This window comes from Corynebacterium sp. 32222D000AT (genome assembly GCF_053546955.1).
In genome coordinates this window covers 1-44,821 of record NZ_JBPPVW010000017.1, presented here as the reverse complement: position 1 = coordinate 44,821, position 44,821 = coordinate 1, and the positions used below count along the sequence as shown (strand labels likewise).

Below are 44,821 nucleotides of genomic sequence, written 5' to 3'. Positions count from 1 at the left end.
GGTCCCGGGCGCCGAGCCGCAGCAGTGGTGGGCCGCCCGCGAGGTGGCCAGCAGCCCGGAGCTTAACCCGCGGCCGGCGCTGTCGCCGTCCAAGGTGGAAGCGCTCATGCAGTGCCCGCTGCACGCGGTCCTGTCCAGCCTGGAGGAGGAACCAGACAACCAGATGGCCATGCTGCGCGGCAGCCTGGCGCACGCCTTCCTGGAGGCCATCGGCCGGGGGCTGAGCCCCGCCCTGGCCCACGAGCTGTCGCTGGCCGCCTTTAGCAGCATCCAGAACTCGCCGGCCTGGAAGCGCGCCTCGGAGGCGGAGTCCTTCGCGGAACTGCTGCAGCGCACCCAGAGCTGGGTCGCGGAGGCGAACGTGAACTTCACTGCCGTGGGCACCGAGGTGCCCGTCGACGTGCGGCTGGACAACGGCGTGCGCATCTCCGGGCGCATCGACCGCCTGGACAAGTCCGCCGAAGGCTACCGCGTGGTGGATCTCAAGACGGGCAGCTCCGTACCCTCGGTCCAGGCCGCGGAGGACAACCCCCAGCTGGCGACCTACCAGCTGGCCCTGTCCCAGGGCGAGGTGGTCACCGAGGACGCCAGCGCCCACAACCCCAGCGGGGTCAAGGTCGCCAGCGGCGACGGCCTGCCGCGCGAGGGCGGGGTGCTGTTCTACCCGGCCTCGTCGAACAAGTCGGTGCCGGGGCGCTACCAGAGCGCCTGGGGCGCTGAGGCCCTAGAGGAATTCGCCGCGCAGCTGCCCGACCTGGTGGCCGAGCAGCGCGGGCCGACCGTGACCGCGCGCATTAGCGATAGTTGTACGTTCTGCCGGATTAAGCCCATCTGCCCGGTGCAGCCGGAGGGAAGGATGACCACCGATGTCGAAGGCTAATTACCCCCACTTGAGCCCGGCCGTGCTGGCCGCGTCGCTGGGCAAGAAATTCCCGCCCAGCGCGGAGCAGGCCCAGGTCATCGACAGCCCGCTGGGGCCGAAGTTGGTGGTAGCCGGCGCCGGCGCCGGCAAGACGGAGACCATGGCCTCCCGGGTGGTCTCCCTGGTGGCCAACGGGGTGGTCCGGCCCGAGGAGATCCTGGGGCTGACGTTTACCAAGAAGGCCGCCCTACAGCTGGAAAACCGCATCCGCCGGGCGCTGGTGCAGCTGCGGGAGACCGGCATGTTCCCGCCGGGCTCGCCGGTGGCCGACGCCCTGGAGACCATCGCGCCGAAGGTGGCCACCTACGACTCCTACGCCGGGGACCTGGTCCGCGAGTACGGGCTCTTGGTGCCGGTGGAGCCGGGCGCGCGGATCATCACCGACGCCGAGCGCTTCGCCCTGGCCCACGAGGTGGTCACCAACTACACCGGGCGCCTGTCCAGCACCAGCCAGGTCGGCACCGTCACGGAGCAGCTGGTGAAATTGGTCTCCGCCATGGACAACGTGCTGGCCGACCCGGACGATATCCGCCAGCACGCCCAGGACTTCCGCGCCGAGGTCGACGACCTGCCCAAGGGCCCGCGCACCAAGGGCGAGTATTCCAAGAAGTTGGAAGGCTACCTGGACACCCAGCAGGTTCGCGTGGACTACCTGGAGCTGGTCGAGGCCCTGCAGCAAGCGCAGCGGGAAAAGGCCGTGGTCACCTTCGGCGAGCAGATGGCCGTGGCCGCGAAGCTGGCCGCCGCGCACCCGGCAGTCGGCGCGGCCCAGCGCTCCCGCTTCCGCGTGGTGCTGCTGGACGAATACCAGGACACCTCCCACTCCCAGCGTGTGCTGCTGCGCGCGCTCTTCGGCGGCGAGCCCCATCCGGGCTTGTCCGTGACGGCGGTGGGCGATCCCATGCAGTCCATCTACGGCTGGCGCGGTGCCACCGCGGAAAACCTCGCCGCCTTCGTCACGGACTTCCCGCAAGAAAACGGCGAGCCCGCGGACAAGGACCAGCTGACGATTTCCTGGCGCAACCCGCGCAAGGTGCTGGAGATGGCCAACGCCGTGGCCGACGGGGTCTTCGCCGGCGGCCCGCGGCCGGTGGACCCGCTGCGCGCGCACGATCACGCCGGCGACGGCGAGGTCTCCCTGGGCTTTTTCGCCAACGAGGACGCTGAGATGGAGTTCGTGGCCGAGCACCTGCGCGAGAAATACGTGGCGGCCCAGGAAGCCGAACGCGACTTCAGCGCCGCGGTGCTGGTGCGCACCAACAAGCAGGCCCAACCCGTGGCCCGAGCTCTGGAAGAAGCCGGGGTGCCCTATGAAATCGCCGGCCTGGGCGGGCTGCTCTACGAGCCGGAAGTCCAGGACCTGGTGGCGCTGGCCACCATGCTCATCCGGCCGCAGAACAACACCGCGGCCCTGCGCGTGCTGGCCGGGCCCGCCTGCGGCATCGGCCTGAAGGACATCCAGTCCCTGGGCAAGCGCGCGGCCAACCTGGCCGGCCGCCTGCGCCACCCCGGCGAGGAGGACCCGGCCCAGACCACCGACCAAAGCGCAGACCAGCCAGCAGGCCAGGCGCCGGAGGAGCCGCTGGACCCTGCCGATCCGGAGGCGGTGCTGCGCGCGGAGCTGGACGACATCACAGCCCAGGCCCCGGAGCAGGTGCTGGGCCTGGCGGACGCGGTCGCGGACCTGGGCGAGCGCGAGCGCTACACGCCGGAGGGGCTCGCACGCATCGAGGAGCTGTCCTCCCGGCTGCGCTACCTGCGCACCTATAGCCTTTCCAAGCCGCTGGGCGATCTCTTCGCCGACATCGAGGCGGTGTTCAACCTGCGCACCGAGGTCCTGGCCCGCGGCACGGCGGGCGGGGCCACGCACCTGGACGCCTTCGCCGGCGTGGTGGAATCCCTGCCGGTCGACGGCCTCGGCGCGCTGCTGGACTACCTGGAGCTGGCTAAGGAGCACGAGAACGCGCTGGAGCCGGGCGAGGTCCCGAAGGTCAACAACCGGGTGCAGATCCTGACCGCGCACAAGGCCAAGGGCCTGGAGTGGGAGCACGTCTGCGTGGTGCGCGCGGACAAGAATTCCTACCAGACCCGCGGCGGGACCTTCCTGTCCCAGGCGGCCATCGTGCCCGGCGACGAGGACTATATCGAGGTCGTCGAGCCGGAGCCGAACGCCAAGGGCGAGGTCAAGGAAGCCACCCGCAGCGACTTCGAGAAGGGCTGCGAGGCCTACAAGCAGGAGAAGAAGGAACACCTGGCCCAGGAGGCAGCGCGCCTTTTCTACGTGGCCATGACGCGCAGCGAATCCACGCTGACCGTTACCGGCAGTTACACCGGCAAGCGCGACGAAGGCGTCTACGAGCAGCTGGAGCTGCTGCGGGATAAGTTCCCGGACGCGGTCGTGCACTGGGACGAGGGCTTCGAGGACACCGACGCCGAGCAGGCCCCGGCCGCCGGCTTCCCGGTCCTGCCGCAGCGCCCGGGCGCCAAAGACGGCGCGCGGCGGGTGGCCGCGGCGATGGACCAGCTGCCGGAGCTAAGCGAGGGCGAGGCCTTCGCCCAGTGGGAGGCGGAAGCCAGCGCGCTCATTGAGGAATACCGCGGCCTGCAAGCACCCGTGGTGGAAGTGGCCCTGCCGGGAGAGCTGACCGCCTCGGATCTGGTGGCCCTGCGCGCGGATCCCGTGCAGTTCGCCCGCCGGCAGCGCCGCCCGGTGCCGTTTAAACCGAATTCTTATGCCAAGCGCGGCACCGCCTTCCACGCCTGGCTGGAGGAGCGCTTCGGCGGCCAGGCGCTGCTGAGCGAGGACGAACTGCCCGGCATCGATGAGCCGGTCCCGGCCGCGGACCTGGTCACGCTGAAGGAGAAATTCCTCGACAGCGACTGGGCCAACCGCACCCCGGAGCACGTCGAGGCCCCGTTCGAGGTCACCATCGGTGGTGCGGTGGTGCGCGGGCGCATCGACGCGGTCTTCCGCGAGCCGGACGGCAGCTGGCTGGTGGTGGACTGGAAGACGGGCCGGCCGCCGCAGGGCGCGGACATGCAGGCCGCCCAGATCCAGCTGGCCGTCTACGCCGAGGCCTGGCGCCGGCTGACCGGGGCACACAGCGTGCGTGCGGCCTTCCACTACGTGGCGGATAACTACACGCTGGAACCGCGCCACCTGCCGGACGGGCCGGCCCTGGTGCGGCTGCTCAGCGGGGCGGTGCACCCCGAGTGAGGGCGGGTGGGCCCCGCGGGAGTTCGGTAATATTGCGGCAATCGCACTAGGGTATTGCATTGCGTGGGCAGGTTCCTGCCCGGCCCGCGCCCCTGGTTTGACACACGAAGGAGGCCGTCGAGCTCATGCCGACTCCCGCGCGCCGCTTCAAGCGGCGTATTACCCAGCGGTTCCACCCCGGACACGAGCTGTCCGCGCTGCCAGCGCACGGCCTCATCGACATCATCCGCGTGCCCCGCAAGGATGAGACCAACCCGTGGAAACAGCTGATGCGGCGTATTGTCCTCGCGCTGGTGATCGTGGTCTTTGTGACCCTGGTGGTCTACTTCGACCGGGACGGTTACAGCGAGGAGAACATGTCGCTTCTGGATGCGGCGTATTATTCGGCCGTGTCGCTAACCACCGTGGGTTACGGCGATATCGTGCCGGTCAGCCCGGAGTCCCGCTTCTTAAACCTCGTTCTTATTACCCCGGCCCGCCTGATCTTCCTGGTCTTGTTGGTCGGCGCGACCTTGTCGGTGCTGACTGAAAAGACTCGAAAGACCTACGAAATCCAGCGTTGGAGGAAAAAGTTGCATAACCACACCGTCGTCATCGGCTATGGCACCAAGGGTGCCGGGGCCGTCGCGGCCCTGCTGGCTGACGATGTCCCGGCCTCCCACATCGTGGTCATCGACACCAACCGCGCGGCACTCTCCCACGCGGAGCACCACGGGCTGGTCACCATCTACGGCAACGGCACCCGCCAGGACGTGCTGAAAATCGCGGGCGTGGAACACGCCAAGTCCGTGGTGGTCACCCCGTCCACGGATGATACCGCCGTGCTGTGCACCCTGTCGGTGCGCGAGCTGTCCCCGCACGCCAAGATCGTGGCCTCGGTGCGCGAGTCCGAAAACCGCCACCTGCTGCGCCAGTCCGGCGCGGATTCCGTGGTCACCTCCGCCGAGACCGCCGGCCGCCTGCTGGGGCTGGCCACCGTCACCCCGACGGTCGTGTCCATGATGGAGGACCTGCTCTCCCCGAACGAGGGCTTTTCCGTGGCCGAGCGCCCCGTGCGCGAATACGAGGTCGGCTCCAACCCGCGCCACATCATGGACATCGTTCTGGCCGTGCTGCGCGACAACGAGATCCACCGCGTAGACACCGCCGACGCGAATGCCCTGCGGCCCGGCGACCGGCTGCTCTACATCAAGCACGACACGGAGGAGCCCGCCGAGGTCACGGAGGACAACGACTAGTGCTTATCTACGTCTCCGCGCGCGGGCAGGTCCCCGCCAGCGGCGACGGGCTGCCGGTGGTCATCGATGCCCTGCCGGCGGCCGCGGAGGTTTACGTCACGGTCTCCTATAGCCCGCTGGTCTACGCGCAGCCCGCGCCGTCGGCCGGGGTGGAGACCATCCCCGGGGCGGCGGGCTGGCTGGGCCCGCGCGAGCTGGCCGCCCTGGCCCGCGACCCCCACACCAGCGCCGAGACCCGCCAACTGGTTGCGTGGTCGCTGCGCGCGATTGGTCTGCTGCGCTACCGCCGCGAGTTCCGCTTCCACCCGCGCAGCGGGCAGGAGCTGGAATTCGGCGCCGGCGGCATCGCCGGGCGCGCGCCGGGTCAGGACACGCAGACGGTCTACCCGCGCCTGGATCCGGCGGTCATCGGGATGGTCCACCACCCAGAGAAGGAGGAAATCCTGGTCGCCCGCAACCGGATGCGGCCGGGGTATTTCTCGCTCATCGCGGGCTACGTCGACGTCGGCGAGAGCCTAGAACACGCCTTCGAAAGGGAGGTGTGGGAGGAGACCGGCCGTCGGGTGCATAAGATAACCTATTGGGGATCCCAGCCGTGGCCGGCCAGCGGCTCACTGATGGTGGGCTTTAGTGCCACCGCCGCGCACCCGGACCCGGACCCGGCGGCTGCGACCGACGGGGAGCTGGCCGAAATCCGCTGGGTCGGGCGGGACCAGTTGCTGTCGTTGCCGCTGGCCGCGCCAGGTTCTATTGCACACACGATGATGATGGAGTGGTACGCCCGTGGCACCAGACGCTAAGTTCAGTCTCGACCTCAGCCAGCTGGACGAGGACCAGCGGGTCGCGGCCACGGCCCCGCGCGGGCCGGTGTGCATCCTCGCCGGCGCCGGCACCGGCAAGACCCGCACCATCACCTACCGCATCGCGCACCTGGTGGAACAGGGCTTCGTCAGCCCGCAGCGCGTGCTGGCGGTGTCCTTTACCACCAAGGCCGCCGGGGAGATGCGCGACCGGCTTGAGTCCATGGGTATCGGCGGCGTGCAGGCGCGTACTTTCCACTCCGCGGCCCGCCGGCAGCTGAAATACTTCTGGCCGCAGGTGGCCGGGGACCTGCCCTGGGCCATGGTGGACAAGCAGTTCTCCCTGGTTGGCCGCGCCGTCAACCGGGTGGGCGTGGAAAACACCAAGGAGACTGTGGGGGATCTCAAAGAAGAGATCAAGTGGGCCAAGTCCTGCCTTCTCACCCCGGGCACGTACGCCGAACACATCGCCAAGCTGGGCCGCAAGGCCCCGGTGAGCCCGGACAAGGTCGCGGCGGTCTACCAGGCCTACGAGGACTTAAAGACCCGCCCGGACGGCGTCCTGCTGGACTTCGAGGACCTGCTGCTGCACGTGGCCGGGGCGCTGGAAAACGTCCCGGCGGTGGCGGAGGAGTTCCGCTCGCAGTACCGCAGCTTCGTGGTGGACGAGTACCAGGACGTCACCCCGCTGCAGCAGCGCGTGCTGGACGCCTGGCTGGGCGAGCGCGACGATCTCACGGTGGTCGGCGACGCCAACCAGACCATTTACTCCTTTACCGGCGCGAGCCCGGACAACCTGCTGAACTTCTCGCGCAAGTACCCGAACGCTACGGTGGTCAAGCTGCAGCGCGACTACCGCTCGACGCCGCAGGTTACCGACCTGGCCAACCGGGTCATCGGCCAGGCCAGCGGGCGGGCCGCCGGCACCCGCCTGGAGCTACAGGGCATGCGCGAGCCCGGCCCGGAGCCGCAGTTCCAGGACTACGAGTCCGAGGAGACCGAGGCCCAGGAGGTCGCCGGCAAGATCTTGAGCCTGCTCAACGACGGCGTGCCCGCCAAGGAGATCGCGGTGCTCTACCGCATCAACTCCCAGTCGGAGCCCTTCGAGCAGGCGCTGGCGGATGCCGGGGTGGTCTACCAGGTCCGCGGCGGGGAGGGCTTTTTCAACCGCGCTGAGATCCGCGAGGGCGTGCGCGAGCTGGTGCGCGCGACCCGCCGCGACGACCTGCCGGCCGACCCAGTGGCGGTGGCCCGGGCGGCCTTCGCGCCGCTGGGGCTTTCCGAGCGCGAGCCGGATGGCGCCCAGGCTCGCGAGCGCTGGCAGTCCCTAAGCGCCCTGGTGGATCTCATCCGGCAGCTGGTGGACAACCGGCCGGGCATCGACCTGCCCGGGGTGGTCGCCCAGCTGCAGGAGCGCGCCCGCAACAAGCAGAACCCGGTCATGGAGGGCGTTACCCTGGCCACCTTCCACGCCGCCAAGGGCCTGGAGTGGGACGCGGTCTTCCTGGTGGGCTTGAGCGAAAAACTGTTGCCGCTCAACCACGCCATCAAGTCCGGCAATGCCGAGGACATCGAGGAAGAACGCCGCGTGTTCTACGTCGGGATCACCCGCGCCCGCGAGCACCTGCTGTGTTCCTGGGCGCGTGCGAAGACCACCGGCGCTCGCGCCAGCCGGGAGCGCACCCGCTTTTTGGATGGGATCGTCCAGAACCAGGTCGCTGACGCGCCGTCGCGGCGTTCGCGGCGCCGCTCGTCCTGCCGCGTGTGCGGGCGGCCGCTGGCCACCCCGGCGGAGAAGTCGCTGGGCCGCCACGAGTTCTGCGCCTCCGACGTCGACGAGGAGCTCTTTGCCCGCCTGCGGGCCTGGCGCAAGGACGTCGCGGCCGAGGCCCAGGTGCCGGCGTACGTGATTTTCTCCGACGCCACGCTGCTGGCCATCGCGGAGCAACTACCCACCGACGAGGCCGCCCTGCTCAGCGTGTCCGGCGTGGGGCCGAGCAAGATGGAAAAATTCGGCGCGGAAATCTTGAGCCTGGTCTCTAGCCACGTGGCCGGCTAAGTAGCACGCTCGCGAGCAAAGCAATGCTCGCGAGCTAAACACCACACCCTAGAAGCAGGCGGGGCAGTGCGGGTGCGGCTCGAGGATGCGGTGCGTGGTCTGCCCGTAGACGTCCACGTCGATAAGTGAACCGGGCATGGCCCGGGCGGCGGGAACCCCCGGCGGGGTAGGGGTGCCGGTGACCGCACCGACTGCCACCAGCGTGTGGGCGGTAATCGCGTGGTAGACCGCGAAGTCGTGGACCTTCGTGTGCTGCCCGTACTGGGCGATGACGGTGGGCCAGGATGGGTCCATGTCGCTGCGCACCAGGTCGAAGCACAGCGGGCAAGGTCCTTCGCCGCGGTAGTGCAGCGGCCCGATGATCCCGCGCGAGTCGATGGCGCTGACCGGCAGCCAGGTAAAGGCCTTGGCGCGGTACCGGGCCAGCAGGGGTGCCCAGTAGAGGGCCTCGGCCAGCTCGTCGACGAGCACGATGGGGGTGTGCGGGGCGGTGTGCGCCAGGTAGGAGCTCATCGTCTCCCGGTCGAAGGGGTTGCGCACCCGGCACCCGTGCGCGCGCAGCGTCTCCGTGACCAGCCCCGCCAGCCGCGTGCGGCCGAGCACCACCACCGCCGGGCCGAGCCCCTGGGCGCGCACGATGCCGTATTTGAGCAGGTCGTCCAGCAGGCTGCGGGAGGCACTCGGCGCCAGGCCGGCCAGGTCCTCCCAGTCGGCGCGCGTGAAGGGATCCGGGAGGTGAGCCAGCGCCCGCGCCAGGCGCATGGGCTGGCCGGTGCCAATCAGGCCGGCGCGGGTGGCATCCAGCCCGAACTGCAGCGTGCCCGCATCCCGCGCATAAAACCCCACCCCGGGCGCGAAGCGGAAGCTCTCGCCCGCACCGGCCGGCGGGTCTGGGGCCTCCGGCTCGGCGAAAAAGGCCGCGCCCTCATCGGGCATGGCGTTAGTCGTGTCTTCGTTATCCACCTGTGGTTTGTCCCCCTCGCCGCGACGGCGTCTATTCACCCCTTTGCGTAGCGCCTGTGGCGGCATGGGCCTTTGAGCGCGTGTCCCCATTGGAACACAGCTAGGATGGGCTGTCATGTCGAGACCACAGCAGCCGGGGGAGTCAGCCGCCACCATGCCGGTGCGGGTTATCCGCTCGGCCCGGCGCAAGCGCACCGTCGAGGCCCGCGTGGTGGACGGCGTCCTCCAAGTCCGGATCCCGGCCTGGATGTCGCAGGCCCAGGAGGACAAGGCCGTGGCCGATATGCGCCGGCAGCTGGCCAAGAAGGAAGCCTCCCCGCACGCCAGCGACGAAAAGCTGGCCGAGCGCGCCGAGTACCTCAACCAGACCTACCTGTACGGCCAGGCCCAGGTGGGTTCTATCCGCTGGGTGACCAACCAGAACACCCGCTGGGGCAGCTGCACCCTGACCACGGGCGCCATTCGGATCTCCCACCGGCTGCAGCGGGTGCCCGAATACGTGCTGGACTCGGTCATCATCCACGAGCTGGTGCACACCTTCATCCCCAACCACGGGGAAGCGTTCTGGATGTGGGCCAACAAAGCCCCACACGCCGAGCGCGCGCAAGGCTATTTGGAGGCCTATCAGCGCTTCGGCGGCGGGGCTAGCGAAATAAACGAAAGCTAGGAGCCACCGCGGGGCAGGCCTAGCGGCCTACACCGGCTTAGTTGTCCTTCGGGGAGTCGTCCTCGCCCTTGCTGTCGTCACCATCGTTGCTGGCGTCGTTGCCACCGCCCGTGGTGTCGTCCTCGGCGGAGTCCCCGTCGGCGGATTTGTCGGCGTCGGTCTTGTCGGCGTCGTCTTCGCCCTTGGTGTCCTCGTTGCGCAGCATCTCTTCCAGCTTGGCGAACTCGGCGTCGAAGTCGTCGCTCGGCGCGTCGTCCAGCAGGGCGTCGATGAAGGAGGCCGGGTTGTCCAGCTGCTCGGCGGTGGGCAGCAGGTCGGGGTGCTCCCAGGCGCCGTCGCGCTTGGTCACGCCCACGGCCACGGTGGAGCGGCGCCACAGCTCGGCGGCCTCCCGGACCTTCGGGGCGGCCAGCTCGATGCCGACCACGCGGGAAAACGCCTTCTCGGCGGAGCCGCCGGAGGTGCGCCGGCGGGCCCAGGCCTCGTTCATCGCCGAGGTCGACGGGATGCGGTCCTGCATGGCCTCGGTGACGACGTGCTCGACCCAGCCCTCGACCAGGGCCAGCAGGGTCTCCAAGCGGGAGACGGCCGCGGCGTTGCGCGAGGAAATGCGCGGGGAGAGATCCATGCCCTGCAGCTTGCTCATCGCGTCCTGGATGGCCTGCGGATCGCCGGACTCCAGGTTGAGCTCGCGGGTGGCCTCCTCGATGTGGGAGGTGTCAATGACCAGGCCCAGGGCGTATTCCTCCACGGAGGAGACCAGGCGCTCGACCAGCCACGGCACGTGGGTAAACAGGCGCTGGCGGGCGGCCTCCCGCGCGGCGATATAGACCATGACCTCCTGGGCCGGGATGTCCAGGTCGCGGGCGATGTGCTGGATGTTGTGCGGCAGCATGGCGGTCACCCCGGACGGGGCGACGGGCAGGCCGAGATCGGAGCCGGTCAGCGCCTGCTGGGCCAGGTCGCCCAGCGCGCGGCCGAGCTGCATGCCGAAGTTCATGCCCGACATCTGGTTCATCATCTGCGACAGCGGGCCCATCATCTCCCGGGCCTGCTCCGGCATGGACTCTAATTGCGCCTCGTTCATGTGCTCGGCCACGGGAGTGACCATGCGCTTCCACATCGGCAGGGTGTTTTCTAACCACTCGGTGGAATTCCACGCCGCCACGGTGGAGCTCGCAGTCGGCAGGTCCGTGGAATCATCCAGCCACAGCTCGGCCAGGCGCAGGGACTGCTCGACGGCCTGGGTGTCCTTGTCACCGACGGGCTTGTCGCTGGAAATCTGCTGGCGGGCGATGCGCTCAGCCATGGCGTAATTAACCGGGCCGGAGTTTTCCGGCGAGTTCATAGACGAGCCCATGCCGGACAGCATCTGCCCGAACTGGTTGAGCATATCGCCTAATCCGCCGCCCCCGGCTCCGCTAAATCCGAAGGCGCCAAACGGGTTCTGGTCGCGGCGATCGCTGTTATCGTCGTCGTCATCATTATTGGGGAAAGAAAAGCCGAATCCGTTAGTCATAGTCCCCAATCTACCGTCCGCGCTAAGGCTGCCACCATGCCAACTTAAACGCTGATAGCGAACACGGTAGGCTGTGTGGCCATGACCTCTTCATCCTCGCGCCGCCGGCGCACGCTCGTGTGGGGCGCAATCCCAGTGGTCCTGCTCGGCGCCGCGGTCAGTGTCACCGAAATCCCCGGAACCGATATCAACCTCGCGGTGCCTTATGCTGCCGAGGGCCCCGGGCCGACCGTGAACACGCTGGACGAGGTCGACGGCAAGCCCGTCGTCGAGGTCGACGCCCCGAACACCGATGATCCGGCCGGTCACCTGAACATGACCACCGTCTCGGTGCGCACGCAGATGAGCCTGATGCAAATGCTGGGCCGCTGGCTGACCAGCGACGACACCATCGTGCCCATCGAGACGGTCATCCCGAAGAACATGTCGCCGGAGCAGATGGAAGAGGCCAACAAGCAGGCGTTTACCGACTCCGAGTCCGCCGCCACCATCGCGGCCATGGACTATCTGGACAAGCCGGTGGAAATCGTCGTCGCGGATCTCACCGAGGACTCTGTGGCCCAGGGCGCCCTGGAGCGCGAGGACGTGATCAAGGCGCTGGACGGGGAAGCGGTCGGCGAGCCGCAGGAGCTGCAAAAGCGCATCCAGTCCCACGCGCCGGGCGACGAGGTCACCCTGACCGTCGAGCGCGACGGCAAGGAACGCGAGGAAAAGGTAACGCTGGCTGCCTCGCCCCACGACGAGGACGTGCCCCTGCTGGGCATCCTGATGACCACCCAGCCAGCCGAGGACATCAAGGTCAACTACAACCTGCAGGACATCGGCGGCCCGTCGGCCGGCATGATGTTCAGCCTCGCCGTCATCGATAAGCTCTCGCCCGGGGATCTGACCGGCGGGCACTTCGTGGCCGGCACGGGCACCATCGGCCCGGACGCGAAGGTCGGGCCCATCGGCGGGATCGTGCACAAGGTGGATGCCGCCGAAGAGGCCGGCGCCGAGCTTTTCCTGGCGCCGTCGGGCAACTGCGCGGAGGCCACCAGCCGCGACCACGGCGACATGGTCATCGCCAGCGTCGACACGCTAGATGATGCCATCGCGGCCATGGACGACTTCGACGCCGGCCGCGACGTAAAAACCTGCCCGGCGCAGTAGCGCCGGGCAGGCAGGGCAAAGGCCGCGGGTGCTGCCGCGGCGGGGGCGGTTTAGAGGACGCCCATCTCCGCGAGGAGCTCCTCGGGCTCTTCCACGTCGGAGGGGGCCAGCTGCTTCATGACCAGGCCCTTGTCGTTGTCCACGACGGACAGGATGGTGTCGGTGCCCAGGGTGGACCAGCCGACCAGGATATCGCCCTCGTCCTTGACCACGTGCCCGTTGCGCAGGCCGGTCAGCACCTGGGTGGCCTGGGCGGCCTGGGAGGAGGACTTGTAGAACTGGATGGAGCCGATCTCGGCGCCGGTGCAGTTGTAGGAGTCGCGCATGCCCACATCGTCGCAGCTGTCGAACTGGGCGAACAGGGAGCGCGGCGCCAGGCTGGAGAAGATCTCGTAGACGTGCGCGACGGACTCCTCGAGCTTTTCGTCGCCGGTGGCCTGCGAGGACTTGGCGGCCGAACTATCGGCCGGCTCAGACTCGTCGGCCGCGGACTCCGAGGCGGATTCCGCGGAGCTGGTGGCCGGAGCCTGAGACTCGGTGGACTCCTGGGCCTCGGAGGTTTCGGTCTCCGGGGCCTTGTCCGTTTCGCTGGCGGCCGGGGCGGGATCCGGTTGGGGCTCCTCTTCGGATTGGCCACAGGCGGCCAGGCTCAGCGCGCACAGTCCGGTAGCGGCGGCCAGGCTCACCCGGCGGAAACGGTTGGCAAGACGCACGGGATCAATCTCCTCAAAGAACATCGCGATAGGGGACCAAGCGGGGCCGGGTAAAGCACAGCCCCGTTGCTTACAGCTTAAACTACCTCATCCGGGTCCTGCTCCAAGCCATAGCGCAGGGCCGCGAGCACCCCCGGCGCCACGTCGGGGCCGCCGCGCAGCTGGATGTCGTCTTGGGCGAAGGGGCCGGCGGCTTCCAGCTCTTCCTCGGTGGGGCGCAGCTGCAGCAGGGTCAGCTCCACGCCCTCCTCGCGCAGTACGCCGGAATACAGCCGCGCCGGGCGGGCCGGGGCGCCTTCCCCCGCGGCGGCGTCGCGGAACTTGATCTCCTGGGCCAGGACCACGCCTGCCACGTCGTGCGGCCACGCCAGCCGGGAGACGTAGTCGGCCAGTTCCTCGGAATCTGGCTCCAAGTTTTCGGGAAGGTTATCTTGCACGATGAGCGTCAGCGGGGCGTCGTCGTGAGCGCCCAAATCGTCGAGCTGCGCGGCCACTAAATCCGTGGGCACGAGGGCAAAAAGGGTAGGGGCGGCGTCCCACCCTTCGGCGTGGACAAACTCGACGGCCTCCCGCATGGCTTTGTTAAGAGCTGGCTGGGAATTGCTGGGGGAACTCATGAACATCCTTATTCGTTGTCACTTTAGTGCTTGCTTAAACTGGAAGCCTATAACTTTCTATATTCGCACGATAATTGATTGGAGCTGGCGTTGGTTTCAAACCTATCCCAACCCGCTGCCCCTATGAAGCGCCCGCCGCGCGTGCTGGGCTGGATCGTGGGCATCATTGCGATCCTGGTCATCGTGGGCCCGATTTTCGTCGGGCTCTACACGGACTGGAAGTGGTTCGGCGCGATTGACTACCGCGGCGTCTTCACCACGGCCGTCGTCGCCCGCGTCGTCCTCTTCCTCGTCGCGGCGATCTTCTCCGGCCTGGTGGTGGCCCTGGCAGCCCACTTCGTCTGGCGGGGCAGGCCCGACAGCCTGGACGCGGACATGGGGGACCTGAATTCCCCGGTCTACCAGTACCGGCAGTCGATCGAAAAGACCATGAACACGGTCCTGAAGTTCCTGCCCATCCTGATCGGTCTGGCCGCGGGCTTTATCCTCCAGGGCTCCTGGCGGATCGTGCTGTTGTTCTTCAACGGCAACGACTTCGGCGTGCAGGATCCCCAGTTCCACCACGACCTGGGCTTCTACGCCTTCACCCTGCCGGTGGTCCGCCTGGTGGTCAGCTCGCTGAGCGTGCTCGCCGTGGTGGCCTTCCTGATCGCCCTCATCGGCCACTACGTGCTGGGCGGCATCCGCTTCGGCAACCAGGCCGCAGGCGTGAAGGGCCAGGTCTCCAAGCCGGCCCGCGTCCAGCTGGCCGTGACCGCCGGCATCTGGATGCTGCTGCAGGTCGCCGGCTACTGGCTGGACCGCTACGACCTGCTGACCAATACCAACGAGCTGTTTACCGGTGCCTCCTACACCGATATCAACGCCTACCTGCCGGCGAAGATCATCCTCATGGTCATCGGCGTCTTCGTCGCCATCGCCTTCTTCGCGGCCGTGGTGATCAAGGACCTGCGCATCCCCGGCCTGGTCGTGGTGCTGATGCTGGTGTCCTCCCTGGTCATTGGCAACGGCTGGCCGCTGCTGATGGAGCAGTTCTCCGTCCAGCCGAACCGGCAGATGAAGGAAGCCGAATCCATCGAGCGCAACATCGCGTCCACGCGCTTTGCCTACGGGATTACGGATGATGACGTTGACTACGTTGAAAACTGGGGCGCCGAGGAAGTCCCGGACGCCAAGGTCGCCAAGGACGAGGAGACCATCAACAACCTGCGTCTGCTGGATCCGGACATCCTGAGTGAGACCTTCACCCAGATGCAGCAGCTGAAGAACTTCTACGGCTTCCCGGAGACCCTGGCCATGGACCGCTACGAGGTCGACGGGCAGCTGCGCGACTTCGTGGTCGCCGCCCGTGAGCTGGACCCGAACGCCCTGCAGGAAAACCAGCAGGACTGGCTGAACCGCCACACGGTCTACACCCACGGCAACGGCTTCATCGCGGCCGAGGCTAACAAGGTCGATGAGGTCGCCCGCGACGCCGGCTCCTCCCGCGGTGGTTTCCCGGTCTTCACGGTCTCCGAGCTGGATACTCAGGAGGCTGAGGAGGACCGCGAGGGCGAGGTCCGCGACGCCGAGGAAGAGCTGGGTATTAACGTCCAGCAGCCGCGCGTCTACTACGGCCCGGTCATCGCTTCCGCGGACGACGGCCTAGACTACGCCATCGTCGGCCAGACCGGCGATCGCCCGGTCGAGTACGACACGGACTCCAGCACCTTTACCTACGACGGCCAGGGCGGCGTCGACATTGGCAACATCGTCGACCGCACCATCTACGCGGCGAAGTACCGCGAGCTGAACTTCCTGCTGTCCGACCGCGTGGGCTCCGAGTCGAAGATCCTCTACGACCGTGACCCGCGCGAGCGCGTGGAAAAGGTCGCGCCGTGGCTGACCACGGACTCCTCGACCTACCCGGCCGTTATCGACGGCAAGATCAAGTGGATTGTCGACGGCTACACCACGCTGGAGGCCCTGCCGTACTCGCAGCGCACCACCCTGTCGGAGACCACCCAGGACGCGCTGAACCCGGACGGGACCACCCAGCGCCTCATCAACGACCAGGTGGGTTACATCCGTAACTCGGTCAAGGCCGTGGTGGATGCCTACGACGGCACCGTGGACCTCTACGAGTTCGACACCGAGGACCCAGTCCTGAAGGCCTGGGAGGGTGTTTTCCCGGACGTCGTGAAGCCGGAATCGGAGATCTCCGACGAGCTGCGCGAGCACTTCCGCTACCCGGAGGACATGTTCAAGGTCCAGCGCGACATGCTGGCCCGCTACCACGTCGATGACCCGGGCGTGTTCTTCAACAACGACGCCTTCTGGTCCGTGCCGGAAGACCCGTCCGCGGCCGAGGGCGCCCAGGCCAAGGATCAGCCGCCGTACTACGTGATGGCCCGCGATCCGCAGTCGGAGGAAGCCAGCTTCCAATTGACCACCACCTACCGTGGTCTGCGCCGCCAGTTCCTCTCGGCGCACATGACGGCGACCTCCGACCCGCAGAACTACGGCAAGATCACCGTGCGCGTGCTGCCGACGGACACGCAGACCCAGGGTCCGAAGCAGGCCCAGGACGCGATGATGTCCTCTGACCAGGTCGCCCGCGACCGTTCCCTGTGGGAGGGCACCAACGAGCTGGAGAACGGCAACCTGCTGGCCCTGCCGGTCGGCGGGGGAGAGATCCTCTACCTGGAGCCGATCTACTCCAAGCGCGCCGACCAGGAATCCGCGTTCCCGAAGCTGCTGCGCGTGCTGATTTCCTACAAGGGCCGCGTGGGCTACGCCCCGACGATTAGTGAGGCCCTGGAACAGGTCGGCATCGACCCGGAGGCCGCCCAGGACATCGAGGAAGTCGGCGGCCGCGGCGGCTCGGGCGACAAGCCGGACGCGGATAGCTCCGGCGACGACAAGGGCCAGGAGGCTTCCACCTCCGACCCGGCCAGCGCCCCGGCGGATAGCGCTGCTGGCGATGCCATCTCCGGCATCAACGACGCCCTCAAGGGTATCGAGGACGCCCGCGGCGGCTCCCACGAAGAGTACGGCCGCGCCCTCGACAAGCTGGACGAGGCCGTCAAGCGCTACCAGGACGCCGAGAACCAGTAACTAGGTTCGACGCGACCGCGCTCACCAGGTCCCCGCACCCCGGACGATATGCCGGGTGCGCTGGGGATTTGGGTGGGCGCATTACTGTCTGTATAGTTACAGGAGTCGCCGACACAGAGGGGACACAATAAAAACCCACTGTGGCAAGCGCAGATGTTAGAAGTCATCTCGACGCGGGGTGGAGCAGCTCGGTAGCTCGCTGGGCTCATAACCCAGAGGTCGTAGGTTCGAATCCTGCCCCCGCTACCAACTTCTTAGTCCCTCCAGCTCCGGCTGGGGGGACTTAATTGATCTCAAGGGGCACCGCGGGAAAGCAGATTTGTTCTGTTTTAGACAAAATAATCCGCAGTTGTGTAGAGCCCATTGAGCAACCAAGAAATCTCCCAGGCTTGACGCAACCGAAATACGTGGTATGAATACCTTTTATCCCACTGACGGACGGATAGAAGCTCCAGATTGGTTCAGGTCATCGATCCCCAATTTTGACGACATTGCCGGTCGATGAATGCTGGATTTCTGCATCTGTAGAGTAAGGATTGAAAGCTCTATGTGGATACGTTGTGGACGAGAAGGTCCAAGCCTCCCACGCCGGCTTCAACGCCGTCGTGGACCAGCTGTGCCCGGGCGTATCCGAGCTGGAGTTCTCCCTGCTGAACGCGGCTATCCTGCGCGCAGCCGAGCAGGCAGATGACCCCGGCGTCCAGGAGGAGGCGCTAGCCGCCCTGCAAGCGATGGCGACCGCGCTGGTGCGCTAAACCCGGGGCGGGCAGGGTAGTCCGCTGGGGGTAGGGAAACCCCAAATCACATTGCAATCGTTTGCGTGGATATTCCGCCCAGTTATAGCGTAAGTAGGTGGCGCGTATAAAAAATTCGCGCAGCACGTGCACATAGGCGCGTGCTCCCTGAAGGCTAGGCCTTAAAGGCCAAGGTGAGGTACATGTCGGACTCGGCTACTGGCAATCACCCGGTATACGCGCTCGTCGCCGGTGACTACCGCGCGGAGATCGCCGGAGTAGGCGGCGGCATCAAGGCGCTGACCTACTGCGGCCGCGACCTGGTGGAAACCTACCCGGACGGCGCAGACGCGCCCGCCGCGTGCGGGGTGGTGCTAGCACCCTGGCCGAACCGCACCGAAGATGGCCGGTTTGGCTGGGCGGGCCAGCAGTACCAGCTGCCCATTACCGAGCCGGAGCGCAACAACGCCATCCACGGCTTCGTGCACGAGCGCCTCTGGGAATGCGTGTGGGGCGAGGACGGGGACGCGGACGAGGATGCGGCGGTCCAGCTGCGCACGGACATCGGTCCGCGGCCCGGCTGGCCGTGGCAGATTCGGCTGACCGCGACCTACCGGCTGGGCGCGGACGGTCTTGCTGCCGAATACCGGGCGGAGACCGACGGTTGCCCCGCGCCTTTCGCACTGGGCGTACACACCTACCTTTCGGCCGGCGGTGACGCTCTTGATGACTGCCGACTCCAGCTGGCGGTTGAAGACAACCTCCCGCTGGGCAGCCGCAATTTGCCCTGCGGGCAGCTGCGGCCGGCCGAGGAGGTACTCCCCGGCATCGCTAGCGGCGTGCCGCTGGCCGCCGCGGGCGCGCCGGGTACCTGCCGGGATGATTCCGGGAAGGTGTGGCTCGACCACTGTTTCCGCGGCGCGCACCCGGTAGCGCGCCTGACCCGCCCCGACGGCCACGGCGTCCAGCTCGACCCGGGGTCGGGGAGCCAGCCCGGCATGCGCTGGGCCCAGGTCTATACGGCGCCTGACTTCCCGGATTACCGCACCGGTGGCGACCCCAGCGGACCGCCGCGCCGGGCGCTGGCGGTAGAACCCATGAGCGCACCGCCGAACGCGCTGGCCAGCGGGTGCGATATCACCACGCTGCGACCGGGCGCCCCGGCGAGCTTCGCGCTGCGTATCAGCGCTTTTTAACAGACAGAAAGGCAACACTATGGATAGTGTGCAGCAAGCACTACGGCTCGACGCCTCGTGGGTCGACTACCTCTTGGTGGCCGTCTACTTCGCGTTCGTGCTGGGCATCGGCTGGGCCGCCAAGGCCCGTGTGTCCTCCTCAATCGACTTCTTCCTCTCCGGGCGCGGCCTGCCCGCGTGGGTGACCGGCCTCGCGTTCGTCTCCGCGAACCTGGGCGCGGTGGAAATCATCGGCATGTCCGCCAACGGCGTGGAATACGGCTTCCAGACCATGCACTACTTCTGGATTGGCGCGGTCCCGGCGATGATCTTCCTGGGCATCGTCATGATGCCCTTCTACTACGGCTCCAAGGTCCGCTCCGTGCCGGAGTTCATGCGCAAGCGCTTCGGCAGCGGCGCGCACCTGGTCAACGCCATCTCCTTCGCGCTCGCGCAGCTGCTCATCGCCGGCGTGAACCTCTTCCTGCTGGCCACCATCGTGGAGGCCCTGCTGGGCTGGCCGCAGTGGGTGGCCCTGGTGATCGCCGGCATCATCGTGCTGTCGTATATCTCCCTGGGCGGGCTGTCCGCCGCGATCTACAACGAGGTCCTGCAGTTCTTCGTCATCGTCGCCACCCTGGCGCCGCTGACCATCATCGGCCTGAACCGCGTGGGCGGCTGGCAGGGCCTCAAGGACGCCGTGGCGCAGGAATCCCACTTCCACACCTGGCCGGGCACGGACATCTCCGGCTTCGACTCGCCGTTCTGGTCCGTGGTCGGCATCGTGCTGGGCCTGGGCTTCGTGCTCTCGTTCGGCTACTGGACCACCAACTTCGTCGAGGTCCAGCGCGCCATGGCCTCCGATTCCATCTCCGCCGCCCGCAAGACGCCGATTATCGGCGCCTTCCCGAAGATGTTCATCCCCTTCCTGGTGGTCATCCCCGGCATGGTCGCCTCCGTGCTGGTCGCCGACCTGGTGGAAGGCACCGCCGAGCCGAACGACGCCATCCTGCTGCTCATGCGCGACCTGCTGCCCAACGGCCTGCTGGGCGTGGCTATCGCCGGCCTGCTGGCCTCGTTCATGGCGGGCATGGCCGCGAATATCTCCGCGTTCAACACCGTCATCTCCTACGACATCTGGCAGACCTACGTGGTCAAGGACCGCTCGGACGATTACTACCTGCGGTTCGGCCGCTGGGCCACCGTGGGCGCGACCATCATCGCGATGTTCACCGCGCTGCTGGCGCGCAACTTCGGCAACATCATGGACTACCTGCAAACACTCTTCGGCTTCTTCAACGCGCCGCTGTTTGCCACGTTCATCCTGGGCATGTTCTGGAAGCGGATGACCCCGCACGCCGGCTGGTCCGGCCTGACCGCCGGTACGCTGGCGGCCATCGGCTACTGGTACGCCGCCAACTTCACCGACGCGACCGCCACGCTGTTCAACCTGCCCGGCCAGGGCACCGCCTTCGTCGCCGCCGGTATCGCCTTTGCCACCGATATCATTGTCTCCGTGGTGGTCACCCTGTTTACCACCCCGAAGCCGGACCACGAGCTGGTCGGCTTCGTCAGCTCCGTCACGCCCAAGGGCCACTTCGAGGACTACACGGAGGCGTCCCTGCCGTGGTACCAGCGCACCGTGCCGCTGGGGATCATCTGCCTGGTCCTCGTCATCGTCCTCAACGTCATCTTCGCCTAGAAAGGGAAGGGGAGTAACTCATCATGACTTCTTCACCCGTGAGCCAGAAACCTGACTCCACCTCGCCGACCGGCGCCTTCGACCTGCGCAACGTGATCGCGGCCCTGCTCGGAATCTACGGCGTGGTGCTCATCGGCTGCTACTTCTTCCTCGACCCGGGCATCGATCCGGAAACCGGGGCGCTCAAGGCCGCCACGGACAACCTGTGGACCGGGCTCGCGCTGCTTGCCACCGCCGTGGTCTTTGCCGCCTGGGCGAAGCTGCGGCCTATCGTGGTAAGCGACGCAGCCGCGGCGGAATCCGCCGTGGAAGCAGAACCTCACCCGAAGCACTAGATACTGATCCCGGCGGGGCGATAGCCTCCCGTCGGCGGCAGCATTTTATTTAGGAAACGTCAGGAGAACGACGCATGTCCGAAGCACATGTTTCAGTCACGCAAGCCCAGCTGGCAGACGGCCGGGACATCTTCTATTTCGATGACCGCCCGCACGCCGCGGGCGAGCGCGTGTTGACCGACCCGCGCGACTTACCGCAGGTGCAGCCGACCTCAGAGATGCGCCGGGACCCGTTGACCGGGGACTGGGTCGCCTTCGCCGCCCACCGCATGAGCCGCACGTTCATGCCGCCGGCCAACGAGAACCCGCTGGCGCCGTCGAGCCCGGGCGGACTGCCCACGGAGGTCCCGTCGCCGACCTACGACGTCGTGGTCTTTGAAAACCGCTTCCCGTCCTTCTCCCTGGCGGCGGAGGCCGGCCCGGATTTTGAGTACGACGTGGACGCGATGGGCCTGGTCCCGCGCCGGCCGGCCCACGCGCGCTGCGAGGTGGTCTGCTTCACCGAGGACGCGCACACCTCCTTCAAGGACCTGCCGGTTGGCCGCATCCGCACCGTCATCGAGGCCTGGGCCCACCGGACGGAGGCGCTGGCCGCCATCGAGGGGGTCCAGCAGGTCTTCCCGTTCGAAAACCGCGGGGAGGAAATCGGCGTGACCCTCCAGCACCCGCACGGGCAGATCTATTCCTACCCGTTCCTCTCGCCCCGGCTGAAGGCGATGGTCGACCGCTCGCGGGAGTACCGAAATGAAACCGGCGGGGATCTCTTCGCCGACGTGCTAGAGCGCGAGCGCGCCGCCGGCACCCGGATCATCGCGGAGACCGAGCACTTCACCGCCTTCGTCCCGGCCGCGGCCAAGTGGCCGGTCGAGGCGATGGTCATGCCCAACACCCCGGCCCGGGACTTCCGGGATTTGGGCGACGCCCAGCGCGACGACCTAGCCGCGTTGCTCAAGAAGCTGTATACCGCGGTGGATGAGTTCTTCGAGGGCGTCGAGCGGACCCCGTACATCGCCGGCTGGAACCTGGCGCCGGTCGACCCGGCCGCCTGCGGCACCGTGCGTATGCACCTGCAACTGTTCTCGCTCATGCGCTCGCCGAACCGCATGAAGTTTTTGGCGGGCTCCGAATCCGCGCAGGGCGTGTGGATCAACGACACCACGCCGGAGGCCATCGCCGCCCGCTTCCAGGAGGTCTGGCCGCGTGACTAAGCTCAACTGGCTGCCGCGCCGCAGCGACGCCGCGCTGGCCGATGATGCCCAGGCCCTCTTCGCCGCGGAGTTTTCCGCCCCGCCGGCCGGGGTGTGGGCCGCGCCGGGCCGGGTCAACCTCATCGGCGAGCATATCGACTACGCCGGCGGGGCCTCCATCCCGTTCGCGCTGGAGCACAACACCGCCGTGGCGGTGGCGCCCCGGACCGACGGGCAGCTGCGCATGGTCTCCGCGCAGCCGGGGAAGGACGAACCGGCGCGGTGTGCGATCCCGCTGGCGCAGGTCGGCCCCGGCAACCCGGCGAGCTGGGCCGGCTATATCGCCGGCACCGTCTGGGCGGGGCTGGAATCCGGCGCGATTGCCGAGTGCGCGGGCCTGGACATCGCGGTCGTCTCCGACGTCCCGGTGGGCTCGGGCCTGTCCAGCTCCGCGGCGCTGGAGTGTTCCGTGGCCGTGGCGGCCTACGAGCTGGCCGCTGGCCGCCAGCCCGATGACGCGGCACGCAAGGAGCTGGCACAGGCCTGCATCCGCGCCGAAAACGAGGTGGTGGGTGCGTCCACCGGCGGGCTGGACCAGAACGCGAGCCTGCTGTGCACCCGCGGCAAGGCCCTGGTTCTGGACTTTTCCACCGGCGCGGTGGAGCGCGTGCCCTTCGACATCACGGCGCGCGACCTGGTGCTGCTTATCGCGGACACGAACGCCCCGCACACCTTGAGCGACGGGCAGTACGCCTCCCGCCGCGGGCTCATCGATGACGTGCAGCGTGCGCTCGCGCCCGGTGAGAACGGAACGATCCGTGACATCCAGGCGGCCACGGGCGATGCTGTGGCCGCCGCCCGCGCCTGGGCCGCCGGCAACGAGGCTGGGACCAGCGCCGACCCGGATCTCGTGGCGCGCCGCGTGGCGCACGTGGTCGACGAAACGCAGCGCGCCCTGGAAGCCGCCCGCGCCCTGCAGGACGGTGACTTCGACACCTTCCGGGTGCTCATGCGTGATTCCCACGTGAGCCTGCGCGATCAGTACGAGGTCACCACCAAGGAGCTCGACCAGGCCTTTAGCGCGGCCGGCGAGGTAGGCGCGCGCATGACCGGCGGCGGCTTCGGCGGCGCGGTAATCGCGCTCATCCCGCGCGACGAGGTGGACGCGACCGCCCACGCCATCGCCGCGGCGGCTGCCGATGCCGGCTTCCCGGAGCCGTCCTTCCTGCTGGCCGAGCCCGGCGCCGGTGCCCGCCGCCTGCGCTAGGCGCCAGTAAGCGCCGGGCTAGTCCCGCGCCTGGGCGAGCCAGAGGCCGATGCCGGCGATGGCGTAGCGCGTGCCGGTATCCAGGGTTGGCTGGAGCGCCGGGTTGAACGCCGGGGAGTGGTTGGCGGGGGCTCCTTCCGTATCCGGGAAACCACCCCAGCCCCAGTAGCAGTAGGGCACGGACAGCGCGTGCGGGATGATGGGGAAGTCCTCCGAGCCGGTCAACGGCGCCATGTTGCCGTAGACGGCATCTGCGCCGAAGATCTCGGTGAAAGAGTCCACCACCCGCGCGGTGGTGGCCTCGTCGTTGTGCACGGGCGGGACCGCGTCCAGCAGCTCGAACTCGGGCTCGCGCGGCGACTGCGCGGCCAGGCACTCGGCGCGGATTATTCGCTTGAGGGCCGCGACTATCTGTTCGGTGGCCTCCGGCGACATCGCGCGGGTGTTGATGCCCAGCTGGGCCGAGTCGGCGATGGAATTCGACGACGCGCCGGCGTGGACCGAGCCGACGGTTAAGATCCCCATTTGCTGCGGATCGAATTCGCGGGCGATGACGGTCTGCAGCCGCGTGATGATATTGGCGGCCAGCACCACCGCGTCGGTGCTCAGGTGCGGCTGGGAGCCGTGCCCGCCGCGGCCGTAGACGGTGATTTTCCAGTTGGTGGCCTCGGCCATGAGCGCGCCGGGGCGGGTGGTCATCGCGTAGTCCGGCGCGAACGGGCCGACGTGCTGGGCCAGGGCCACGTCCGGTTGCGGGATCTTTTCTGCCAGCCCGTCGTCGACCATCTTCTGCGCGCCGCCGCCGGCCTCCTCGCCGGGCTGGAACAAGGCGATGAGCGTGCCCGACCAGGCCGCGGGGTGTTCGGCATAGGCGCGGGTAGCCCCCAGCAGGCAGGCGGTGTGGAAGTCGTGCCCGCAGGCGTGCATGAGCCCGCGCTCCTTGGCGACCGCGTACTCGAGGCCGGAGTCCTCCGCGATGGGTAGGGCGTCCATGTCAGCCCGGAACAGCACCGTCGGGCCGTCGCCGTTGCGCAGGATACCCACCCGGCCGGTGCCGGCGAGGCTTAAAACCTCGCAGCCGTAGGCGCGCAGCTGTTCTTCGACCCGCGCGGTCGTGTGCTCTTCCTGCATGGACAGCTCCGGGTGCTGGTGGAACCAGGTGTAGAGCTCCTCGCGCTCAGCGCGGGTGGCGTCCATGGCGGCAAAGAGGACCTGCAGGTTCTCCTGTACAGTTCCGCTAGTTGTCATGGCGACCATGATAAAGGTTTTCGCGTCGACCGCGCCGCCCTCCTGCCGCCGGGGTACAAGTCCTCCGCGGGGAGGAGGACAGCGGGTGGGGCATCGGATAGTGTGTGCGCTATGAACAGGCCGGAAGATTATCGGGAAGACAGTCAGTGGGTCCCGCCGAAGGACCCCCGCCGTGCTGGGCAGGGGCCACAGGTGGCCCGGCCGGCGGCGGGCCAGCCGGAAAAGCCCAAGTCGCGCCGGGGCGTGGCCGGGTGGGTCGTGCTGGTAGGCGTCGGGCTGCTCATCGTGGCCGGCCCGCCGCTTCTCCACACCTTTGTGCCGGGGTGGGGGATCCTGGTCTTCCTGTTGGCCGTGGCCCTGGTCGGCGGGGCAGTCGATGCCCGGGTTTTTCGGTTTACCTATTCCTTTCCCATCCTGGTCGGGGCGGCGTACTTCCTGGCGATGAAGATGTACTTCAACCCCGGGACCTGGATTTACCTGCCGGTCATAGTCATCCTGGCCATTGTCGGCGCCGCGATCGCCGACAAGGAGGGCGCCATGACTGCCTGGGAGGGGGAGGAATAGGTGGAAACCTGGACGCTAGAGCACCCCACCCACGGGCGGATCACCGTCGAATGCGGCTTCGACGCGGAGTTTATCGAGCGCTACCCGGACTGGCCCGCCGAGCGGGACGATGAGACCGGTGAGGTGGCGAACGGCACTTCGCTGCCCGTTGACGCCGGGGCCATGGAGAGGCTACAGACTTTCGTGGACAACCCGCCGGTGCGCATGCAGCTCACCGTGGGTGGGGAGGTGCGCCGGCGCGTGCGCGGTGTGCGAAGCGGTAAGATCCCGCTGAGCAAGAAGCTGGGCTGGGACTCCGAGCCCGCGGGAAACCTGGCGGCCATGGACGGGAAACCGTGCGTGAAGATTTCCGCCAATTTCTTTGACGAGCTCAATGCCGTGGAGTTCCGCGAGGGCAAGCAGGTTGTCGAATTCACCCCGCCGCCGGGCAGCCGCGGGGAGAAGCGGGCCCGTGAGATGGAGGAAAGCTCCTTCAAGCGGGTGCTTTATCCCATGCTGGGCGGGCTGGGCAAGAGCGGCTGGGCCATCGCGGTCATCGTTTTGGGCCCGCTGGTCAGCCGGCTCATCGGCTGGCTGCTCGACCTGCTGCCGGACTGGGAGCTTCCCGACTGGCAGCTGCCGGCGATTGCCCTGCCGGTGCCGGACCTACCCGACATCACCCTGCCGGTGCCCACGTGGCCGGACTGGGATATCCCCTTCCCGGATTTGACCATCCCGGCCTGGCTGGCTTTTCTGTTGGACTACGCGAAGGTGTGGGTGCCGCTGGTTATCGCCGTGGTCCTGGGCTTTATGGCCGTGCGCAATCACCGCAAGTCGGAAGCGGAAAAGCGCCGCTGGGATTCCACCGAGGATGAAACCCCGTCACCCTCCGTTAGGGGTGGCTAGGTAACGCGCCCGGAGGGGCCAGCAGGGGAAAGTCGAGGTCGCGAATTGGAAACTATAACGGCTTGGAAACAGTGTGGGAAAGGGGATGTTTATAACTAATTTACGTGACAAGATTAAGGGGCCCTAATGATCCACGATGTGAAAGAAGGCTGTATATGCTTCGCATTCCGCACCTAAAGAAAGTCCTGGTGAGCTCGGCTTTCGCAGGTGCGTTTTTCTTTGCGGCCCCAGCCGCCGGAGCGCAGGAAGCGCCCCAACCCGGCTTTGATGCCGCGGCGGCTGTGGACCAGGTCCGCTCGGATCTGGCCGACTGGGGAATTTCCGCCCCGGAGGTAGACCCGCAGGTGACTGATGCCGTCACCGAGGCTGTCAACCAACACCTGCCGCAGGGCCCGCAGGCCCAGCAAGCGGCAGGCCAGGCAGCAGCCGCGGCGACCGCACCCCAAACGCACGACTACGCTGACGCGCCGGCGACCAACCCGAACCCGATTGGGCTCGAGGAGACCGTCCGGCAGGCAACGCAGCCCGAGTTTAAGCCCCAGAACGTTGACCCGAACTACCAGTGGCGCAATGATATGTTCTCCAAGGTGATGGCCGGCAAGCCCACCAAGGACTTCATCCTGCACCGCGTGCCGGGTTCCTACTTCGACGCCCCGCAGGTGCCGGAGGAGTCCAACGCCGCCCTGACCGAGGGCAAGTCCCTCTACGGGCCGGGCACTCCCATCTACGTCAACGATGAGGCGATGTGCACCCTGACCGCCGCCGGCACGGACAACGCCGGCCGCAAGGTCGGCCTGACCGCCGGCCACTGCGGTGAGGTGGGGCAGCCCGTGGCTTCGGCCGACTCCTGGCAGGTCGGCCCGTCGGGCACCATCGTGGACAAGAACGCCGAGCTGGATTACTCCGTCGTGGAGTTCGGCGCCAACGCGGAAGTCTCCCGCACCTACAACGGCGTGACCGCCAACCGCCTGGGCGGCAACGTCAAGCCGGGCGACATCAGCTGCAAGCGCGGTCTGGCCACCGGGGATACCTGCGGTATGACCCTGACGACCATCCCGCAGTACCAGTTCACCCAGGTCTGCGCCATGCAGGGCGACTCCGGCGCGCCGCTGTTTAACCGTGGCCGCCTGGTTGGCTCCGTCACCGGCGGCATCAACCCGCCGGGCTTCAACGGTGCCTGCCGCACCCCGCTGCAGGGTGCCGTGCACGTGCCCACCGCGGTGACCAACATGGATGCCATCCTGGCGGATCTGAACCGCCGCGGTGGCGTCGGCGCTGGCTTTAGCCTCCCGGAGAACTAAGGCCACGCGTGGCAAGCAACCGGCACCCCGGTTAGCCACTCACTAAAACACACAAGGTCCCCGCCTGATTTTCAGGCGGGGACCTTGTCGTAGGTTTTTAGGTTTCCGGGGGCGGCGGGCCCGCGCTTAGGGTGCCAGGTAGCCCAGCGCCTTCTTGTGCAGGTGGCCGTTGGTGGCCAGCGCGGAGCCGTTATTCGGGCCGTTGGTGCCCTCGATGCTGGTGAACTTGCCGCCGGCCTCGGTGACCAGCAGGCAGGGGGCGGCCAGGTCCCACAGGGAGACCTCCGGCTCGGCGGCGATATCCACCGCGCCCTCGGCCACGAGGCAGTAGTTCCAGAAGTCGCCGTAGCCGCGCAGGCGCCAAGTCACGTCGGTCAGCTCGAGGACGTTCTCGCGCAGGCCGCGGTCCCGCCAGCCGGACAGGGAAGAAATGCCCACGGAGGCGTCGGCCAGCTCGCCGACGCCGCTGACGTGGAGGCGCTTCGGCTCGCCGCCGAAAACGCGGAAGGCGCCGCCGCCTTTCGCGGCGTACCAGCGGCGGCGCAGGGCCGGCGCGGAGACGACGGAGACGACCGGCTCGCCGTCCTCTAGCAGCGCGATGAGCGTGGCCCAGACGGGCACGCCGCGCACGAAGTTCTTGGTGCCGTCGATGGGATCGATGACCCACTGGCGGCCGGAGAACTTGGCCTCGCCGCCGAATTCTTCGCCCAAGACGTCGTCGTTGGGCCGGGCCTGGGCCAGCTTCGAGCGAATGAGCTTTTCGCAGGCCAGGTCGGCGTCGGTGACCGGGGTCATGTCCGGCTTGGACTTGACCGCCAGATCCGAGCACTCGAAACGGTGCATGGTCACTGCGTCCGCGTGACCAGCGACCTCAAGGGCCAGCCCCAAGTCCTCTTTGTATTTACCCACGCAGCATCTGCTCCATTTCTTTCACTGCCTGTTTATTTCCAGCCAGGCACCATACCACGCCGCCGGCCGAAATCTCTTTCGTCGCGCCGCCGGCGGCCTCTACCAGGGCCTTGCCCGGCAGCCAGTCCCATTCGGCGACGGTGTGCTGCATCCACGCGCCCCAGGTGCCGTCCGCCACGCTGGACAGATCCACCGAACCCGCGCCCAGCATGCGCACGGTGGCAAAGCCGGAGGCCACCTTCTGCCAGGCGGCCCGGATATCCGGGTCCTGGATGGAGGTCGGGTGCAGGTAGGTGGCCAGGGACAACTGCGCGGCCGGGGCATCGGCCAGCGGGGTGACTTCCTTGCCGTCCAGGGAGGTGGGGAAGTCGCGGCCGCCGAACCAGGTATAACCCATAGCCGGGCGGTGGACTGCGCCCAGCACCGTGCCCTCGGCGTCGCGCAGGGCGAGCGCCGAGCACCAGTAGTCGGAGCCGGAAGAGAAGTTATAGGTCCCGTCCACCGGGTCGATGACCCAGGTGCGGCCCGAGGTCGACTCCTGGGAGGTGCCTTCCTCGCCGACCAGGCCGTCCTCGCCGCGCAGCGCCTGCAGCACGGTGGCGACGAAGCGCTCGGCGGCGCGGTCGGCTTCCGTGACCACGTCGGACACGGAGGTCTTCTGTTCGATATTGACGCCTTGATCACGCATGCGCCAGGCCAGGCGGCCGGCGTTGTAGACCAGTGCCTGGGCCAGGTGCGCGTCGGAATCATCCGCGTGCGCGACCATGAAGGTCTTGGCGATGGCGTCGATCATCTCGGGCAAGCTCGGGGTCTGAGTCATAGCCCCTATTGTCGCCCCTGCGGCAGGCGATCGCTAATTGAACACCCCTGCGCGGTAGACTGGGGCGCTATGCACCCGGATAAGACTGCTGCTTTGGACGAGTTGTCCACGACGCTAACCACCATCGAAAAGGTGATGAACCCGGAGGAGCTGAGCGCGCGGGTCCGGGAACTAGAAGCCCAGGCGGGCGACCCGAGCCTCTGGGACGATCCGGCGCACGCGCAGAAGGTCACCTCGGAGCTCTCCGCCGCCCAGGCGAAGCTCCGCAAGCTCGCCGATCTCCGCGGGCGGCTCGATGACATGCCGGTGATGTACGAGCTCGCCGAGGAAGAAGGCGACACCGGGCTGGCGGATGAGGAGCTGGCCGCGTTGCGCTCGACTATCGAGGCGCTCGAGGTGACCACCATGCTGTCGGGCGAATACGACGAGCGCGAAGCGGTCATCAACATCCGCTCCGGCGCCGGCGGCGTGGATGCCGCCGACTGGGCGGAGATGCTCATGCGCATGTATATCCGGTGGGCGGAGCACAACGATCACAAGGTCGACGTCTACGACATTTCTTATGCCGAGGAGGCCGGCATTAAGTCCGCCACCTTCGTGGTGCACGGCGAGTACATGTACGGAACGCTCTCGGTGGAGCAGGGCGCGCACCGCCTGGTGCGCATCAGCCCCTTTGACAACCAGGGCCGTCGGCAGACCTCCTTCGCGGAGGTCGAGGTCCTGCCCGTGGTGGAGCAGACCGACTCCATCGATATCTCGGACGCCGACGTGCGCGTGGACGTCTACCGCTCCTCCGGCCCGGGCGGGCAGTCCGTCAACACCACCGACTCCGCCGTGCGGCTGACCCACGTCCCCACCGGGATCGTGGTGACCTGTCAAAACGAGAAATCCCAGATCCAGAACAAGGCCTCGGCCATGCGGGTCCTCCAGGCCAAGCTGCTGGAGCGCAAGCGCCAGGAAGAGCAGGCGGAGCTGGATGCGCTGGGCGCGGGCGGCAACGCCTCCTGGGGCAACCAGATGCGCTCCTATGTGCTGCACCCGTACCAGATGGTCAAGGACCTGCGCACCGGCTTCGAGGTCAGCGACCCGCAGAAGGTCCTCGACGGCGACCTCGACGGCTTCCTGGAAGCCGGCATCCGCTGGCGCATGGCCCAGCGCAACGACAGCGAGGACTAGCCGCCCGCCACACCTCCCCGCTAGTCACGCCCACCCGCCACAGCTACTTGCCGACGGCGGCCGTGAACTAACGACGCCAGCCCCGCGCGGATTGTGAGAAAACTTCCGCTGCGGGGCTGGCGCTTGAGGTATTGATGCCGGTGTTCGCTACTCGGCCGGGTAGTGCATGGGCGCGCCCGGGCCGAGCGGGATGCCCAGCAGGTACCAGACGACGAAGAAGAGGAACCAGCCGACCAGCATGGCCACGGAGTAGGGCAGGGCCAGCGACATCAGGGTGCCCACGCCGGCGCGCTTGTAGTAGCGCTGCAGGAAGGTCAGGGCCAGGGCGAAGTAGGGCGACATCGGGGTGATGATGTTGGTCGGGGAGTCGCCGATACGGAACAGCATCTGGGCGACCTCCGGGGAGACGTGGACGTACATCATCATCGGGACGATGACCGGGGCCATCAGCGCCCACTGCGCGGAACCGGAGGTAATCAGCAGGTTGAGCAGGGCCACCAGCAGGACCAGCCCGGCGAACATCAGGATGGGCGGCAGGTTCCAGCGCTGGAGGAGCTCGGAGCCGGTAATCGCGGTCCACACGCCCAGGTTGGACCACTCGAACCACGCCAGGAACTGGGCGACGGCAAAGAAGAGCACCAGCATGGGCAGCAGGGTCTTGAGGCCCCGGGCCATGAAGTTCGGGACGTCGGAGCCGTCCTTGATGGTGCCGACGACGATGCCGTAGACGATGCCCACCAGCAAAAAGGCCAGGGCGATGGGCACCGCGATGGCGGAGATGAGCGGGGATTCCATGGCCTCCCCGTCCGGTCCGGCCAGGGGCGAGCCCGGGATGAACAGCAGGGCGAAGAAGCCGGCGAGGAAGACCAGCAGCGCGATGCCGGCCCACATCAGGCCCTTGGCCTCCTGGCGGGACAGCTTCAGCGCCTCCTCGTCGTCGGTGAAGTCGTAGTCGCTGTCGGAGTCGTCGGCATCCTCCGCATGATCCTCTGCATGCGCATCCACGGCGTCGTCAGCGTCGGCGGAGGACTCTTGCGGGCCGCCGGCGGCCTTGTCGAAGGAGACCTCTTCGTAGTTGATGTGGTCGTGGTTGACCAGTTCGCGGGCCTTGCGGGTGATGAACAGCTCGGTGACCGCGGTGATGATGAGGGCCAGGACGACGGCGGAGGGGATGACGAAGAAGATGTTGGCCAGCGGGCTGACGTGGTAGTCCGGATCGACCATCTGCGCGGCTGGGGTAGAGATGCCGGCCAGCAGCAGGTCGGTGATGTTGAGGATGAGCGAGGCGTTAAACCCGGCGGAGGAGGCGGCGAAGGCCACCATGGCGCCGACGATGGGGGAGCGCCCCAGCGCGTGGAAGGACATTGCGCCCAGCGGGATGAGGATGACGTAGATGGCGTCGGAGGCCACCGAGCCGGTCACGCCGGCCAGGGCGACGGCGAAGGTCAGCGTGGCGGGGGTGACCTTGGCAACCATCGCGCGCACGAGGGCGGACAGCAGGCCGGATTGCTCGGCCACGCCCACGCCCAGCATGACGGCGAGGATGACGCCCAGTGGCGGGAAGGAGGTGAAGTTCTCCACCGCATCCGTGACCATGCGCGAGATGTTTTCCTGGGTGAGCAGGGATTCGACCTCGATGGTCTCATTGGTCTGGGGATCCATGGCGCTCATGCCCGCCAGGGACCCGAGCCAGGAGGACACGGCGACGACTCCGGCGAGGACGACGAACAGCCAGAAGGGATCCGGCAGCTTATTGCCCAGCTTTTCGATGGTGCCGAGAAAACCCCCGGGGGATTCTGTCTTCTTCGGCTGGTCTTCGGTAGCGGTTTCTGTCATAAAACGGCACTTTCTGTGTCGAAGAGCCGGGGCTCTTGGTTTTATCCGGGTGCGGCGTTTTTAGGCGGGGCCGGCGGCCGCCGCGCTAGTACTGTCGCCCGGATTTCATGGCAGGTATTCGAACTTATGGTGTGCGTCACTATAGCGTACACGGAGTTGGGGATACATAATTTTTAGTCGATTGATGGGTAAAAGAGTTTCAATTGTTATTTGCTGTTGCTAGAGTTGCGGACGTGATCACCTTCGAAAACGTAACCAAGGTCTATCCGACCTCAACGCGACCGGCACTGGATGACGTGTCTTTCCGCATTGAGGACGGCGAGTTCGTCTTCCTCATCGGCCCCTCGGGCTCAGGCAAGTCCACCTTCCTGCAGCTGATGGTGCGCGAGACCAACTTGAGCTCCGGACAGATCCACTTCGATAACTTCCACGTCAACGCCCTGAAGGGCCGCGAGATCAACCGCTTGCGCCAGTCCATCGGCTACGTCTTCCAGGACTTCCGGCTGCTGCCCAAGCTGAACGTCTACCAGAACGTGGCCTTCGCGCTGGAGGTCATTGGCAAGAAGAAGCACCGGATCGACAAGGCCGTGCCGGAGGTGCTCGAGATGGTCGGCCTGGGCTCCAAGGCGCACCGCATGCCGAACGAGCTCTCCGGCGGCGAGCAGCAGCGCGTGGCCGTGGCCCGCGCCTTCGTCAACCGCCCGAAGCTGGTGCTCGCGGACGAGCCGACCGGCAACCTGGACCCGGCGACCGCGACGGAGATCATGACCCTGCTGTCTAAGATCAACCGCCGCGGCACCACCGTCATCATGTCGACGCACAACGCTCGCGCCGTGAACGAGGCACGCCAGCGCGTGCTGGAGCTGAGCAACGGCAAGCTCGTGCGCGATGAAACCCACGCCGTTTACGGGGAGGCCTTCTAAGACCATGCAGACAAATTTCGTCTTCCGCGAGGCCGCCAAGGGGCTCGGCCGCAACATCACCATGACTATCGCGCTGATTATCACCACGGCCGTGTCCGTAGGCCTGGTGGTCGCCGGCGTCCTGGTGACCATCCTTACCCAGGACACCAAAGACATCTACCTCGAGCAGGTGGAGGTCATGGTCCAGCTGGATGAGGAGATCTCCGCCAACGACACGGACTGCACGTCGGCCGGCTGTAAGGAGATTAAGGACCAGCTGGAGGCCGACTCCGGCGTGGAGAAGGTCACCTTCCGCTCGCAGGAGGAGTCCTACGAGCGATTCAAGCAGTACTTCCAGGAGACCGACCCGCTGCTGGTGGAAGAGACCTCCCCGGACGCGCTGCCGGCCGCCCTGCACGTTCGCCTGGTGGATCCCACTGATACCGCGGCTATCGACGCCATCCGGGACCTGCCGCAGGTCGATGCCGTCGTCGACCAGGTCGAGGAGGTCGACCGCGCCACCGACAACCTGGACTCCATCCGCAACGCAACCTTCCTGGTCGCCGCTGTCCAGGCCGTGGCAGCCATCTTCCTGATCGCCAACATGGTCCAGATCGCGGCGTACAACCGCTCGACGGAGATGTCCATCATGCGCATGGTGGGCGCCTCCCGCTGGATCACCCAGGCCCCGTTCGTGCTGGAAGCCGTCCTGTCCACGCTCATCGGCGTGGTCGTGGCCGGAATCGGCCTGTTCCTCACCAAGTCCTACGTGGTGGATCCCTCGCTGCAGAGCCTCTACCAGGCCCAGCTGCTGGCCCCGCTGCACACCAAGGACATCTGGATAGCCCTGCCGATTGTCGGCGTGGTGGCCATGGCCTTCGCCGCCCTCGCCGCCCAAGTCACGCTGCGGCTCTACGTCAAGAAGTAGCCCGCGCGCCCCACAGTCCCGCCCGAATGCCACCGCCTGCCGCGTGGCCGTCGGGCGGGTTTGTTCGCTCTAGCCGGGGCGGTTAAGCTTGATAGCTATGGCAAAGAAGGGCAAAAAGAAAAAGGGCGCGGTCGACAACAACTCGACACTCGCCACCAATCGGCGTGCCCGCCATGACTTCAAGATCCTCGACACCTACGAGTGCGGTATCGCGCTCGTCGGTACGGAGATCAAGTCCCTCCGGGAGGGCAAGATTTCCCTGAACGACGCCTTTGCCACCATCGACAAGGGCGAGGTCTGGCTGCGCAACCTCCACATCCCGGAGTACTCCATGGGCACGTGGACCAACCACAGCCCCAAGCGCACCCGCAAGCTGCTGCTGCACCGCCGGGAGATCGACAAGCTCTACGGCCAGGTGCGCTCCGGCAACAAGACGCTCATCCCGCTCAAGGTCTACCTCAAGGACGGCCGGGCCAAGCTGGAACTCGGCCTGGCACAGGGCAAGCAGGACTACGACAAGCGCGAGGACATCAAGCGTCGCGACCAGGACCGGGAGATCTCCCGCGAGCTCGGCCGCCGTGTGAAGGGCATTAACGTCTAGGACTTCCGCCCCGGCCTAACCCGCAGTAGGAGGGTTAGGCTGGAAGGCATGATTTACACCTGCAAAGTCCACGACGTGAAAAAGGATCCCAGCATTGCCTCGGGCACCCGGGTGCTGGTGGATCGGATGTGGCCCCGCGGGGTGGCCAAGGACGACTTGGCCTACGACGAGTGGTTCAAGGACGTTGCCCCCAGCAGTGACCTGCGCAAGTGGTTCAATCACGACGCCGATCGCTTCGAAGAATTCAGTAGGCGCTACCGCGCGGAGCTCGACGACTCCGACGCCGGGGAGCTGGACCAGCTCATCGACCTTGCCAAGAGCGGCGATGTGAGCCTCCTGTTCGCTGCCCACGACCGGGAAGTCAACCATGCGGTGGTGCTCAAGGCGTGGTTGGAGGAGCACTTGAATTAGCACGAGTGGGCGAGTAAAGTAATTCCTCCTATAGGGAATGCGGACGCATCCCGCCCTATAGGTAATGGGGTTGATTTGGTTTCGACTTCGTACATTGAGCCAGGGGAAGCGTGCCGGTGCAGGCTAGAGACCACCGTTAAGCGTCGTAGCACTCAATAAACGCAGAGAAGAACTCTCAGCGTGACTACGCACTTGCTGCCTAATTAGCAATGCGTGTCTGTCAGCCTAGGTTTTGTTCCTGACCTAGTAACTGGCATCGACTAAGGAACTTGCCATCCGGTTGCGTCTTCAGGGCCGGATGGGACCACTACTGGAGACTGGGCCCATCATCCGGACGTGTTCGTCCGATCCGGAGGGCCGAGCAGAGATTCCGCGCGAACTGCGCACGGAGAAGCCCTGGCAAGATGACGAAGGACCCGGGTTCAATTCCCGGCAGCTCCACCACTAAAGCGGGCGCCCACACTTCCGATGAGGAGGTTGGGCGCCCGCTTTTCTTTGTTGAACCCGTCGCGAGGCATTGCGCTCCGCGGCGGGGATATTCGCGGATTAGTTCAGGTTGTCGACGGCGTACTGAGCCTGTTCCGGAGTGAACTTCTCGCCATAGTCGGAAACTAGCTGATCGTAGATAGCATCCGGGGACATAGCCATGCTGTCCTGGTAGTCCTTGGCCTTTTGCAGGGCGTTGTCATTCCAGTCGACATCGTTGAGGTTATCGATGGCGTATTGGGCAGCCTCCGGGCTGAACTGACCGCCGTATTCGGAAACCAGCTGGTCGTACACGCCGGTCTGCGACATGTGCATCATGGACGCGTAGGTGTTCGCCTGGCGCAGCGCGGACTTGAACTCGGTCGGAACGTCAGCTTCCTGTTCCTGACCGTTCTCGGCCTGGTCCTGACCCTCATTGTTGGGAGCCGGCTCGCCCTCGGAGGCGGTGTTATCGGCGTTGCCCTCGTCGGTGTTGGCCGCGTCAGCGTCCGTGGTGGACTGGCTCGTCTCCTGCTTATCCTTGTTATCGTCACCGCCGCCGCAGGCAGTGGCGATACCGCCGACGATGAGAATGGCAGCCAAGACACCGCAGCCAATCTTGCCGCAGCCTGCCTTTTTCTTCTCCGGCTGAGGGGTCGTGGCGCCCGGTACGGCTTGCTGGGGGTTAACTTGTCCTTGCGGCTGCTGCGGGTCGTGGGGCTCGGAAGGCTGGGGGCCATTGCCGTAGGGGCTGCTCATGGTCTCTCCTTGGGAATAGGCGTATATACAACATTATTAATATCCCCTGTGCAGGCAGGATTTACTAATCGTCTGGCCCGTGGGGGTGTAAAACTCAGAAAACGTCGAGGATAGAGGGGGTAGGCGCCGCATTCTTGCCTGGGGTTTACCTATTCCGTTTACTGGCCGGGCGTCTGGTAGGGGCGCGGGCAGTCGCTTTCTTCCAGGTTATCGACGGCGTACTGGCTGGGGCCTTCCTCGAAATACTTGCTGGGGTTGCCCATAGCCTTTCCTCTGGACGGGGACGTCTCGACAACTTCTTTGTATAGCCTCCCGCGGTGGGCTCCCGTGGCTGTCTGCCCGATTGTCGGGGGTAAAGATGACAGGAAACGTCCAGTATCGGGCAAAGGGGTGTCCGGTTGCGGGCGTGGGGATGTCCGGTTGTGGGGGAGTTTATTGGTTTGCGGGGCCGTTACAAAGTTGTAACCTGCAACACAGGCACGTGTGTCGTGAGTTACATTATGCTGGCTGCACACATCCCGTGACGGCAAAGTGACGGGCCGAGACAGGCAGGAGTGGACGCGATGAGTACCCCCATTTCTAACGACGATAAAGACTTGCGCGCTAAGGCTGTTGCTGAGGACGTCGGTAGCGACGGCGGTGGCGGCGGTGCGAGTGCTGCCGGGGACTCCGGCGGCACGGGGAAGCGGAGTGTGCTGGATAGGTTCTTGTCCGGCGTGGAATACGTGGGCAACAAGTTGCCCGAGCCGTTTACCATCTTCGTCATCCTGTTTCTGATTACCGGGGTGGCCTCCACCGTGATGGCCTGGATGGGTATCGCGGTCCAGGTGCCGGGATCGGATGAGGTCTCCGAGGTCAACGGCCTGTTCACGGGCGAGGGGCTGGCGTGGCTGACCACCACGATGGCGGAGAACTACATTGGCTTCCCGCCGCTGCTGACGGTGCTGCCCATCCTGCTGGCCGTGGGCGTGGCGGAGCGCTCCGGCATGCTCTCGGCGCTTATCCGCCAGCTGTTCGGCTCGGCGCGGCCGGCCGTGCTCCCGTATGCGGTCGGTGTCATCGGCGTGACCGCCTCGGTCATGGGCGATTCCGCGTTCGTGGTGGTCCCGCCGCTGGCCGCCATGGTCTTCAAGGCGGCCGGGCGCCACCCGGTCGCCGGCCTTATTGGCGGTTTCGCCGCGGTGGGCGCGGGCTATTCCACGGCGTTGGTGCCCACCAGTCTGGACGCGCTGTTCGCCGGTATCACCAACGCGGTCATGGATACCCTGCCCGGGGCGGGCTATTCCACCGTGACGCCGCTGTCGAACTACTTCTTCAACGTGGCCTCCTCCGTGGTGCTGGGCCTGGTGGCCGGCTACATCATCGACCGGATCCTGGAGCCACGCCTGCGGGCCCAGGACGTGCCGCAGGACGAGTCGGTGGATGCCGCGGATGCCGCCGAGCGCGGCGACCGCGACGCTGAGGGCAACGCCCTGACCGCTGCTCTGGAGCCGAAGGAGCGCAAGGCGCTATGGTTGTCCCTGCTGGCCGGGCTGGTGCTGACCGCGGTCATCCTGGCAGCGGTGCTCATCCCGGGCTCGCCGTGGCGCAACGGGGAGGGCGGCTTCCTGCCGGAGTCCCCGCTGCTGGATTCCATCGTCTTCATCATCTGCGCCTACTTCTGGGTCCTCGGCATTACCTACGGCGCGGTGGTCGGCACCATCAAGGGCATGGCCGACGCGGTCACCATGATGGCCGGTGCGCTCAAGGACATGCTGAGCTTTTTGGTCCTGGCCTTCATCCTGGGCCAGTTCGTTGCCCTGTTCGCCTGGACCGGGATTGGTACCTTCACCGCGGTCAAGGGCGCGGCCTTCCTGGAGTCCATCGGGCTGACCGGCTTCCCGGCCATCCTGGCCTTCATCGTGCTGGCGTCCGTTCTGAACCTGCTGATCATCTCGGGCTCGTCCATGTGGACGCTGATGGCCGCGGTCTTCGTGCCCATGTTTGCGCTGCTGGGCTACGAGCCCGCGTTCGTGCAGGCCGCCTTCCGCGTGGGCGACTCGGCCACCCAGATCATCACCCCGCTCAACCCCTACATGATCGTCATGCTGGGCCTGCTGCAGCGCTACGAGCCCCGGGCCGGCCTGGGCACGCTGATGTCGCGCCTTATCCCGTTCGTCATCCCCTTCTTCCTCGTCTGGGCGATCCTGCTGGGGGTGTGGTTCTTCGCCGATATCCCACTGGGGCCGGGCGATAGCATTATGATTGAGTCCTAATGACAGCTCACCCAGATAACTGCCATGATTCCTGCCCGCCGCAGCGCCCGGGCGTGACCCCAGAGGCGGCATCGACAAGCTACTTGGACGCCACCTCCGCCGAGGTAGACGCGGCGGTCGAGCGCGCCCAGAAGCGGCAGGAAGGCTCCGGGCAGGCGGCGGAAGCCGCGGTGCCCGAGTACTGGGAGCGCCTGCGCCGCGAGGTGGAAGAAACCGGACTCGCGGCCGAAATCCGCCACATAGTCCACGACCTGCACGCGCACCCGGAGACCGCCTTCGAGGAATACCGCAGCCAGCAGGTGCTCTGCGATCTCTTGGAAAGGCACGGGCACGACGTGGTGCGCGGGGCCTATGGAGTCGAGACGGCCTTTTCGACGAACATCAGCTCGCCCGGCTACGAGCCCGGCCGTCACCCGCGGGTGGTCATCATGGCCGAATACGACGCGCTGCCGGGTATCGGGCACGCCTGTGGGCACAACGTCATCGCCGCCGCCGGGGTGGGCGCTTTCCTGGCGGCCGCGCGGGCTATCGATGCCGCCGCGCCCGTGTGCATCGAGCTGCAGGGCACCCCGGCCGAGGAGGGACACTCCGGCAAGGAGTACATGATCCGCGGCGGGAGCCTGGCCGGGGTGGACGCCGCGCTGATGATCCACGGCTTCGGCTACGACATATCCGAACACGTCTGGGTCGGGCGGCGCTCGGCCACCGTGACCTTCCACGGCACGGCCGCGCACGCGAGCTCGCAGCCGTTCATGGGTAAAAACGCCCTCGATGCCGCCTCCCTGATGTACCAGGGCCTGGGCCTGCACCGCCAGCAGATGCCGCCGAGCGACCGCCTGCACGCCGTCATCGCCGAGGGCGGCACCCGGCCCAGTGTGGTCCCGGATAGGGCAGTGGTCGAGGTCTATGCGCGCTCCCTGCGGACCGGGACCCTGTTGGAGCTCTCCCGCCGGGTCGAGGACATCGCCCGCGGGGCGGCGCTGATGGCGGGAGTGGGCGTGGAGATCGCCTGGGACCCGCACCCGATGTCGCTGCCGGTGCGCAACAATTCCGCGCTGGCCGCCCGGTGGTCCGCCACCCAGCGCCGCCGCGGTCGCGCCCCGCTGCCCGCCGGCATTATCCCGGATACCCTGGCGGCCTCCACGGACTTTGGCAACGTCTCTCACCTGGTGCCGGGCATTCACCCCATGGTGCAGGTCAGCCCGCGGGAAGTCGCCCTGCACACCGAGGCCTTCGCCTCCTGGTCGGCCACGGAGTCCGCCGAGCGCGCCGCCCTCGACTCCGCGGTGGGCCTAGCCCAGGTCGCCTTCGACTACGCCGCGGATCCCCAGCTGCGGGACGCCGCCCGCGCGGAGTTTGCGGAGCTCGGTAAGGTCTCGGTGGAGGGGCTGCTGCGCTCGGAAAACTCCCAATAGTGGGGAGCTACGGCAAGGGCGGGACGGTCCTGCCCGCCTCGGCCGGGCCCGAAGTGGGGGTATGTTCCGGGGGTGGGGGATCTAGTTATGAAAAACTCAGGTAAATCGCAGGTGAACAGGGTTGCCTGGAACTTAGCTGTGCCTAAGCCTTGTCAGGTTAGGTTCTCTTCAGTTAGGTTGTCCTAGGAAAGATAGTCCCGGAATTCCGCAAGGGATTCGTTTCGAAAAGGATGATTGACAAGCCCATGAAGATTCGTCGTACTCTGGTTGCCTCGGTAGCCGCCGCCTCGCTGCTGCTGACCGCCTGCTCTTCGGCGGAGGATTCCTCCAATTCCGCCGACAGCTCCTCCAACTCCGCTGAGAACACCGCCGCAGACAACGCTGCCTCGGAGGCCGGGGAGCTGAAGCTGGAAGACAACAACGGCGAGCAGACAATCACCCTGCCGGTCGAGAAGCCGGCGGTGGCCGACAACCGCGCCTTCGCTGTGCTGGCCGACTGGGGCGTGGAGCTGTCCGCAGCGCCGCTGAACCTCATCCCGGAGTCCCTGGCTGATACCTACAACAAGGACACCGTCGCCGCGGACCTGGGCAGCCACCGCGAGCCGGATCTGGAGGCCCTAGTCGCCGCCGAGCCGGACCTGGTCTGGAACGGCCAGCGCTTCTCCCAGCACCAGGCCGACATCGAAAAGCTGGTGGAGGACACCCCGATCGTGGACTTCGAGCCGCGCGATGACAAGGACTTCTTTGAAGAGCTCAAGCGCCACACCACCGCCCTGGGCGAGGTCTTCGAGCACGAGGAAGACGCCCAGAAGCTGATCGAGGACCTGGACGCCGCCATCGAGCGCGCCAAGAAGGCCTACGATCCGGAAAAGACCGTCATGGCTGTTAACACCTCCGGCGGCGAGATCGGCTACATCGCTCCGCACGTCGGCCGCACCCTGGGCCCGGTATTCGACCTGCTGGGTATGGAACCGGCCCTGACCGTGGAGGACGGCAGCAGCAACCACGAGGGTGACGACATCTCCGTCGAGGCCATCGCGGAATCCAACCCGGACTGGATCCTGGTCCTCGACCGCGACGGTGCGGTCAACTCCGACGAGCCGGACTACACCCCGGGTAAGGACCTGGTGGAAAACAGCGCGGCGCTGAAGAACGTGCAGGCGGTCAAGGACGGCAATGTTTACGTCGCTCCGAAGGACACCTACACTAACGAGTCCATCATCACCTACACGAAGATCCTGAACGAAATGGCTGATGCTTTCGAGAATGCCTAGTTCCACACCCGGCGTTTTCCGCAAGTAACCGGATAGCCCCTGCGCTCATTTTCCCGCGCGGGGCCTATCCGGCTTTCGGCTATCTACCAAGAATCGGACCTTATGCAAGAAACAACCCCCAGGCGTTCCCGGTCGAAGCTCCTCGACTGGAAGCTTCTGCTCGGCGTAGGCGGCATCCTCCTGCTCCTAGCCCTCTCGCTGGCGGTGGGCGAATACGACATCCTGGGCCACGAGGACGGCGGGGAGATGTTCAACACCACCCGCATCCCGCGCACCATTGCGCTGATGCTGTCCGGTGCCGCCATGGCCATGAGCGGACTGGTCATGCAGCTGCTGACCCAGAACCGCTTCGTGGAGCCGACCACCACCGGCACCACCGAGTGGGCCGGGCTCGGCCTGCTGACCACCATGGTGTTGTTTCCTACCTCCACCGTGCTGCAAAAGATGGTGGTCGCCGTGGTCTTCTCCTTCGTGGGGACCATGGTCTTCTTCGCGTTCCTGCGGCGGGTGACCCTGCGGTCCTCCCTGATCGTGCCGATCATCGGCATCATGCTGGGCGCGGTCGTCAGCGCCGTCTCTACCTTCATCGCGCTGACCACAGACTCTCTGCAGCAGCTGGGCATCTGGTTCATGGGCTCGTTCACCTCGGTCTACGAGGGGCAGTACGAGGTCCTGTGGCTAGTGCTCATCGTGCTCGTCGCGGTCTTTTTCTTCGCGGACAAGCTGACCGTGGCCGGGCTGGGCGAGGAGATCGCCACCAACGTCGGCCTGAACTACAACCGCATGATCCTCATCGGCACCGGGCTCATCGCCGTGGCCACCGGCGTGGTGACCGTGGTGGTCGGTGCCCTGCCGTTTTTGGGGCTTATCGTCCCGAATATCGTGAGCCTGTTCCGCGGCGACGACCTGCGCTCCAACCTGCCCTGGGTCTGCCTGCTGGGGATCGCGACGGTCACCGTCTGCGACCTGGTGGGCCGCACCATCATCTCGCCGTTTGAGATGCCGGTGTCCGTCATCCTGGGGATCATCGGCGCGGTCGTTTTCGTGATCCTGATTGTGAGGTCGACCCGTGGTAAATAAGACTGTTTCTGCTTCTGTTCCGGTCACTGCCGCCGCCCGCGACGTCGGGGCCTTCCAGTCCGCCGCCGCGCAGCGCAAGTACTGGGTCATCCTACTTATGTTGCTGGCCGCCGGCGGGGTATTCGCCGCCGGGCTGCTGGCGTGGGACAACCCGATGGATTTTGGCACGCGCGGCTTCTGGCTCATTGCCGAGCGGCGCGCCGATGCCGTCATCGCCATGGCCGTGGTGGCCATCTGCCAGGCGACCGCGACGGTGGCCTTCCACACCGTGACCAACAACCGCATCCTCACCCCGTCGATCATGGGTTTCGAGGCCCTCTACGTGGCCATTAACACCGCGACCATCTTCTTCCTCGGCGCGGCCGGGCTCACCAACGCCCGCAACATCACCACGTTCCTGGTCCAGGTCGCGCTCATGGTTTTGCTGTCGCTGGTGCTCTACTCCTGGCTGCTAACCAACCGCTCCAACAACATGCACGCGATGTTGCTGGTCGGCGTGGTCATCGGCGGCGGGCTGGGCTCGCTGTCGACGTTCATGCAACGCATGCTGACCCCCTCCGAGTTCGACGTGCTCACGGCCCGCCTGTTCGGCTCCGTCAACAACGCCGACTCGGACTATTACCCGGTGGCCATCCCGCTGATGCTGCTGGCCGCGGCCGCGCTGTATCTCAACTCGCGCCGGCTCAACGTGCTCGCACTCGGCCGCGACGCGTCGACCAACCTGGGCGTGAACCACCGGGCGAACGCCATCTTCACGCTGATTATGGTCTCCATCCTCATGGCCGTGACCACCGCCCTGGTGGGCCCGATGACCTTCCTGGGTTTCCTGGTCGCTACGCTGGCATACCAGTTTGCCGAGACCTACGACCACCGCTTCTTGTTCCCGATGGCTGTGGCGACCGCCTTTGCCGTGTTCACCGGGGCGTATTTCATCATGCAGCACGTCTTCTACGCCCAGGGCGTGGTCTCCATCATCATTGAGCTGGTCGGCGGTACCGTCTTCCTCTTCGTCATCTTGAGAAAGGGTCGCCTGTGATTTCCCTAAAGCACGTCGCGAAAAGCTACAGCGGCGAGACCAACATTGGTCCCGTCGACCTGGAGATCCCCTCGGGCGGCATCACCTCCCTGGTCGGGCCGAACGGCGCCGGCAAGTCCACCCTGCTGACGATGATCGGCCGCCTGCTGAACATGGACGAGGGAACAATCGAAATTGCCGGCTACGACATCGGGAAGACCAAGTCGAAGGATCTGGCCCGAATTGTCTCCATCCTGCGGCAGGAAAACCACTTCATCACGAAGCTGACGGTTAGGCAGCTGGTGGGCTTCGGCCGCTTCCCGTACTCCCAGGGGCGCCTAACCGAAGAAGACGAGGAGATCATCTCCAAGTACATCGACTTCCTGCACCTGCGGGAATACGAGGGCCGCTACCTGGACGAGCTCTCCGGCGGCCAGCGGCAGCGCGCGTACGTGGCCATGGTCCTGTGCCAGGAGACCGACTACGTTCTGCTGGACGAGCCGCTCAACAACCTGGACATTTCCCACTCCGTGGAGATGATGCGCCACTTAAAGCAGGCCGCCCGGGAATTCGGCCGCACGATCGTGCTGGTCATCCACGACATTAACTTCGCGGCCAAGTACTCGGACTCGATCTGCGCGGTCAAGGACGGCGAGGTCGTCGCCTTCGGTAGCCCGGAGGAGATCATGAAGGACGAGGTCCTCACCCCGATCTTCAACACCCCGATCCAGGTCATCGACGGCCCCGACGGGTTGCTGGCCTGCTACTACTAGCCGCACGGGCCGCGTATACAGCGCCCACAACTGAAAATTCAGTGCCCAAAACTGCTGGCCCGACTGCGAGCCGGAAGCGCCGCCGAAGCACTACGGGCAGCGCCGCCCCTGGCGGGGGAGGGGAGGGGCCGCGCCCTTCCCAGCCGCTCCCATGCTGCAGGCGTTCATCGTCCTCATCGTCACCCCTTCGGCCTGGCCTGGGCAGTACGCCACACGCGCGCCAAAGACAAAATAGGCAAAGCCACCGATGCCTGGATGGTCCCGGTCATGTACCTGACCCTTTTCGTCATCGCGACGGTACTTTCGGGGGCTGGGGGGAGGGAGAACCTGCCGCGGCTTACGCGGGCACTTGCTTGTTACGTGTTGTTCATCTTGGGCGCGGTAGTGCAAGCCCTGGCGTCGGGAAGGCGTCTCAACGTCCCGAGCCGGGACCCCATTGCGCTGATCTTGACGGAGATGCCCCGCAACTTACTGGTGATTATGCCCTTCGCCTTGGCCCTCCCGGAAGGATTTTCATTCGTCGCCTTAGACATCATCATGCCGGCCGTGGGCGAGTCGGTCGTGCTCCGCGCGGTGTCGAAAATCGGCCATCTACCTGGGGTTAAATATGAAACGAAAAGGCGATTTGGCATACGGAGGGCTAACGCGCTATATTAATTCGAGTCGCCGCGAGGTAGCCGAGAGGTTAACGGGCGGTGACGGTGTTTGACTTTGTTTACGGTTGTGAGTAAGGTTGAACAAGCCGCTTTGAACAGTTGGTTGTGACTGATTGTTGGGGCGTGCCAGTGATGTTTGAGAACTCAATAGTGTGCCAATGTACTTTTTGCATTTGTGTGGATGG

At 66.3% G+C, this 44,821-nt stretch carries 38 protein-coding genes, 1 tRNA gene and 1 other RNA gene; 31 read left to right on the top strand and 9 right to left on the bottom strand.

Annotated features, from left to right (window positions below; translation table 11 throughout):
• The 5 genes from ACEE23_RS09675 to ACEE23_RS09655 form a co-directional block, all read left to right on the top strand.
• Nucleotides 1-880: RecB family exonuclease (locus ACEE23_RS09675; RefSeq protein WP_448873585.1), on the top strand; the 880-nt coding region annotated here is incomplete at its 5' end.
• Nucleotides 867-4,139 (top strand): ATP-dependent helicase, encoded by a 3,273-nt coding sequence (locus tag ACEE23_RS09670; RefSeq protein ID WP_368520195.1) that lies wholly within the window; start codon nt 867-869, stop codon nt 4,137-4,139. The genes ACEE23_RS09675 and ACEE23_RS09670, both read left to right, overlap by 14 nt.
• Before the next feature lie 125 nt (nt 4,140-4,264).
• Nucleotides 4,265-5,377: a potassium channel family protein gene (locus ACEE23_RS09665; RefSeq protein WP_368520196.1), complete on the top strand. Its 1,113-nt coding sequence runs from the start codon at nt 4,265-4,267 to the stop codon at nt 5,375-5,377.
• Nucleotides 5,377-6,177 (top strand): NAD(+) diphosphatase, encoded by an 801-nt coding sequence (locus ACEE23_RS09660; protein WP_368521487.1) that lies wholly within the window; start codon nt 5,377-5,379, stop codon nt 6,175-6,177. The genes ACEE23_RS09665 and ACEE23_RS09660 overlap by 1 nt, the downstream gene beginning before the upstream one ends.
• Nucleotides 6,161-8,236: an ATP-dependent helicase gene (locus tag ACEE23_RS09655; RefSeq protein WP_448872237.1), complete on the top strand. Its 2,076-nt coding sequence runs from the start codon at nt 6,161-6,163 to the stop codon at nt 8,234-8,236. The genes ACEE23_RS09660 and ACEE23_RS09655 overlap by 17 nt, the downstream gene beginning before the upstream one ends.
• 48 nt (nt 8,237-8,284) lie before the next feature.
• Here ACEE23_RS09655 and ACEE23_RS09650 read toward each other — a convergent pair whose 3' ends face one another.
• Complete coding sequence (locus tag ACEE23_RS09650) at nt 8,285-9,199, bottom strand: hypothetical protein (RefSeq protein WP_448872235.1); 915 nt, start codon at nt 9,197-9,199, stop codon at nt 8,285-8,287.
• A 115-nt stretch (nt 9,200-9,314) separates the two neighbouring features.
• Here ACEE23_RS09650 and ACEE23_RS09645 point away from each other — a divergent pair, with 115 nt between their 5' ends.
• Nucleotides 9,315-9,866 (top strand): M48 metallopeptidase family protein, encoded by a 552-nt coding sequence (locus ACEE23_RS09645; protein ID WP_368521490.1) that lies wholly within the window; start codon nt 9,315-9,317, stop codon nt 9,864-9,866.
• A gap of 37 nt (nt 9,867-9,903) precedes the next feature.
• Here ACEE23_RS09645 and ACEE23_RS09640 read toward each other — a convergent pair whose 3' ends face one another.
• Nucleotides 9,904-11,385: a zinc-dependent metalloprotease gene (locus tag ACEE23_RS09640; protein WP_368521491.1), complete on the bottom strand. Its 1,482-nt coding sequence runs from the start codon at nt 11,383-11,385 to the stop codon at nt 9,904-9,906.
• A gap of 81 nt (nt 11,386-11,466) precedes the next feature.
• On the opposite strand from ACEE23_RS09640, the gene ACEE23_RS09635 reads away from it, so the two are divergent.
• Nucleotides 11,467-12,537: a YlbL family protein gene (locus tag ACEE23_RS09635; RefSeq protein ID WP_368521492.1), complete on the top strand. Its 1,071-nt coding sequence runs from the start codon at nt 11,467-11,469 to the stop codon at nt 12,535-12,537.
• Nucleotides 12,538-12,587: 50 nt separating this feature from the next.
• On the opposite strand, the gene ACEE23_RS09630 is transcribed toward ACEE23_RS09635, so the two are convergent.
• Complete coding sequence (locus tag ACEE23_RS09630) at nt 12,588-13,250, bottom strand: beta-N-acetylglucosaminidase (RefSeq protein ID WP_368521493.1); 663 nt, start codon at nt 13,248-13,250, stop codon at nt 12,588-12,590.
• 77 nt (nt 13,251-13,327) lie between these two features.
• Nucleotides 13,328-13,867 carry a PPA1309 family protein gene (locus ACEE23_RS09625; RefSeq protein WP_448872232.1) on the bottom strand — a complete coding sequence of 180 codons (540 nt, stop codon included), beginning with the start codon at nt 13,865-13,867 and terminating at the stop codon, nt 13,328-13,330.
• A gap of 123 nt (nt 13,868-13,990) precedes the next feature.
• Between ACEE23_RS09625 and ACEE23_RS09620 the strand changes: the two genes are divergently transcribed.
• The 8 genes from ACEE23_RS09620 to galK all read left to right on the top strand — a co-directional run bounded on the left by ACEE23_RS09620 (nt 13,991) and on the right by galK (nt 23,363).
• On the top strand, nt 13,991-16,963 hold the full coding sequence (locus tag ACEE23_RS09620; RefSeq protein ID WP_448872230.1) for a UPF0182 family protein: 2,973 nt from the start codon (nt 13,991-13,993) through the stop codon (nt 16,961-16,963).
• A gap of 172 nt (nt 16,964-17,135) precedes the next feature.
• A tRNA-Met gene (locus tag ACEE23_RS09615) sits at nt 17,136-17,212 on the top strand.
• A 311-nt stretch (nt 17,213-17,523) separates the two neighbouring features.
• On the top strand, nt 17,524-17,718 hold the full coding sequence (locus tag ACEE23_RS09610; RefSeq protein ID WP_368534486.1) for a hypothetical protein: 195 nt from the start codon (nt 17,524-17,526) through the stop codon (nt 17,716-17,718).
• 182 nt (nt 17,719-17,900) lie between these two features.
• A complete protein-coding gene (locus tag ACEE23_RS09605; protein WP_448872228.1) occupies nt 17,901-18,893 on the top strand; it encodes an aldose epimerase family protein in 993 nt (330 codons plus the stop codon).
• A 28-nt stretch (nt 18,894-18,921) separates the two neighbouring features.
• Nucleotides 18,922-20,574, top strand: a complete 1,653-nt coding sequence (locus tag ACEE23_RS09600; RefSeq protein ID WP_448872242.1) for a sodium:solute symporter family protein — start codon at nt 18,922-18,924, stop codon at nt 20,572-20,574.
• Between the two features lie 23 nt (nt 20,575-20,597).
• On the top strand, nt 20,598-20,909 hold the full coding sequence (locus ACEE23_RS09595; RefSeq protein WP_448872226.1) for a hypothetical protein: 312 nt from the start codon (nt 20,598-20,600) through the stop codon (nt 20,907-20,909).
• Nucleotides 20,910-20,983: 74 nt separating this feature from the next.
• On the top strand, nt 20,984-22,117 hold the full coding sequence (gene galT / locus ACEE23_RS09590) for a galactose-1-phosphate uridylyltransferase (protein WP_448872224.1): 1,134 nt from the start codon (nt 20,984-20,986) through the stop codon (nt 22,115-22,117).
• On the top strand, nt 22,110-23,363 hold the full coding sequence (galK, locus tag ACEE23_RS09585; protein ID WP_448872222.1) for a galactokinase: 1,254 nt from the start codon (nt 22,110-22,112) through the stop codon (nt 23,361-23,363). The genes galT and galK overlap by 8 nt, the downstream gene beginning before the upstream one ends.
• Before the next feature lie 18 nt (nt 23,364-23,381).
• On the opposite strand, the gene ACEE23_RS09580 is transcribed toward galK, so the two are convergent.
• Nucleotides 23,382-24,611, bottom strand: a complete 1,230-nt coding sequence (locus ACEE23_RS09580) for an amidohydrolase (RefSeq protein WP_448872220.1) — start codon at nt 24,609-24,611, stop codon at nt 23,382-23,384.
• A 111-nt stretch (nt 24,612-24,722) separates the two neighbouring features.
• Here ACEE23_RS09580 and ACEE23_RS09575 point away from each other — a divergent pair, with 111 nt between their 5' ends.
• The 3 genes from ACEE23_RS09575 (at nt 24,723) to ACEE23_RS09565 (ending at nt 27,361) form a co-directional block, all read left to right on the top strand.
• Nucleotides 24,723-25,175 (top strand): hypothetical protein, encoded by a 453-nt coding sequence (locus ACEE23_RS09575; protein WP_448872218.1) that lies wholly within the window; start codon nt 24,723-24,725, stop codon nt 25,173-25,175.
• Complete coding sequence (locus tag ACEE23_RS09570) at nt 25,176-26,060, top strand: hypothetical protein (protein ID WP_448872216.1); 885 nt, start codon at nt 25,176-25,178, stop codon at nt 26,058-26,060.
• A gap of 155 nt (nt 26,061-26,215) precedes the next feature.
• Nucleotides 26,216-27,361: a S1 family peptidase gene (locus ACEE23_RS09565; RefSeq protein WP_448872214.1), complete on the top strand. Its 1,146-nt coding sequence runs from the start codon at nt 26,216-26,218 to the stop codon at nt 27,359-27,361.
• 126 nt (nt 27,362-27,487) lie between these two features.
• Here ACEE23_RS09565 and hisN read toward each other — a convergent pair whose 3' ends face one another.
• Complete coding sequence (gene hisN, locus ACEE23_RS09560) at nt 27,488-28,270, bottom strand: histidinol-phosphatase (RefSeq protein WP_448872212.1); 783 nt, start codon at nt 28,268-28,270, stop codon at nt 27,488-27,490.
• Nucleotides 28,263-29,090 carry an inositol monophosphatase family protein gene (locus tag ACEE23_RS09555; RefSeq protein ID WP_448872210.1) on the bottom strand — a complete coding sequence of 276 codons (828 nt, stop codon included), beginning with the start codon at nt 29,088-29,090 and terminating at the stop codon, nt 28,263-28,265. Before ACEE23_RS09555 ends, hisN begins: the two co-directional genes overlap by 8 nt.
• A 69-nt stretch (nt 29,091-29,159) precedes the next feature.
• Here ACEE23_RS09555 and prfB point away from each other — a divergent pair, with 69 nt between their 5' ends.
• On the top strand, nt 29,160-30,266 hold the full coding sequence (gene prfB, locus ACEE23_RS09550) for a peptide chain release factor 2 (RefSeq protein WP_448872208.1): 1,107 nt from the start codon (nt 29,160-29,162) through the stop codon (nt 30,264-30,266).
• A 147-nt stretch (nt 30,267-30,413) separates the two neighbouring features.
• Here prfB and ACEE23_RS09545 read toward each other — a convergent pair whose 3' ends face one another.
• The gene (locus ACEE23_RS09545; protein ID WP_448872206.1) at nt 30,414-32,102 is read right to left on the bottom strand and encodes an AbgT family transporter; all 1,689 of its coding nucleotides are present in this window, start codon (nt 32,100-32,102) and stop codon (nt 30,414-30,416) included.
• A gap of 233 nt (nt 32,103-32,335) precedes the next feature.
• On the opposite strand from ACEE23_RS09545, the gene ftsE reads away from it, so the two are divergent.
• The 5 genes from ftsE to ssrA all read left to right on the top strand — a co-directional run bounded on the left by ftsE (nt 32,336) and on the right by ssrA (nt 35,388).
• Nucleotides 32,336-33,025: a cell division ATP-binding protein FtsE gene (gene ftsE, locus ACEE23_RS09540; RefSeq protein ID WP_290225256.1), complete on the top strand. Its 690-nt coding sequence runs from the start codon at nt 32,336-32,338 to the stop codon at nt 33,023-33,025.
• Nucleotides 33,026-33,029: 4 nt separating this feature from the next.
• A complete protein-coding gene (gene ftsX, locus ACEE23_RS09535) occupies nt 33,030-33,932 on the top strand; it encodes a permease-like cell division protein FtsX (RefSeq protein WP_448872203.1) in 903 nt (300 codons plus the stop codon).
• 97 nt (nt 33,933-34,029) lie between these two features.
• Entirely contained in the window at nt 34,030-34,533 is a 504-nt protein-coding gene (gene smpB, locus ACEE23_RS09530; protein WP_070769505.1) for an SsrA-binding protein SmpB, read from the top strand.
• Between the two features lie 48 nt (nt 34,534-34,581).
• Nucleotides 34,582-34,944, top strand: coding sequence for a DUF488 domain-containing protein (locus tag ACEE23_RS09525; protein ID WP_448872201.1), 363 nt, complete (start codon nt 34,582-34,584; stop codon nt 34,942-34,944).
• Between the two features lie 66 nt (nt 34,945-35,010).
• Nucleotides 35,011-35,388: a transfer-messenger RNA gene (gene ssrA, locus ACEE23_RS09520) on the top strand.
• A 102-nt stretch (nt 35,389-35,490) separates the two neighbouring features.
• On the opposite strand, the gene ACEE23_RS09515 is transcribed toward ssrA, so the two are convergent.
• Nucleotides 35,491-36,168: an Ltp family lipoprotein gene (locus ACEE23_RS09515; protein WP_448872200.1), complete on the bottom strand. Its 678-nt coding sequence runs from the start codon at nt 36,166-36,168 to the stop codon at nt 35,491-35,493.
• Between the two features lie 563 nt (nt 36,169-36,731).
• On the opposite strand from ACEE23_RS09515, the gene ACEE23_RS09510 reads away from it, so the two are divergent.
• From ACEE23_RS09510 to ACEE23_RS09480, 7 genes are all read left to right on the top strand, one after another.
• On the top strand, nt 36,732-38,423 hold the full coding sequence (locus ACEE23_RS09510) for an AbgT family transporter (protein ID WP_448872198.1): 1,692 nt from the start codon (nt 36,732-36,734) through the stop codon (nt 38,421-38,423).
• The gene (locus ACEE23_RS09505; RefSeq protein WP_448872196.1) at nt 38,423-39,838 is read left to right on the top strand and encodes an amidohydrolase; all 1,416 of its coding nucleotides are present in this window, start codon (nt 38,423-38,425) and stop codon (nt 39,836-39,838) included. The genes ACEE23_RS09510 and ACEE23_RS09505 overlap by 1 nt, the downstream gene beginning before the upstream one ends.
• 245 nt (nt 39,839-40,083) lie before the next feature.
• The gene (locus ACEE23_RS09500) at nt 40,084-41,112 is read left to right on the top strand and encodes a siderophore ABC transporter substrate-binding protein (RefSeq protein ID WP_448872194.1); all 1,029 of its coding nucleotides are present in this window, start codon (nt 40,084-40,086) and stop codon (nt 41,110-41,112) included.
• A 102-nt stretch (nt 41,113-41,214) separates the two neighbouring features.
• Nucleotides 41,215-42,192, top strand: a complete 978-nt coding sequence (locus ACEE23_RS09495) for an ABC transporter permease (RefSeq protein WP_448872192.1) — start codon at nt 41,215-41,217, stop codon at nt 42,190-42,192.
• The gene (locus ACEE23_RS09490; RefSeq protein WP_448872190.1) at nt 42,182-43,228 is read left to right on the top strand and encodes an iron chelate uptake ABC transporter family permease subunit; all 1,047 of its coding nucleotides are present in this window, start codon (nt 42,182-42,184) and stop codon (nt 43,226-43,228) included. The genes ACEE23_RS09495 and ACEE23_RS09490 overlap by 11 nt, the downstream gene beginning before the upstream one ends.
• Nucleotides 43,225-43,980 carry an iron ABC transporter ATP-binding protein gene (locus tag ACEE23_RS09485; protein ID WP_448872188.1) on the top strand — a complete coding sequence of 252 codons (756 nt, stop codon included), beginning with the start codon at nt 43,225-43,227 and terminating at the stop codon, nt 43,978-43,980. The genes ACEE23_RS09490 and ACEE23_RS09485 overlap by 4 nt, the downstream gene beginning before the upstream one ends.
• Before the next feature lie 267 nt (nt 43,981-44,247).
• Nucleotides 44,248-44,637 carry a hypothetical protein gene (locus tag ACEE23_RS09480; RefSeq protein WP_448872186.1) on the top strand — a complete coding sequence of 130 codons (390 nt, stop codon included), beginning with the start codon at nt 44,248-44,250 and terminating at the stop codon, nt 44,635-44,637.
• Nucleotides 44,638-44,821: the final 184 nt, after the last annotated feature.

What these genes read in the sequence shown, in the direction of transcription:
- ACEE23_RS09670 (WP_368520195.1), top strand. Translation starts at nt 867, where the DNA reads ATGTCGAAGGCTAATTACCCCCACTTGAGCCCGGCCGTGCTGGCCGCG.
- ACEE23_RS09665 (WP_368520196.1), top strand. Translation starts at nt 4,265, where the DNA reads ATGCCGACTCCCGCGCGCCGCTTCAAGCGGCGTATTACCCAGCGGTTC.
- ACEE23_RS09645 (WP_368521490.1), top strand. Translation starts at nt 9,315, where the DNA reads ATGTCGAGACCACAGCAGCCGGGGGAGTCAGCCGCCACCATGCCGGTG.
- ACEE23_RS09640 (WP_368521491.1), bottom strand. Translation starts at nt 11,385, where the DNA reads ATGACTAACGGATTCGGCTTTTCTTTCCCCAATAATGATGACGACGAC.
- ACEE23_RS09635 (WP_368521492.1), top strand. Translation starts at nt 11,467, where the DNA reads ATGACCTCTTCATCCTCGCGCCGCCGGCGCACGCTCGTGTGGGGCGCA.
- ACEE23_RS09625 (WP_448872232.1), bottom strand. Translation starts at nt 13,867, where the DNA reads ATGAGTTCCCCCAGCAATTCCCAGCCAGCTCTTAACAAAGCCATGCGG.
- ACEE23_RS09620 (WP_448872230.1), top strand. Translation starts at nt 13,991, where the DNA reads ATGAAGCGCCCGCCGCGCGTGCTGGGCTGGATCGTGGGCATCATTGCG.
- ACEE23_RS09605 (WP_448872228.1), top strand. Translation starts at nt 17,901, where the DNA reads ATGTCGGACTCGGCTACTGGCAATCACCCGGTATACGCGCTCGTCGCC.
- ACEE23_RS09595 (WP_448872226.1), top strand. Translation starts at nt 20,598, where the DNA reads ATGACTTCTTCACCCGTGAGCCAGAAACCTGACTCCACCTCGCCGACC.
- galT (WP_448872224.1), top strand. Translation starts at nt 20,984, where the DNA reads ATGTCCGAAGCACATGTTTCAGTCACGCAAGCCCAGCTGGCAGACGGC.
- ACEE23_RS09580 (WP_448872220.1), bottom strand. Translation starts at nt 24,611, where the DNA reads ATGACAACTAGCGGAACTGTACAGGAGAACCTGCAGGTCCTCTTTGCC.
- ACEE23_RS09575 (WP_448872218.1), top strand. Translation starts at nt 24,723, where the DNA reads ATGAACAGGCCGGAAGATTATCGGGAAGACAGTCAGTGGGTCCCGCCG.
- ACEE23_RS09565 (WP_448872214.1), top strand. Translation starts at nt 26,216, where the DNA reads ATGCTTCGCATTCCGCACCTAAAGAAAGTCCTGGTGAGCTCGGCTTTC.
- ACEE23_RS09555 (WP_448872210.1), bottom strand. Translation starts at nt 29,090, where the DNA reads ATGACTCAGACCCCGAGCTTGCCCGAGATGATCGACGCCATCGCCAAG.
- prfB (WP_448872208.1), top strand. Translation starts at nt 29,160, where the DNA reads ATGCACCCGGATAAGACTGCTGCTTTGGACGAGTTGTCCACGACGCTA.
- ACEE23_RS09545 (WP_448872206.1), bottom strand. Translation starts at nt 32,102, where the DNA reads ATGACAGAAACCGCTACCGAAGACCAGCCGAAGAAGACAGAATCCCCC.
- ftsX (WP_448872203.1), top strand. Translation starts at nt 33,030, where the DNA reads ATGCAGACAAATTTCGTCTTCCGCGAGGCCGCCAAGGGGCTCGGCCGC.
- smpB (WP_070769505.1), top strand. Translation starts at nt 34,030, where the DNA reads ATGGCAAAGAAGGGCAAAAAGAAAAAGGGCGCGGTCGACAACAACTCG.
- ACEE23_RS09525 (WP_448872201.1), top strand. Translation starts at nt 34,582, where the DNA reads ATGATTTACACCTGCAAAGTCCACGACGTGAAAAAGGATCCCAGCATT.
- ACEE23_RS09515 (WP_448872200.1), bottom strand. Translation starts at nt 36,168, where the DNA reads ATGAGCAGCCCCTACGGCAATGGCCCCCAGCCTTCCGAGCCCCACGAC.
- ACEE23_RS09510 (WP_448872198.1), top strand. Translation starts at nt 36,732, where the DNA reads ATGAGTACCCCCATTTCTAACGACGATAAAGACTTGCGCGCTAAGGCT.
- ACEE23_RS09505 (WP_448872196.1), top strand. Translation starts at nt 38,423, where the DNA reads ATGACAGCTCACCCAGATAACTGCCATGATTCCTGCCCGCCGCAGCGC.
- ACEE23_RS09500 (WP_448872194.1), top strand. Translation starts at nt 40,084, where the DNA reads ATGAAGATTCGTCGTACTCTGGTTGCCTCGGTAGCCGCCGCCTCGCTG.
- ACEE23_RS09495 (WP_448872192.1), top strand. Translation starts at nt 41,215, where the DNA reads ATGCAAGAAACAACCCCCAGGCGTTCCCGGTCGAAGCTCCTCGACTGG.
- ACEE23_RS09480 (WP_448872186.1), top strand. Translation starts at nt 44,248, where the DNA reads ATGTACCTGACCCTTTTCGTCATCGCGACGGTACTTTCGGGGGCTGGG.